The 57,671-nt window shown below is 40.7% G+C and carries 52 protein-coding genes, 1 rRNA gene and 2 pseudogenes (1 of these 55 running past the window's edge); 15 read left to right on the top strand and 40 right to left on the bottom strand.

What is annotated here, in order from left to right; genetic code table 11:
- Positions 1-143 carry the 5' portion of a type III polyketide synthase gene (locus JOC54_RS10835; protein ID WP_204466326.1) on the bottom strand. Its footprint begins 958 nt before the window's first position, so 143 of the gene's 1,101 nt are visible here — the first part of the coding sequence; its start codon is at positions 141-143; its stop codon lies beyond the left edge, outside the window.
- A 155-nt stretch (positions 144-298) separates the two neighbouring features.
- Here JOC54_RS10835 and JOC54_RS10830 point away from each other — a divergent pair, with 155 nt between their 5' ends.
- The 5 genes from JOC54_RS10830 (at position 299) to JOC54_RS10810 (ending at position 4,155) form a co-directional block, all read left to right on the top strand.
- A complete protein-coding gene (locus JOC54_RS10830) occupies positions 299-625 on the top strand; it encodes a PadR family transcriptional regulator (RefSeq protein ID WP_204466325.1) in 327 nt (108 codons plus the stop codon).
- The gene (locus JOC54_RS10825; protein ID WP_204466324.1) at positions 615-1,535 is read left to right on the top strand and encodes a permease prefix domain 1-containing protein; all 921 of its coding nucleotides are present in this window, start codon (positions 615-617) and stop codon (positions 1,533-1,535) included. The genes JOC54_RS10830 and JOC54_RS10825 overlap by 11 nt, the downstream gene beginning before the upstream one ends.
- A 14-nt stretch (positions 1,536-1,549) precedes the next feature.
- Positions 1,550-2,605 (top strand): hypothetical protein, encoded by a 1,056-nt coding sequence (locus JOC54_RS10820; protein ID WP_204466323.1) that lies wholly within the window; start codon positions 1,550-1,552, stop codon positions 2,603-2,605.
- A gap of 109 nt (positions 2,606-2,714) precedes the next feature.
- The gene (locus JOC54_RS10815; RefSeq protein WP_204466322.1) at positions 2,715-3,470 is read left to right on the top strand and encodes a MerR family transcriptional regulator; all 756 of its coding nucleotides are present in this window, start codon (positions 2,715-2,717) and stop codon (positions 3,468-3,470) included.
- Between the two features lie 106 nt (positions 3,471-3,576).
- A complete protein-coding gene (locus tag JOC54_RS10810; RefSeq protein WP_204466321.1) occupies positions 3,577-4,155 on the top strand; it encodes a GNAT family N-acetyltransferase in 579 nt (192 codons plus the stop codon).
- A gap of 10 nt (positions 4,156-4,165) precedes the next feature.
- Here the strand turns inward: JOC54_RS10810 and JOC54_RS10805 are convergent, their stop codons facing one another.
- The 10 genes from JOC54_RS10805 to JOC54_RS10760 all read right to left on the bottom strand — a co-directional run bounded on the left by JOC54_RS10805 (position 4,166) and on the right by JOC54_RS10760 (position 16,107).
- A complete protein-coding gene (locus tag JOC54_RS10805) occupies positions 4,166-5,467 on the bottom strand; it encodes a Gfo/Idh/MocA family protein (RefSeq protein WP_204466320.1) in 1,302 nt (433 codons plus the stop codon).
- Between the two features lie 24 nt (positions 5,468-5,491).
- Positions 5,492-6,130 carry a YesL family protein gene (locus tag JOC54_RS10800; protein WP_204466319.1) on the bottom strand — a complete coding sequence of 213 codons (639 nt, stop codon included), beginning with the start codon at positions 6,128-6,130 and terminating at the stop codon, positions 5,492-5,494.
- Positions 6,130-6,585, bottom strand: coding sequence for a hypothetical protein (locus JOC54_RS10795; RefSeq protein ID WP_204466318.1), 456 nt, complete (start codon positions 6,583-6,585; stop codon positions 6,130-6,132). Before JOC54_RS10795 ends, JOC54_RS10800 begins: the two co-directional genes overlap by 1 nt.
- 16 nt (positions 6,586-6,601) lie before the next feature.
- Positions 6,602-7,702, bottom strand: coding sequence for a glycoside hydrolase family 88/105 protein (locus JOC54_RS10790; RefSeq protein WP_204466317.1), 1,101 nt, complete (start codon positions 7,700-7,702; stop codon positions 6,602-6,604).
- Positions 7,695-9,260 carry a glycoside hydrolase family 43 protein gene (locus tag JOC54_RS10785; protein ID WP_204466316.1) on the bottom strand — a complete coding sequence of 522 codons (1,566 nt, stop codon included), beginning with the start codon at positions 9,258-9,260 and terminating at the stop codon, positions 7,695-7,697. Before JOC54_RS10785 ends, JOC54_RS10790 begins: the two co-directional genes overlap by 8 nt.
- On the bottom strand, positions 9,260-10,180 hold the full coding sequence (locus JOC54_RS10780; protein ID WP_204466315.1) for a dienelactone hydrolase family protein: 921 nt from the start codon (positions 10,178-10,180) through the stop codon (positions 9,260-9,262). The genes JOC54_RS10785 and JOC54_RS10780 overlap by 1 nt, the downstream gene beginning before the upstream one ends.
- Positions 10,177-11,052: a carbohydrate ABC transporter permease gene (locus JOC54_RS10775; protein ID WP_204466314.1), complete on the bottom strand. Its 876-nt coding sequence runs from the start codon at positions 11,050-11,052 to the stop codon at positions 10,177-10,179. The genes JOC54_RS10780 and JOC54_RS10775 overlap by 4 nt, the downstream gene beginning before the upstream one ends.
- 15 nt (positions 11,053-11,067) lie before the next feature.
- Positions 11,068-12,027 carry an ABC transporter permease gene (locus tag JOC54_RS10770; protein ID WP_035419894.1) on the bottom strand — a complete coding sequence of 320 codons (960 nt, stop codon included), beginning with the start codon at positions 12,025-12,027 and terminating at the stop codon, positions 11,068-11,070.
- Positions 12,028-12,097: 70 nt separating this feature from the next.
- On the bottom strand, positions 12,098-13,612 hold the full coding sequence (locus JOC54_RS10765; RefSeq protein WP_204466313.1) for an extracellular solute-binding protein: 1,515 nt from the start codon (positions 13,610-13,612) through the stop codon (positions 12,098-12,100).
- A gap of 209 nt (positions 13,613-13,821) precedes the next feature.
- Complete coding sequence (locus JOC54_RS10760; RefSeq protein WP_204466312.1) at positions 13,822-16,107, bottom strand: helix-turn-helix domain-containing protein; 2,286 nt, start codon at positions 16,105-16,107, stop codon at positions 13,822-13,824.
- Positions 16,108-16,183: 76 nt separating this feature from the next.
- Here JOC54_RS10760 and JOC54_RS10755 point away from each other — a divergent pair, with 76 nt between their 5' ends.
- Positions 16,184-17,038, top strand: coding sequence for an AraC family transcriptional regulator (locus JOC54_RS10755; RefSeq protein ID WP_204466311.1), 855 nt, complete (start codon positions 16,184-16,186; stop codon positions 17,036-17,038).
- A 66-nt stretch (positions 17,039-17,104) separates the two neighbouring features.
- Positions 17,105-18,103: a pectate lyase gene (pelA, locus tag JOC54_RS10750; protein ID WP_204466310.1), complete on the top strand. Its 999-nt coding sequence runs from the start codon at positions 17,105-17,107 to the stop codon at positions 18,101-18,103.
- A gap of 38 nt (positions 18,104-18,141) precedes the next feature.
- Here the strand turns inward: pelA and JOC54_RS10745 are convergent, their stop codons facing one another.
- The 9 genes from JOC54_RS10745 to JOC54_RS10705 form a co-directional block, all read right to left on the bottom strand.
- Positions 18,142-18,858, bottom strand: a complete 717-nt coding sequence (locus JOC54_RS10745; RefSeq protein WP_367617795.1) for an NAD-dependent epimerase/dehydratase family protein — start codon at positions 18,856-18,858, stop codon at positions 18,142-18,144.
- 21 nt (positions 18,859-18,879) lie between these two features.
- On the bottom strand, positions 18,880-20,286 hold the full coding sequence (uxaC, locus tag JOC54_RS10740) for a glucuronate isomerase (protein ID WP_204466309.1): 1,407 nt from the start codon (positions 20,284-20,286) through the stop codon (positions 18,880-18,882).
- On the bottom strand, positions 20,283-21,113 hold the full coding sequence (gene kduI / locus JOC54_RS10735) for a 5-dehydro-4-deoxy-D-glucuronate isomerase (protein ID WP_204466308.1): 831 nt from the start codon (positions 21,111-21,113) through the stop codon (positions 20,283-20,285). The genes uxaC and kduI overlap by 4 nt, the downstream gene beginning before the upstream one ends.
- A 22-nt stretch (positions 21,114-21,135) precedes the next feature.
- Entirely contained in the window at positions 21,136-21,933 is a 798-nt protein-coding gene (gene kduD, locus JOC54_RS10730) for a 2-dehydro-3-deoxy-D-gluconate 5-dehydrogenase KduD (protein WP_235194577.1), read from the bottom strand.
- 25 nt (positions 21,934-21,958) lie between these two features.
- Positions 21,959-22,711, bottom strand: a complete 753-nt coding sequence (locus tag JOC54_RS10725) for a DeoR/GlpR family DNA-binding transcription regulator (RefSeq protein WP_035419885.1) — start codon at positions 22,709-22,711, stop codon at positions 21,959-21,961.
- 81 nt (positions 22,712-22,792) lie between these two features.
- A complete protein-coding gene (chrA, locus tag JOC54_RS10720; protein ID WP_035419884.1) occupies positions 22,793-23,332 on the bottom strand; it encodes a chromate efflux transporter ChrA in 540 nt (179 codons plus the stop codon).
- Entirely contained in the window at positions 23,329-23,901 is a 573-nt protein-coding gene (gene chrB, locus JOC54_RS10715; RefSeq protein ID WP_321174558.1) for a chromate efflux transporter ChrB, read from the bottom strand. Before chrB ends, chrA begins: the two co-directional genes overlap by 4 nt.
- A 17-nt stretch (positions 23,902-23,918) precedes the next feature.
- The gene (locus JOC54_RS10710) at positions 23,919-24,749 is read right to left on the bottom strand and encodes a 1,4-dihydroxy-6-naphtoate synthase (RefSeq protein ID WP_204466307.1); all 831 of its coding nucleotides are present in this window, start codon (positions 24,747-24,749) and stop codon (positions 23,919-23,921) included.
- Positions 24,718-25,386, bottom strand: coding sequence for a futalosine hydrolase (locus JOC54_RS10705; protein ID WP_204466306.1), 669 nt, complete (start codon positions 25,384-25,386; stop codon positions 24,718-24,720). The genes JOC54_RS10710 and JOC54_RS10705 overlap by 32 nt, the downstream gene beginning before the upstream one ends.
- Before the next feature lie 145 nt (positions 25,387-25,531).
- Here JOC54_RS10705 and JOC54_RS10700 point away from each other — a divergent pair, with 145 nt between their 5' ends.
- Complete coding sequence (locus JOC54_RS10700; protein ID WP_204466305.1) at positions 25,532-27,001, top strand: esterase/lipase family protein; 1,470 nt, start codon at positions 25,532-25,534, stop codon at positions 26,999-27,001.
- Positions 27,002-27,040: 39 nt separating this feature from the next.
- Here the strand turns inward: JOC54_RS10700 and JOC54_RS10695 are convergent, their stop codons facing one another.
- The 10 genes and pseudogenes from JOC54_RS10695 to JOC54_RS10650 form a co-directional block, all read right to left on the bottom strand.
- Complete coding sequence (locus tag JOC54_RS10695) at positions 27,041-27,811, bottom strand: class I SAM-dependent methyltransferase (RefSeq protein WP_204466304.1); 771 nt, start codon at positions 27,809-27,811, stop codon at positions 27,041-27,043.
- A gap of 5 nt (positions 27,812-27,816) precedes the next feature.
- A complete protein-coding gene (locus JOC54_RS10690) occupies positions 27,817-28,266 on the bottom strand; it encodes a GNAT family N-acetyltransferase (protein WP_054793783.1) in 450 nt (149 codons plus the stop codon).
- Positions 28,267-28,328: 62 nt separating this feature from the next.
- Entirely contained in the window at positions 28,329-29,102 is a 774-nt protein-coding gene (locus JOC54_RS10685) for an ABC transporter permease (RefSeq protein WP_204466303.1), read from the bottom strand.
- Positions 29,099-30,046: an ABC transporter ATP-binding protein gene (locus JOC54_RS10680; RefSeq protein ID WP_204466302.1), complete on the bottom strand. Its 948-nt coding sequence runs from the start codon at positions 30,044-30,046 to the stop codon at positions 29,099-29,101. The genes JOC54_RS10685 and JOC54_RS10680 overlap by 4 nt, the downstream gene beginning before the upstream one ends.
- Complete coding sequence (locus JOC54_RS10675; protein WP_204466301.1) at positions 30,018-30,776, bottom strand: MerR family transcriptional regulator; 759 nt, start codon at positions 30,774-30,776, stop codon at positions 30,018-30,020. The genes JOC54_RS10680 and JOC54_RS10675 overlap by 29 nt, the downstream gene beginning before the upstream one ends.
- Before the next feature lie 119 nt (positions 30,777-30,895).
- On the bottom strand, positions 30,896-31,624 hold the full coding sequence (locus tag JOC54_RS10670) for a FadR/GntR family transcriptional regulator (protein WP_204466300.1): 729 nt from the start codon (positions 31,622-31,624) through the stop codon (positions 30,896-30,898).
- Between the two features lie 82 nt (positions 31,625-31,706).
- Complete coding sequence (locus JOC54_RS10665; RefSeq protein ID WP_204466299.1) at positions 31,707-32,396, bottom strand: LutC/YkgG family protein; 690 nt, start codon at positions 32,394-32,396, stop codon at positions 31,707-31,709.
- Positions 32,393-33,820 carry a LutB/LldF family L-lactate oxidation iron-sulfur protein gene (locus JOC54_RS10660; protein WP_204466298.1) on the bottom strand — a complete coding sequence of 476 codons (1,428 nt, stop codon included), beginning with the start codon at positions 33,818-33,820 and terminating at the stop codon, positions 32,393-32,395. Before JOC54_RS10660 ends, JOC54_RS10665 begins: the two co-directional genes overlap by 4 nt.
- Before the next feature lie 4 nt (positions 33,821-33,824).
- Positions 33,825-34,544, bottom strand: coding sequence for a (Fe-S)-binding protein (locus JOC54_RS10655; protein WP_204466297.1), 720 nt, complete (start codon positions 34,542-34,544; stop codon positions 33,825-33,827).
- Positions 34,545-34,556: 12 nt separating this feature from the next.
- Positions 34,557-36,346: pseudogene (locus JOC54_RS10650) on the bottom strand (L-lactate permease).
- 394 nt (positions 36,347-36,740) lie between these two features.
- On the opposite strand from JOC54_RS10650, the gene JOC54_RS10645 reads away from it, so the two are divergent.
- Positions 36,741-37,034 (top strand): hypothetical protein, encoded by a 294-nt coding sequence (locus JOC54_RS10645; protein WP_204466296.1) that lies wholly within the window; start codon positions 36,741-36,743, stop codon positions 37,032-37,034.
- A gap of 54 nt (positions 37,035-37,088) precedes the next feature.
- Here the strand turns inward: JOC54_RS10645 and JOC54_RS10640 are convergent, their stop codons facing one another.
- Entirely contained in the window at positions 37,089-37,946 is an 858-nt protein-coding gene (locus tag JOC54_RS10640) for a glycine betaine ABC transporter substrate-binding protein (RefSeq protein WP_239586682.1), read from the bottom strand.
- Positions 37,947-38,142: 196 nt separating this feature from the next.
- On the opposite strand from JOC54_RS10640, the gene JOC54_RS10635 reads away from it, so the two are divergent.
- The 3 genes from JOC54_RS10635 (at position 38,143) to gbsB (ending at position 41,535) form a co-directional block, all read left to right on the top strand.
- Positions 38,143-38,700, top strand: a complete 558-nt coding sequence (locus tag JOC54_RS10635) for a GbsR/MarR family transcriptional regulator (protein WP_204466295.1) — start codon at positions 38,143-38,145, stop codon at positions 38,698-38,700.
- A gap of 113 nt (positions 38,701-38,813) precedes the next feature.
- Positions 38,814-40,283: a betaine-aldehyde dehydrogenase gene (gene betB, locus JOC54_RS10630; RefSeq protein WP_204466294.1), complete on the top strand. Its 1,470-nt coding sequence runs from the start codon at positions 38,814-38,816 to the stop codon at positions 40,281-40,283.
- Between the two features lie 43 nt (positions 40,284-40,326).
- Positions 40,327-41,535 carry a choline dehydrogenase gene (gbsB, locus tag JOC54_RS10625; protein ID WP_204466293.1) on the top strand — a complete coding sequence of 403 codons (1,209 nt, stop codon included), beginning with the start codon at positions 40,327-40,329 and terminating at the stop codon, positions 41,533-41,535.
- Between the two features lie 50 nt (positions 41,536-41,585).
- On the opposite strand, the gene JOC54_RS10620 is transcribed toward gbsB, so the two are convergent.
- The 6 genes and pseudogenes from JOC54_RS10620 to JOC54_RS10595 all read right to left on the bottom strand — a co-directional run bounded on the left by JOC54_RS10620 (position 41,586) and on the right by JOC54_RS10595 (position 49,913).
- A complete protein-coding gene (locus JOC54_RS10620) occupies positions 41,586-42,785 on the bottom strand; it encodes a cytochrome P450 family protein (RefSeq protein WP_204466292.1) in 1,200 nt (399 codons plus the stop codon).
- A gap of 134 nt (positions 42,786-42,919) precedes the next feature.
- Positions 42,920-44,452 carry an AbgT family transporter gene (locus JOC54_RS10615; RefSeq protein WP_204466291.1) on the bottom strand — a complete coding sequence of 511 codons (1,533 nt, stop codon included), beginning with the start codon at positions 44,450-44,452 and terminating at the stop codon, positions 42,920-42,922.
- A gap of 223 nt (positions 44,453-44,675) precedes the next feature.
- Complete coding sequence (gene htpG / locus JOC54_RS10610; protein ID WP_204466290.1) at positions 44,676-46,550, bottom strand: molecular chaperone HtpG; 1,875 nt, start codon at positions 46,548-46,550, stop codon at positions 44,676-44,678.
- 394 nt (positions 46,551-46,944) lie between these two features.
- Positions 46,945-47,913 carry an alpha/beta hydrolase gene (locus tag JOC54_RS10605; RefSeq protein ID WP_204466288.1) on the bottom strand — a complete coding sequence of 323 codons (969 nt, stop codon included), beginning with the start codon at positions 47,911-47,913 and terminating at the stop codon, positions 46,945-46,947.
- A 156-nt stretch (positions 47,914-48,069) separates the two neighbouring features.
- Positions 48,070-49,083, bottom strand: a pseudogene (locus tag JOC54_RS10600) (C45 family autoproteolytic acyltransferase/hydrolase); the annotation flags it as partial.
- A 59-nt stretch (positions 49,084-49,142) separates the two neighbouring features.
- A complete protein-coding gene (locus JOC54_RS10595) occupies positions 49,143-49,913 on the bottom strand; it encodes an NAD(P)-binding domain-containing protein (RefSeq protein WP_275582699.1) in 771 nt (256 codons plus the stop codon).
- A gap of 46 nt (positions 49,914-49,959) precedes the next feature.
- Here JOC54_RS10595 and pruA point away from each other — a divergent pair, with 46 nt between their 5' ends.
- Positions 49,960-51,510, top strand: coding sequence for an L-glutamate gamma-semialdehyde dehydrogenase (gene pruA / locus JOC54_RS10590; protein WP_204466283.1), 1,551 nt, complete (start codon positions 49,960-49,962; stop codon positions 51,508-51,510).
- A gap of 71 nt (positions 51,511-51,581) precedes the next feature.
- On the opposite strand, the gene JOC54_RS10585 is transcribed toward pruA, so the two are convergent.
- Positions 51,582-53,114, bottom strand: a complete 1,533-nt coding sequence (locus JOC54_RS10585; protein ID WP_204466281.1) for a sigma-54 interaction domain-containing protein — start codon at positions 53,112-53,114, stop codon at positions 51,582-51,584.
- A gap of 170 nt (positions 53,115-53,284) precedes the next feature.
- Between JOC54_RS10585 and JOC54_RS10580 the strand changes: the two genes are divergently transcribed.
- Both JOC54_RS10580 and JOC54_RS10575 read left to right on the top strand, forming a co-directional pair.
- Positions 53,285-54,202, top strand: a complete 918-nt coding sequence (locus JOC54_RS10580) for a proline dehydrogenase family protein (protein WP_204466279.1) — start codon at positions 53,285-53,287, stop codon at positions 54,200-54,202.
- A gap of 331 nt (positions 54,203-54,533) precedes the next feature.
- Positions 54,534-55,658: an exosporium glycoprotein BclB-related protein gene (locus JOC54_RS10575; protein ID WP_204466277.1), complete on the top strand. Its 1,125-nt coding sequence runs from the start codon at positions 54,534-54,536 to the stop codon at positions 55,656-55,658.
- On the opposite strand, the gene JOC54_RS10570 is transcribed toward JOC54_RS10575, so the two are convergent.
- On the bottom strand, positions 55,655-56,245 hold the full coding sequence (locus tag JOC54_RS10570; RefSeq protein WP_204466275.1) for a YdcF family protein: 591 nt from the start codon (positions 56,243-56,245) through the stop codon (positions 55,655-55,657). The genes JOC54_RS10575 and JOC54_RS10570 overlap by 4 nt on opposite strands.
- A gap of 1,331 nt (positions 56,246-57,576) precedes the next feature.
- A 5S ribosomal RNA gene (rrf, locus tag JOC54_RS10565) occupies positions 57,577-57,671 on the bottom strand; the annotation flags it as partial.

Raw genomic sequence — 57,671 nt, 5'->3', positions numbered from 1 at the left:
ATATCACCATTCGCAAACACCTTTAGCAATCGCTCAATATCTTGATAGCTCTCAGAAAACAATTCTCTGGCAAACTCCATCGTTTGATTTTGCGGTAATTCATAAGGAAGATCATAGGTAGCAACGGATAAGATTGATGACATAAATTTCACCTCATATGGATTGAATAGGGAATAGTTTAGCCAATTACACAATTTTTTATCAATTATTGGGTTGTTTTTCCAAGTACCTTGTAATACGATGCATATATATATATATACCTTGTAACACGATGCATCCGCGAAAGGAATTGATTACATTGGATAAAGAAATGATGAAAGGCAGTATTGATTTTCTTTTATTATCGCTAATTGGGGCTCAAGATTTGTACGGTTATGAAATGACGAAGAAATTAAAAGCGCTTAGTGAGGAAAATTATTCGATGAGTGAAGGGACGCTCTACCCCGCGCTTAAGCGCATGGAAAAAAAAGACTGGATCTCTTCTTATTGGAATGACACAACAGGTGCTCGCAGAAAATATTACACAATTACAGATAGCGGAAAAACCGAGCTAGAACGTAAGAAAAAAGACTGGTCTACTTTAAACAAGCTCATTCAGCGTACAGGAGATGCTTATGAACTCTAAAATCGATGAATACCTCCTGAAAATCGTTAATCAAACGGACTGTAGCAAAGATGAACGTAAAGATATGTACGATGAGATGTATGATCATCTAACTACGCTTCAGCTAGATTACATCGAGAGAGGCTATTCTAAAAATGAAGCGGAGGTATTTGCAATGAAGGACTTCGGGCAAGCAGCAGCGATTGGAGATGGTCTTCAACAAGCTTTGTTTCCTTACCGAAAGGAGCTACTATTTATATTGGCTATTGGCTCTTATTTGTTTGTTTGCATTCAGTATTTCTATGTTCTTTTAACCGAAAATGTAGCCAACAACTGGGTTTTCATTCCAACCTTTGCTCATACATTCCTTCTCTTCTTTGCTTTAAACCAAACGTATGCATTGAATAGAAAACTGTGGCTTAACCTTTCTCTTGTACTGAATTTATTCTTAATGTATTTATTTGCTTACCCTGATTTTTCCTATAACCCAACATGGAGCATTGTCCTATATGTTCTTCTCGCATTGACTATTTTCTTAATATACCGAACTGCCTTGACTTATCCAGTCGGTGGGAAAAACGTTAGTCAAAAGAGATTGATTCATGTTGTAAATATTACACTTGGTTTTTTACTGATAGTAGTATTTGGATTCTTTCTTTGGGCAGGATTATTTTTTGGCTCACTTGTCTCATATTGGTCTCTAGCTAATTATGCGATTCCTTTTATTATTTGGATGCTCGTTTATTCGTTTCAAATTCACCTTGCTAATAAACAGTCAAAGTGGCTCAAGGTAAGTTATCTTTTATGGTTATACGTATTTATTTACGTAGCCACGTTCTTCAGTTTATTTACTTCACAAACAGACATATTTGGCATTGATATAGTTAGTATCTTTCGTAGAATACTCTATCCGATACAACCATCCTTATAATGGAGGTCTTACTTATGACTAATAAAAAAACACTCGTTTTTTCTTTAGGAACACTCGTTGGATCTTGTCTCCTTTTTATAACAATCGGCTCGTTCGTCATTGCTTCTCAAGACAAGGTACCTGCTTTTACTGGAGAATACGATGTTAATGCAAAAGAGGAGCTGCTGGTTGTAACAGAATACGAGGGAAGCGAAACGCTATCTCTTGTATCAAATAACGAAAAAGCTATCTCTTTATTTGAATCCGAAGTAGATGCCTATATATTTAGCCCTATTTATACGAACGATCATACCGCTGTCTTTATACAAACAACTGGCTATGATTATGGAGATTATATAGATGAAACAACCTCCGAATTTGCTTATAGCACGATTCAATCGATTGATTTGTCTACAAATGAAGTAACGATTATTGCTGAGGCTAGAGGCGTTCTCTTTGATTTAGTTTATATTCCAACAAGCGATCAGCTTGTCGTTTCTGGAGAAAACATTACTCAGGGAACTGAACCTCAACCGGTCGGTAGAGCTGAGACAAAGTTATTTAATGTAAATGATAGTGAACTTGAAGTCATTTATGAAGGTTCCCCTGTTTTGCCTAGCTCAATCCAGGCTACTAATGACGGCCAATTAATGATGATCCTGCCGGATGATCAAGGCAGTTGGACAGTAGACTCCATGTATGAATCGATTGAACGCGTTTTTAGTGCCAATCCGACAGAGAATCCTCTAAACCTTGAGCTTGTATCGAACCCAGATAAAATCGAACCAATTACAAGCTTCGCGCAAATTGAAGATGGGCTTATTTATCAAACTATTTTTAATTACCAAGAATCAGATGCTATATATGATTATGATCTTATTCCTTATTCGTATAACAACAAGAAAGAAGGGACTCGTCTAGGTATTAGTGGTCATGAGATTGAAGCACTTCTTTATCCCAAGAAAGATGTTCTTTACTATGTGAAGCGCACTGACGCTTATCGGAACGGAAATGATTTTAGCTTACATCGCCATGACTTAAGGAGTGGAACGGGTATAGAAATTAATCTTCTCCCACAGACTGACGAATAATAGCCATCTACCAAACTAATTTACGTTTGGTTTTTTTATGCTGAGTTAAAATAAGCCTTGACCATTACGCTACGTAACCCTTTATGCTTCTAGAAGAGGAGGAATTGTCATGGAATATACAGTGAAAAAATTAGCTGAGCTCGCTGGCGTAAGCAGTCGAACTCTGCGTTATTATGATGAAATTGGACTGTTAAAACCTGAACGAATTAATTCATCAGGTTATCGAATTTATTGTCAGAACCAAGTAAATCAACTTCAACTCATTTTGTTTTATCGAGAACTGGAAGTTGATCTTGATACGATTCTGCAAATCATGACAGACCATTCATTTGATGAGAAAACGGTTCTACTGCAACATCGTCAGCAGCTCCTCACTAAACAAACACGACTCAGCCAGCTAATTAAAACCGTGAATCAAACACTTGGTTCGTTGGAAGGAGGAAAAAAGATCAGTAATGAAGAGAAATTCCGCGCTTTTAAAGAGAAGACAATAGCGGAAAATGAAGCACTTTACGGAGAAGAAATTCGTAAAAAATTTGGAGACGACGCTCTGGCTACTACTAACTCAAAGGTGCGTGGACTGTCACAAACGGACTATGAAAATATGCAACGATTAGAACAACAGTTGTTTGATTTGCTTAAAGAAGGGGTGAAATCGTCTAATCCATCTGGTCAAGTTTCTTCAGAAATAACAAACACTCATAAACAATGGTTGCTCTATACATGGCAGAGCTATTCAGCTGAAGCTCATAAAGGTTTAGCCTCTCTCTATCTGGCAGACCCACGATTCAAAACGTATTATGACAACATTGTTTCTGGCGGAGCACAGTTTCTCCACGATGCCATTCAACTCCATGCAAAATAAAGAACGAGTGCGACTTAATTTGTCGCACTCGTTTTTATCATACATAGACCGAGCTGCCTTCCACATACATTTTTCAAAGAATAGCACAAACAAATGGGAGGCAATAATGATGCAGGCATCCTTTAACACAGTACCCACATTTAAAACAAAAAGGCTCTTTATTCGCCCCCCTAAGGAAGGAGATGGGCAAGCTCTATTTGAATCATTACAAACGTCACAAAACGAGTTGGCTCCTTGGTTAACTTGGGTACAACAGTTTAAGCATGCGGGTGAAGCGGAAGAAGGTGTTCGGCAGGCATACCGAGATTTTATGCAACTAAAGGATCTTCGTTTTCACTTATTTGAGTTAGAGTCTGGTTCTTTCATTGGCTCTGCTGGTTTACATGAGATCAAGTGGACTGTTCCAAGAATGGAAATCGGATACTGGCTTGATTCTCGCTATACAGGAAAAGGCTATATGGTGGAAGCTGTCCAACAACTCATTTCTTTTGCTTTTTATACCTTACAGGCCCATCGGCTTGAAATACGCTGCGATCCAAAAAATGAAAAAAGTAGAGCAATCGCTGAAAAATTACATTTTCAGCTGGAAGCTGTATTAATTGAAAATGAACGCTGTACCTACGGACCAGGTTTTGCTGATACATGCGTCTATTCTTTAATTGCTTCGACTTATAAGACAACATAGCAACATCATTCTAAGTAATAGAACGCTGCTCTTCCCAGTCTCTTTGCAACAGTGACTGTACGGTAATTGGCTTTCCTTCCTTAACAGATTTCCAGACAGCTTCACCAACCGCGATGGAATAAGCACCTGCTTCTGCACCTGCTAACACTTCAACAGGTCTCGTTTGATCAACACCCAGAAATAGATCTTCTTGGATGAGAGGGTCTCCCCCACCATGCCCACCTTCGTTTTCCACAACGTGGATAATCTGCTTCGACCCGAATAATGGGATATAATCAATCGTCTGAGCAGCAACTGGAAATGGAGTCCGTGATGGCGAATGATACTCTTGCGTCTCAATTCTGCCTTTTGTCCCGTTAAAGGCTAGACGGTAACCTTCGTACGGCACTGAAAAATTAATGGAATAACTGAGCAAAGTCCCGCCGCTATAGCGAATCGTTGCCGCATATGTGTCTTCTATTTCGATTTCGCTATCAAAGATGCACGAATCGGGACGGTAATCTGAATACGCTTGGACGTCTTGACCAGCCATGAGATGATCATCCTTTGCAACGGCGCTGTCACCACGACCAAACCACCGTCTATAATAAGAGCAATCTTGCTGCTCCGTGCAGGTGCCACAATGCCGACCATCTTTCTTACTTGGATTTAATTCGCTGGCACTTCCATAATAATGAAGATCTCCAAAAGCAAACACAGTTTCTGGTAGTTGATTAACCCACCAGTTTACTAAATCGAAGTGGTGGGTTGATTTATGAATCGATAATCCCCCTGAAAAAGCCCGATTCCTGTTCCAGCGCTTGAAATAGCTCGATCCGTGATAGGTATCTACATACCAATTTAAATCAACAGAAGTCACTCTGCCAATAGCACCACTTTGAATTAATTCCTTTATCTTTAAATGATGTGGACTGTAACGGTAATTAAAGGCAACCGTTACCCGACCTTTACTGTTTTGCTCTGCTTCAAGTACTCGACATGCATCTTCAGCCGTCGTAACCATTGGCTTCTCACTAATCACATCAAGATCGAGCGCCAAAGCTTGCAAAATGTAGTCCACATGCGTATCATCACGACTTGTTACAATGACTTTCGTTATTCCTGCTTCCTTCACCATCTGCGTAAATTGATTTGGTAAATAAAATGGAACGTTAGCCAGCTCAGGATACATGTCGAGACATTGGTCATAGCGTCTCGAATCAAAATCAAGCAGCGCTACAATTTTATTCTTATTCGGAAACCGTTTAAGAATTGGTTCAATGAACATCTTCAGCGCACGATTACTTAATCCACAAATGACGATCTTATTCATTAAGAACACCCCTTTTAAAAACCATTACGACGTAACTTCTTGTTGGAGCTCATGTTTTTTCTTTATTGAAGCAAAAATCTTTTCTGATAGCCACGAAAGAAGATAGGCTGCACTTGCAACAGCAAAAAACAGCAATAAGCCAGGTATAAACATAAAAATGAATTGCAAGAGATATAAACCGACCACCATACAAACAAGATGATATGGATGACCACAGGCAAGCAACAAAGCAGCACGTACTCGCCCAAATCCATTCAAACGAAAACTAACATAAGTCGGAAAATACAAAAGGAGCATCCCCGCAAAAAACACCGTTACAATTAGCAAGATACCGCGAATAACAAGTTCTGTTGCTCCTCCTCCCGCAAATAAAGTGAAGTTCCAATATAGCAAGAAACCGACACCAAAAAGAATCGCTGATGAACCACTTGCTTTCCAAAACTCTTGCTTGTAAACAGACCAAAATGTTTGAAAAACAGGGATATCCCACTCTTTTCTTGCCCAGGCACGCGTTACGCTAAACAATGCTACTGTAGCAGGTGCGACCCCCAATAGAATAAGTCCAGCTAATGAAAACAAAATCCATAAGACATTAACATAAGCCAGCTTCGATATAATTAAAGATACTCGATAAAACGCTCCCCAAAGTCCTGTTAATTCCACTAGAACTCCCCCTCCTGCCAATTCACTATTAATTGAATCGCTTCTTCATTTCGGCTACTGTAAACAGGAATAAACAAAAGATGATCCTTTTCAAATGCGAGAGGAGTAAGCAACTCAGGTAAAGACACGGCAACGGATGTTGTTTCATCATGAATTGAGACAAGTGGAAGGTTACGATTTGCTAACGAAACCAATCCATCAGGGTCAACAATGACCTTCAATGACTCATCAATTAGCAGGATATCCGCTTCATGTCCAGCTAATTCAACGAGCAAGCGCTCTACTATTGTTGGAAAAACAGTCACTCTTATGTCTTCATCAGTAAGGTCACTTAATCCTTCTTGTTGTGCATAGAGCTCATCCGAAAAAGCCATTACATGTATCGATTCATCTTCATTTGAACAACCACTAAGTATAAAAATCACTCCAAGTAATAGCCCCGCTAGCCACCTCATTGAATTGCCCCCTACGTTAGCTTCTCGCTTTTTCTAACTCCGCACATGCAAGAGCAAACGCCCCTACACCGTGCAGGTCATTGATGCTGGTCGGTCGATTTATATAATCCTCATACAGCCCAATTGATGTCCCAATACAGATACCACTTATTTCAACATGTCCATCTTCTTTTTCGTGCACAAAGTTTTTAATTAACGCGTTTAGTCCTTTTTCAGCTTGTTTATATTCGTGTTCTGTTAGTAGCCCAAGCCTGTATCCTTTTGCTAGTGCATAGATAAATAGACTCGAACAAGAAGATTCAATCCAATTATCGGAGAGATGCCCTTTATCAACAATTTGATACCATAAATGGTTTGCTTCGTCTTGGTAATGAAGTAGACGCGTCATTAATGCTCGGAACGTCGTTACGAGAGAACCATACCTATCATGTTCATTGCCTATTAAATCAATGAAATCAATTAAAGTCATCGCGTACCAACCAAGTGCCCTGCCCCAAACTTCCGTTGTCTGACCAGTTAATGGATCACAAACGTTCACTTTTTTGCTAGCATCCCATGCATGACGATAAAGGCCGGTTTGCTCATCTTTTGTGTATGTTCGCATTAATTGCTCTTGCTGCATGACCATATCTGTTAGTTCAGGTTCGTTAAATGCCATCCCATACTGAATTGCAAATGGGCCTGCCATATAAAGCCCATCTAGCCACATTTGATTTGGATACTTGTCTTTATGCCAAAATCCACCGTAGGAATTGCGATTAATGGTTCGCAAGATATTCCTTAATTTTCTTGCTGCTTCACGATAGCGAGAATCACCCGTTTGTTCATATAAAGGAAACAATAGCAATCCAGCTTGAATCGCATCAAGTTCGTCTCGTCGAAACAAAAAACTACCATTTTCATCAATTAAATGATCGACATAATCTTTTATGTAATTCACATATGCTGAATTCCTCTCAATTTCCCAAAGACGATGAACACCACAAAGAAAGACGCCTTGATGATAGTGCCAACGATTTGCAGGGGGCATGTCAGCTGGTTGATAAGATGCCATCACGCTTTCAACCGCTTTTTTTCCCCATTCTAGTGGTGTGACTTGTTGAATAAATTCAGTCATATGTCTCCCCCTTATATTCAAACCAATCAAAGTCAGCTTTTGTGCTCCCGAAAGCCCCTTTACTTATACAAAATAAACCGATATAGGTCCCAACAAAACCTCCAGCTCGATCCGTGCTTAATAAACGAGCGTCAATCTGGTCCATTAATTTCTTCCAATTCCCAGCTTTTTTATAGAAAAAAGACAGCTCCTGCAAATCGGCACGAATACGGAGTTCAACTTCTTCCAGCTCCACTAGTTTTTCTGCGAGAATCGTCTCTTCACCGTTTTCAAGCCTTACAAGACGCAAGCGGCGCTCCTTGTCATTGACAATCTCGAAGCGAAAATGGTTGTCTTGACTGTAAAACAACGCCATACCCGCTTGATCTCCGTCTATACTAGATTGAAGCGTAAACTTCGTTGTTGCTCTGAATGATAGATGTTGTTGCCTTCTCCCGATAAAGCTGGGATTCTCACACTCACTTAACTGGTGAGGTTTTCCGTATAAGCGAATACAACTCTCTTTTTCTGTTAGTGAGAAAAATGAATCCTGCGGAGTTCGAATCATATTCCAAGCTAAATTTAAGGTTGGTTCATTAAAATCCTCGAATTGATCAAGCTCAATTTCCTCACCTCTCGTCAAAGTGGGGCCTTCCATCTTTAATTCTAGCTTTCCGGTCTCTCCGCAGACCACCGGCCATTCATCTTCCCACTCGACTGGTGCTAGAAAGGTTTCTCTTCCCATATTGCGAAATATCCCCCCATATGGTCTTGAACCTAAACAGACCATCCACCACTCTCCTGTTTGTGTTTGAACCAAGTCCCCATGACCGACATTGGCAATTGGATAGTTTTTATTAAGATGTCGATGTGTAAGAATTGGATTTCGTTTGTTGCTTTCATACGGACCATCTATCTTTCTGCTTCTTGCCACCGTCACAGCATGAGTGAATCCAGTTCCTCCTTCGGCGATTATTAAATAATACCAATCGTCTTTTTTATAGATGTGAGGCGCTTCCTGGGCGTGTGCCACCTTTAAAGCACCATCCCATATGCCTGTTTTATCTCCTATTAATAAACCGGACTTTACATCGAGCTCTTGTAGCCATATCTCCATATGTTTTGCATGCGTCTGTCCCGCTTCAGGAACACGGTTACCGGTGTAATAAACTTTGCCATCATCATCAAAAAATAATGAAGGATCGATTCCCGGAGCATCTTTTAACCAAATAGGGTCAGACCAAGCTCCTGCCGGATCAGTAGCGGTGACATAGAAATTTTTTCGCGCGCCAGTTTGGCTAACAACAAATGTTGTAATCAGATAAAATAACCCATTGTGGTAGCGAATCGTTGGTGCATAGATGCCTCTTGAATTAGGCGTACCGTCCAACTGAAGCTGAGAGACACGGTCGAGAACATGACCAATTTGCTTCCAGTTAACTAAGTCCTTGGAATGAAACAATGGTACACCTGGAAAATACTCAAACGATGAAACAACTAAGTAATAGTCTTCTCCAACCCGACAAACCGATGGATCTGGATAAAAGCCTGGGATAATTGGATTCTTAAATTCCGCCATCAAAACACTCCTCTTCCTTGTTTCATTAACCATGGAACAGCTAAGCTCCCATTAATTTCATGTGCCCCATCCCATTCATGATAGAATCGGTTTTTTGCGCAAAGACGCATTGATTCAATCGGGAAGAGATTGTCCTTTCTACCATGTTCAATAAACAGTTTGCTAGGTTGCACTAACTCGAGTAAATCCGTTAATTCTCCGACCTTTAGCAAGCCCGGAACATAGTTATCAAGACAATGCGTTTGCTTTAAAATGCTTGCTTGAAAGAGGCTGACAAAGCCACTTAAAACAGTCGCTTCTATTCGCTTCTCAAGGGCACTTGTACATAATGCGATGAGGGCACCTCCAGAAAAACCAAAACATCCGATAAACCGATTTGGAAATGTGTCTTTTATCCAGTCAAGCAAACAGGATGTTTCAAAGACACGAAGTCCGGCTAATGTTTTTTGATATAGTAGCAATTGACTGGCAAGCCGCCTGCAAGAATTGGTTAATGCTTGATCTAACACGCTCTTCCTGCTCCCTAACCCAGCCAATTCCGGTGCAACGACAATTGCTTTCTGTTCTTGAAATTGTCTTGCTATTCCTCGATGCGACGATTCATCTTGCCATATCTCTTCAACTCCACTGCCATGACCATGTAAAATAATCACAATCGGTGTTTCCGCTTGAATGTGGCGAGGATGGACCACGTAAAAAGGCATTGTAAGACCCGGTGTTGTCTCAAGGGAATAGCGATATTTGATACCTGAATCAATCGCTTCCTCAGAGATCCGTTCAGGTACTGCATCCATTTTTGTAAAGGTCCCTAACGCCTGCTGAAGCATTCCTCTTCTCTTTTCCAATTCGCTAACGGTTGTTTTCTCTGCTTCATACAACTCCTTCAGAAATTTATCAACGCCATATGCCTGCTCATTCATCCTTTCATTGAGCCAATTAAGGCACCCTTTGCAAAATACTTCTGTAAAAACGGATAAACAAGTAGCACTGGAATGGTTGCCACAACGATAACGGCCATTTTCACGCTAATTTCTGGGGGTGGCACACTCGTATACTCTGCCCCATCGTAATTAATACCTGTTGCTAACACGACAATTTGTCGCAGAAGAACCTGAACCGGCCATTTATTTGGATCATTTAAATAGAGAATGGCGTGCATGTACGTATTCCAATACGTCACTGCGTAAAACAAGGAAATCGTTGCAATTGCTGGTAGAGAGCATGGTATGACAATTCGAAATAAGATTCCAAAATCGCTACAACCATCAATTTTTGCCGATTCTTCAAGCCCATCAGGTAAATTCATAAAAAAGCTACGAAGAATGATCATATTAAATGCATTTATGGAAACTGGAATGATTAATGCCAGCAATGAATCAATTAAACCTGTCTGCTGAACGACTAAGAAAGTAGGGATCATACCGCCATTAAATAACATTGTGAAGACGATGAAAAACATAATAAATCGCTTACCTACTAAATCTTTTCGCGATAATCCATAGGCGGTCATCGTCGATAGAAACATGCTCCAAACCGTTCCCCCTATTGTAATGACAATCGACACAAGCAATGAGCGGAGTACGGTGTCTGTTGAAAAAATATACCGGTATGCATCTAAACTGAACTCAGTTGGAAACAGTAAAAAGCTCCTCCGCGCAATTTCAGCCCCTGTTGCGAAGGAACTGCCAATAACGTGGACAAATGGCAAAACACAAAGTAAGGCAATTACGCCGAGAATAAACCCATTTGTTAGTTGAAACAATCTGCTTGCTAATGATTTATCACCTACCATAGCAACTGCCCTCCTTTAATAAATTCCTTCTTCTCCGTACCGTTTTGCCAACCAATTTGCAAATACAACTAAAATCAATCCAACGATTCCTTTAAAGAAACCAACTGCTGTACTATAACTGAATTGTCCTTGTCTCAGACCAGCAGTATAGACATACGTATCAAAAATCTCAGCGACCTCTCTATTCGCTGCATTTAATAGCAAATAGACATGTTCAAAACCAAGCTCAAGCACATCACCAATTTTTAGAATAAGCAGGACAATAATGACGCTTCGGATTGCTGGTAATGTAATATGCCACACTTGACGTAGACGGTTAGCCCCATCCATCTTTGCTGCTTCGTACAGCTGTGGGTCCACTGCAGCAATGGCTGCTAGAAAAATAATTGTTCCCCAGCCAGCTTCACGCCAAATAATTTGCAAAATATACATAGGTCTAAACCAATCTGGATTTAACAAGAAATTGACTTGGTCAAAACTAAGTGCTCGCAGCATGTTGTTAATAATGCCGCCATCAAGCGTTAACATGACATAGCTAATTGAAACAATAACAACCCAAGACATAAAGTGAGGAATGTAAATGAGTGTTTGAATGGTTCGCTTATACCAAAATTTTCTGATTTCATTCAGCATTAAGGCTAAAATGATTGGAATTGGAAACGAAATAAAGATTTGCATCATAAAAAGCACGAGCGTGTTGCGAAAAATCATCCAAAAATCAGGATCATTAAATAAGCGAATAAAATGATCAAACCCGACCCATGAGCTACCTAAAATTCCTTGATACGGTTTGTAATCTTGAAAGGCGATAATCAAGCCGTACATAGGAACATATTTATAAATAAAGAAATAAAGGATACCCGGAGCAATCATTAAATATATCCATTTATTCTTTTTAATTTTCCGCCAAAGCTCTTGTCGTTTTTCTTCTCTTGTTCGCACACGTCTGGACTCGACCAAAACAGGATTGCTCATTTTTACACCTCTATTCACCTTCTAATTAAAAGAGCAGGCGGAGCCAGACCACCTGCTCTAACGACACGTCTTAATTTGCCTCACTATAGGCGTCATTGTACTCGGAAATAATATCTGCTCCACCTTGGCTTTTCCAATTTTCAATCGCGCTTTCAAAACCTTCAGCATCGGTCTGGCCAAGAATATATTGATACGTAGCATCAAGAATAATTTGCGAAAGCCTCTCACCGTGAGTCGTATCCGTATCCGAATCTAATGTAATCGTTGGATCATGCACAAGATAATTCTCATTATCTATTTCCAGTTCTTCCGACTTTACTTTTGCAGGAAGCATACTCATTCCAACGTAACGACCACTAGTCTCCGCTTCGCCAATTTCAATTGATTGGTACGGCTTCACTTCTCGATCTGTTACTTGGCTGTCTTCACTAGGTAAAGCTCGATCATCCTCCACCGTATAATGCTCGTCTTCTACGCCCCAATACGTTATATTAGCTAACTCGGGAGTCATCATGTCATTGTAGAAAGAGAGAATATTCAATAAATCCGTTTCGGTTTCAACAGACGATTTTGGAAAAATAACAAGGTTTCCGTAGCCTGGAATTGACCAGATATTGTATTCCCCGTGAGGCCCCTCTACATAATTGTGCACATCATATTCAAGCTCTGGATTAATCTGTGTGGCTTCATTGTAAAGCGAGACAACATCGCCCATCGAACCGACGTAAATGCCAGCGGTCCCATTTTTAAATAAAGCTTGCTGATCTGGTTTACTAGTCACAGGAAAATCTTGATTCATGTAACCGTTTTCATGCATTTCTTTAAAAAAATCAAGAGTATCCATGTACTCATCAAACATAAATTCGGGTAAAAGCTCACCGTCTTTTTCGCCCCAACTGTTTGGTGTTCCAAACCATGAAGAGACGGTTTTAAACGCTCCGTAAACAAGGTCACTTCTGTCCGTTAACCCCATTGTATCGTCTCTCCCGTTCCCATCTGGATCGTCTTCCGTAAAGGCTCGAGCCATTTCCATAAATTCTTCTGTTGTTTCTGGAGCCTCAATCCCTAAGTTATCTGCCCAATCTTTTCGATAAATAATGCCTGATCTTGAAAGAGGGCGACCTTGATAAAGAGCGAATACTTTACCATCAACCATTGTATTTTCTATAACTTCAGGTTTGAGCTTTTGCAAGTTCTCGAATTGATCAAGGTATGGACCAATCTCCCAAAATTGATCATCTCTGATGGCATCTTTAAATTGATCATAGGTTGTTTGATTTTTCATATAAACGGCTTGTGGTAGTGTACCAGTGGCAAATGCTGTGTTTAGCCGTTCTTCATAATTACTGTCAGGAACCCACTGAATATCAATGGACGTATTTGTTGCCTCTTCTAATAATTGTTGAATTTTTTTATCAGGCACTTCTGGTGTGTGCAAATTTGCCATCATTGAAAAAGCAAATGGCTCGTCGCTGTCTCCCCCTGACGGTTCTTGCGTTGGACTTCCATCATTACTGCATCCAGCTACAGTTGAAAGACCTGCTCCCAAACCAATCACTGTCGCCCATCGCTGCCAACTTTTCATCCCTTTTCCCACCTTTGTTTTCTTATTTGCCCACTCCATTTTCTATTCTTTTTCTACAACCAATACTAATACAGCTCATCCATTCCTACGATAATCATTTACCCATAAACCCTATATGGAGTACGGTTTTTCAGACGATATGGGAAAATGATTATCACTGTTATGGACAACATCCAACTAAAAGAACCGCTCTTTAAGAGCGGCTGCTTTTATCCTTTTTGCTCTTGCCGGTATTGCCCAGGTGTAAGTCCTGCATTCTTCTTAAATGAACGGATAAAGTTTTGCGAGTTTGTATAGCCCATTCTCTCGGCAATCACTTTAATGGACAGATCCGAATGTTTTAAAAGATCTTTTGCTTTTTTTAAACGATAGTGCCCAGCATACTCACTAAAGGTCTGACCTGTTTCTTCTTTAAAGACAGTACCTAAATAATTGGCATTATAATGCAAGTCATCTGCACATCGCTCTAGCGTAATCGACTGATCGAGATTGGAATGAATATAGTGGATCATTTTCTCTGATAAGTGCTTGAACTGAGCTTTACTAATATCTTTGTACATTGAGAAAAGTGGCTGAAGTAGTTTCTTATCTACCCATTCTTCCAGTTGCCTTCTTGATTTTAGCTGTAGCGCTTCATTTAATAATTGATTTTCAGGGAGAAATGGCTCACTTGTTTTCAGTCCACTTTCCTGTTTTAAACGTAACAACTTACTGACTAGCTGAATAAACGAGACATGAACTTCCCCAATTACCTCTGATTCTTTCATAATATAGTCCGTCCACTCTGTAAATAAGCGATACCCTTTTGCTTCGTCAGCAATTCGAACAGCTAACAAAAGCTCTTCTTCAATTGCAGCGGGATATTGAAATTCAATTGTATGTCCTTTTGTACGAACGCTATTAAAATGGATGATTACAGGATCAGGAAATTTTAATCGATGCGTTATGGCTTCTTTTGCTTGATTATACGCCTGATGGACGCCCTCCATCTCTTTAAACAACTGGCTAATCCCAATGCTTACGTTACTATTGGCAAAGCGCTCAACATTTTCACTTATCCGTTCACTCCAATTATAAATAGCAACATCTTTAGCAGCAGATCCATCATCCTCTGTACCAACGATTAAAACAAGCAGCTCGTCTATCCAAACAGTTGGAAATCGATTACACTCCGGCACTGTGTCTTCAATAATATTTTGCAAAGCGAACCGCCTTAGTTCATTTTCATCCCAGTCTTGATGCGAATGGTTTGTTTCAGCATGAACAACAAGCACACTAAAAGCTGACCATTTATCTAAACGTGTTGCGAGCTTGAAACCAGTTAATCGCTTTTGCTTATCGCGATGTGAAAGTTGACCTTGGAGTAGTCTCGTTAAAAACAGCGAACGAGATTGCTTTGAATGAATACTTAACTCATGTTCTAGCAGTGCTTTAGAAGAAAATAGATCCTTGTATTTCTCTTGGATAAATTGAAAGTCGTTGTTCCTTTTTTTATCGGTCAAATCATTGTCGGCTAATGCTGCGACAAGCTCCTCAACGGGACTGTACAACTTTCGGGAATAGTACCAAATTGCAATTGTTGAAATGGCTACTAATGTAAACACAACTAAGAACGTAAACCAGCCGATGCTTCTAGATTCCATTGTTAATTCATTCAAGGAAGACGTTGAGACATATTTCCAACCTGTTAAGTTTGAATGTGAATACGTCAGCGTAAAAGATCCTTGATCCGACTGTACCGTAAATTGCCCTCTTTCTTCGTCTGGCCAACTAAAATCATCATACCCAATCGCCTGAATGGGTTCGCCAATAAACTCAAATGATGAATGCACGATAATCTCGTTATCCTCATTTACGATCATCATTTCATCGCTCAACCCATCGGGCGCAATCAGCTCAAGAATGCTGCACATAGGAATATTAGCAAACGCTAACCCATACTTTTCACTCAGACGAGGAGGTAGCTTTTTTACAAGAGAGAGTGTATATGGACAGCTCCTACGCACAATCGGTTCCTCAAATTCAGTACCGTCCAATAAAAGCCATGACGTATCGTAAGGTAAATCTAAGTACCGTAAATAAACCTCTGCATCTGGATGTGTATGTAATCGTCTAATCCCTTGGTTTGAAGCAATCCAATTTTGCTCAGCATTAACCACAATTGCTTCTTCTACTTTTGTATCAAATGATTGCAGCTTCCCCAGTTCCCCTCTTAAACTACGATATAACTCAAAGTCTCCTCCAAGTAAGGGGTTTCGAATAACGGTTTCCATTGTTGCTGATTCCATCGTATTTGTAAAAGAATGGTTAATGGTAGTCAATACTTGTTCTACGTTTGCCTCAACTTGGCGTATCAGCTCAACTTTTTCATTCGTAACACGTTGATTAACTTGACTCGTTGATTGAAAATAAGCGAACACGCCTACAACGATAACAGGAATGGTAGCCAGCAACGTTCCATACACCATTAATTTTCCGAGCCATGTGCGCGGCATGTACTCCCTCCTTTGTAAGCGCTTTATAAACAGGATATACTAAGAAAACAATCAATTTGAAATGGAGGCTTTATGTATGAAGGCAATTTCTTTTTCCTTACATCCTAATCCATTCTATGTCCATTATTGTGCAAAACAAGCGCCAGCTAATGGAATGAAGACGTTTCACCTCCACAGTGATTATGAACTCCACTGGTTAGCTGAGGGTGACCGTATTTTTCAACTACAGCACGAATCGATTCGGTTACAAGAAAACACGTTGTTGCTTATCCGTCCCCATGTCCTTCATCGCTTCGTTCAAGCAAATCCGTCTGCTTATAGACGGTATGTCATTAATTTTTCGGATGATGCCGTTTTGGACGAAGCTCAACCCCTTTTATGTAACCTCACAAATACTGAAGCTACACTTTTTTATTTTTCAGAAGATCACTCGTCTACCATTACAAGATTAGTATCCTATTTGTATGAAGAATTTAAGAAGCCAGATCGGCATTACTCATTGCAAATGAAAGCACTATTAACACAATTACTAATTGAAATAGCTCGAACCCCTCCTTGCCGCACACTAGTCCACTCGAAACAAGATGAATCCAATCAGCTTATTACAACTATCATCGCTTATATTCAGAAAAATTACAATAAGCCAATTACTTTAACCGCTTTAGCAAACCTTGCTTATATTAGCCCGAATCATCTGAGCACACTCTTTAAAGAAAAAACAGGAATTACCTTAACTGAACACATTCATCAAGTTCGCTTACTCGCTTCCTGCTCTCTCCTGTTAACAACTTCCTTGCCAATAAACATCATTGTGAAAAAAACAGGCTTTATTTCCCACGCCCACTTTAATCGTTTATTTAAGCGTACGTTTAATCTTTCTCCAACTCAATACCGAATAAAGCATGAGCGTAGAATAAACGCAATGAAATGAGAAACGTCGTAAAAAACACAAAATCATTCCTAATAAAGTTTTAAGAAAAGAAAGGTGTGATGGCTTATGAAGAAAAGATGTTCTTTACTAATTCTCTTTTTGCTTTTGTTCTTTGCCCCCTCAGCAACTGCAAGTAATTCAAGCATTGAAGAAGCAACAAATCTTATTAGCTGGCAAATGGATCATGGGGGTTGGTCTAAAGACATGCCACAAATCTATACACGGCAGTGGGATGGAACAGAGTCAAAATCAGTATGGGAATCAAACGGGCATGAGCTTGGAACCATTGATAACGATGCAACCACTTCAGAAATACGCCTTGTCGCAAACGCCTACCAACTAACAGCAGACCCGCGTTTTAAGAACAGTGTTCTTCGCGGTGTTGATTTTTTAAACCAGCTTCAATATCCTAGTGGAGGATTCAGACAGGTTTATCCACAGCGTGGACAGAATCCATCAAGTTCTGTTTGGTATTCCAATTATGTGACTTTTAATGATCACGCAACCATACGTGTTCTCTCTTTACTTGAAGACATCATTCAAGAAAATGAACCGTTTCAAGGAGATTTATTTACACAAGAACAACGCAATCAAGCTCATGAAGCACTCGTATCTGGTGTCGATTATATTCTTCATGCTCAAATTATCTCAGCAGGAGATTTAGCAGGATGGGGCCAGCAGCATGATCCTGTTTCTTATGAACCTTTGCATGGGCGTGCTTATGAACATCCTTCTATTGCTGTTGATGAGACGGTTGGTATTGTCGAATGGTTGATGAATCAAACCGTTCTTCAATCAGATGAAATTGATCAGGCTGTTCAATCAAGCTTAGCTTGGCTCGATCAAGCCCGATTAACGAACACACGCTATGAAAGACGCATTGAACCCCATTTCTTCCCTCAAGCAGGAGTCGATAGTTGGTACCGTTTTTATGAAGTGAATACCGAGCGTCCGATTTTCTCTGGACGTGACGGCATTGTTCGTTATTCCATTATGGAAATTGAACAAGAAAGACGCTTTGGGTATGCCTGGGCTGGAACATGGCCATATAAACTTCTCAATTAACAAGGAAGAGCCTGGCAAATGCCAGGCTCTATTTCCATTTAAGACTGTGATTTGAATCCCAGTTCATAAACAGCGTTCAATGTGCTCCACGGCTTGTCAGGATGGTCAGAAACGCCATAATAGGTCCCGCTCGAACGAGTTGTTTCAATCGCAAGGCGAAATAGCTCGACTGCATCCTCTTCTAAAAGCTGTGTATGAAAAAGACGTTCTCGCTTTCCTTCATTCAGCTTTTGCTCCTTTGCGGGCATTGATCCTATACGGATTGAAATGACGGCCAAGTCATGCTCCGCTACAAATAATTGTCCAACCTGTTCTGAAGCATACTTTAAAACTCCATAAAGTGATTTACTTTTTGCCGGATCACTGACGTTAATTTCACGCCCGAGCAGTGAGCGACCTTGTTCTTCAAAGCAATCTGTGACATGGTTGCTGCTAGCAAATACCACCTTAGGAATACCCAGCTGCACCGCTGCTAAATACAAATAATAACTAGCTTGAAAAAAGAGCAAAGTCATTTGGTCCATTTCAACTTTATCAACAAGACTTTTTTCTGGTTCAAGCCTTAGTAAATTTATAACGGCATCCGCATCAGCTGGAATCTTCCTTACTAAGTCGTCGAAATCGCAAGCATTCACTGCAATGAATGGTACATCCACCTCAGGCTTTTTTTGATCCATAATAACGACGTTGTATCGATCTTTGAATCCTTTGGCTAATGATACTCCTACCGTCCCTGCCCCACCAAGCAAGACCACCTTCTTCAACTGACCAGCCCCTTAAAAAGCAAAATACTGCTTAGCGTTACGGTAGCAAATTCCTTGAATAAGTTGACCAATCCACTTCTCATCTGCTGGCCACTCTCCCGCTTCGACCCATGATCCAATAAGATTGCACATAATTCTTCTAAAATATTCATGTCGTGTGTAGGAAAGAAAGCTTCGAGAATCGGTTAACATCCCAACAAATTGGCTTAATAAGCCAATGTTGGCTAAGTCATTTAGTTGTTTTTCCATTCCCTGCTTCGTATCATTAAACCACCAGCCTGAACCAAACTGAATTTTTCCTGGTGTATCCCCCTGGAAGCTACCTATTGCCGAAGCAATGACCTCATTATGATTTGGATTTAATGTATACAAAATGGACTGAGGCAGCTCATTCGTTTTATCCAACTCATTTAAAAACAGCGTTAATGATTTGGCGAATGAAAAATTACCAATGGAGTCAAACCCTGTATCTGCACCTAATTGCTTAAACATGCGTGAATTTGTATTGCGCAATGCACCTAGGTGAAACTGCATTGTCCAGCCAAGCGAGTGATACAACTTGCCTAAGAAGAGCAACACGTATGTCTGATATTGTTCCGTTTCCTTTTGCGAAATGGGCTCACCCGCAAGAGCTTTTCTAAAAATTGCTTCAACATCTTGATCACTTGTTTGTTGAAATGGAATGGTTTCAATCCCGTGATCCGCTAAGCGGCAACCTTGTTGATGGAAAAAGTTGGCCCGCGCATCTAATACGTCAAGCAGTTTCTGTAGAGAATCAATTTTGATTCCGCCCGTTGTTTCCAAGCTACTTAAATAATCTGTAAAGTAACTCTTTCCTACCATCAACGCTTTGTCTGGCCTAAATGCTGGGTAAACAGCTGTTTCAAATCGATCCTGTGCAATCGATTGATGAGCCTCCAACCCATCTGTCGGGTCATCAGTCGTACAGATGATTTCAACATTTGACTGCTTAATAATACCTCTCGTAGACAAAGTGGACGACTGGAGCTGTTCTTTTGTTTGCTCCCAAATTCCTTCCGCAGACTCTGCATTTACTAATTCATCAATATCAAAATAGCGCTTCAATTCAAGATGTGTCCAGTGATAGAGCGGATTACCGAGTGTGTATGGAACAGTCTCTGCCCATTTTAAAAACTTATCTTTATCCGATGCTTCGCCTGTAATAAATGACTCATCAACTCCACAGGCACGCATCGCTCTCCACTTGTAGTGATCACCATGGAGCCAAATTTCACTGATGTTGCGATATTGTCGATTTTCCGCGATTTCAATAGGAGATACATGACAATGGTAATCAATGATCGGCAGTTCTTTTGCATAATCATGATAAAGTTTTGCTGCTGTATCGTTTTGTAACATGAACTGATCATGGATAAATGCTTTTCCCGTTTGAATCATTTTAAGTCCTCCATTGGTACAGCGTCCATGTCTGAAAATGTATAGTTCTCACCCGCCATTGCCCAAATAAACGTATAATTGCTCGTTCCTACACCTGAATGAATTGACCAAGGCGGTGAAAGAATTGCCTGCTCATTTTTTAGGACAAGATGGCGGGTCTCATTCGGTTGACCCATGAAGTGAAAAACTCGCGTTTGCGGCTCCATGTCAAAATAAAGATAGGCTTCCATCCTCCGGTCATGCAAGTGCGCCGGCATTGTATTCCACATATTATTCGGCTCTAACAGTGTCATCCCAACCATTAACTGGCAGCTCTGTATCCCCTCTTGATGAATGTACTTGTAAATCGTCCGGCTGTTTGATTCTGCATCTGAACCTAATTTGTTTGGCTCTGCTTCCGAAATCGGCAGAAGTTTTGTCGGGTAGACGCGATGTGCACCAGCAGAAACAAGGTAATACCTTGCTGGACTTGTAGCATCCTTACTTCTGAATTGAACTTGCTTGTTCTCCATTCCAATATAGAGACAATCCCGTTTCACTAATGAATACACTTCCCCGTCAACCGTAACTTCTCCCTCTCCGCCAATATTAATAACGGCTAACTCTCTTCGTTCTAGGAAGTAGTTTGTTTTTAATACATCGGTCCATTCCAACTCCAAAGGTTCAGTTGTTGGAACCGCACCACCGATTACAAGCCGGTCATAGTGAGAATAGGTGAATTGAACACGGCCATCTTCAAAAAGAGTTTCCACTAAAAAAGCATTGCGTACTTCTTCTGTTTGATACGTTTTAAAATCAACTGGATTTACCTCATATCGAATATCCATACTACACTCTCCCTTTTGAATATTATGAACTTAACCAACCGCCGTCAACAGCTAGAATGTGACCATTTACATACGCCGAAGCATCAGATGCTAGAAAAACAACGGGACCTTTTAAATCTTCAGGGGTCCCCCATGTTCCAAGAGGAATTCTTGATGTGATTGATTGATAGCGCTTTTCATCATTTCGAATTGCCTCTGTGTTATCTGTTACCATGTAACCAGGTGCTATTGCATTTACCCTTACCCCTTTCGCACCCCACTCATTAGCCAATGATTTGGTTAATCCCGCCACTGCATGTTTACTTGCCGCGTAAGCAGGTACGCGCAACCCTCCTTGAAAAGACAGCATCGAAGCAATATTAATAATTGACCCTTGCTTTTGTACCAACATTCTCTTACCTACTTCTCTTGACAGTGCAAAAACCGCATCAAGGTTTACCTGTAAGACTGAGTCCCACATCTCATCTGTAAATGCTTCTGCTTCCGCTCGTTTTATCGTGCCTGCATTGTTAACCAAAATGTCAACGCTTTCAACTTTTTGATAAACACGCTCTACAAGCTCAGCTACGCCATTTTTAGTGCTCAGATCAGCATGAATGCCAATAAATGCGCCACCTGCTTGTTCAACCAATTCACCTGTTTCAGCCATGTTGCTTACACCCGCTCCAATAACGGTCGCCCCTGCTTCGGCAAGGCCAATCGCCATTCCTTGCCCGAGCCCTCTGCTGGCTCCTGTAAGCAGCGCCGTTTTCCCTGCTAATGAAAACATCGCCCATTCCCCTTTTGTTCGTTTTTGTTCAATTACGTTTGATATTATCATAACATTCACTCATGTACAATCATTTTCATTGAACGTTAATGCCCAGCGCTTCAATTTCCTTCTTTGTCACCAAATCCAAAGATGAATCCGAGATAATTGAGTGAAGTTCACTAATATCCGCAAATTTCATCAAACCTGTCTGACCAAATTTAGTAGAATCTGCAAGCAACGTCACTTGCTCGCCAACAGCCATGATTTTCTTCTTCCAATCAATATGTTGATGGTTTAAGACGGATAATCCATTTTTAAGCGACACACCTGTTGCCCCAATAAAGGCTTTTTTTACATAGAGTGAGTCCAGCATGCTTGTTGTTTCTGTACTATAAAGAGCTGAAGTTGTGCCCAGACGTGCACCACCTAGCATCAGCAGCTGGATGTGCTCTTTATCATATAAAACAGAGGCAACTAAAATGTCATTTGTGATAACCGTTAATGGTTGATCTCCTAAAATAGACGCAAACGCCACTGATGTGCTTCCACCATCGATTAAAATAACATCGTGGTCAACTAAACTTGCTTTCGCTTTTTCGGCGATTTCTTGTTTTTTCATTCCGTGGCTTTCCTGCCTTTTTTTTATCGGAAACAGGCTCGTTTCCGATTCAGCCAATACAGCCCCACCGTGCACTCGCTTAATTAAATTTTTCTCTTCAAGAAACTCTAAATCAAGCCTAATTGTTTTTTCCGTTACATTAAGTTGTTTGCTAGCTTCTGCAACACGAATCGATCGATGTTCAGCTAAATAAGCAAGCAACTGCTCATGTCTTTCTAAAGATAGCATTTCTTTCACCTCAACACTTAATATCGCACATTTTCGAACCTATGTAAACATAGAAAAAGGTTGTCAAATGACAACCTTCCCTTAACTTATAAATGGAATAACGATCCCACCATAGGCAAATGCAAGAACAATGACCAGAGCGGGGTGTAGCTTCACTTTTGCTAATAAGAAGAATGATACTGCGGCAATAATAAGTGACTGGATCCAACCAATTGACTGCAGGGCATCGTCGAAAATCGTTACCGTTAAGAGAACCATTAACATGCAAATAACCGGCTGGACCGCAAGAGATAGTCCTTTGACGATTGGCGATTGCCTATGCTTTCGAAGTACCCGCATTAGCACGATCATCGCTACAGCCGAAGGGATAACGGTTGCGCTTAAAGCAATAAGTGCACCGCCCCATCCAATTACACTAAAGCCAACATACGCTGCGATTTTTGTTGCAATTGGTCCTGGCAAAGCGTTTCCAAGCGCAAGAACGTTATAAAATTCCTCACTCGACAACCAGTTAAAGCGGTTGACAACTTCTTCAAACATGAGTGGAATAGAAGCGGGTCCACCTCCATAGCCAAGCAAATTGGCAATAAAGAACGCATAAAATAAGTATAGAAAGATCATGACGTTCCTCCTTGCGAGCGAGCTCTCCATTTATCCACAAGTCGGTAATGAAACAGTCCGTAGAATATAAAGACGATTATAACGATACCAGGATGTAGATTAACGAGCTGCAACAAAACAAAAGCAAGTACAAAAGTCGCTATCCCCATAATCCAACCAAATCCTTTTACCGCTTTTTTGCCAAAATCATAAGCCATTTGTGCAAGTAAAACCGCAATAACAGGTGTAACCGCACCAATCATACCGGCAATAATTGCGGAATTACTAACTGCTCCAACGACTGAGAATAGTAGAATCATTGCTAAACTCGTAGGCAGTATATGCCATATTGTCGCCCAGATTGCCCCTGGCCAACCTTTTAATTGATAGCCAAGGTATGCAGACATCTTCGTTGCAACTGGTCCAGGAAGCGTGTTGGCAATTGCCAGCGTTTCACCGAAATCATCATCACTCATCCATTTATATGTATGAACGGCTTCATGCCTAAACAGAGGCATAACAGAAGGACCACCTCCGAACCCAAGCAAACCTGTGCGCAGCATAGCTAACGCTAATTGTTTATATTCCACTTGGACCCTCTCCTTACCTATTCTCTTATCTTATTTAAGTCAAATGCTGGAACCAAACCTTGCTCCATTGCCCGTCCAAGTAAGTTCTCGATGGCTGCATAGCCATCGTTGCCTAAATGCCTAGTAAACTCGTTTACGTATAGATCAATATGCGCTTCCGCTACTTCTTGCTTTAATTCTTGAGCGTGATTCATTACGTAACTGGAAGTTTCCGCAGAATTTTCCCAGGCATACTCGACTGATTTTGTAGCCCATTCACCAATTTCCTGATGGTCCAAATGTCGTTTCGCAATTATTGCTCCGAGTGGTATAGGGAATCCTGTATCTTCTTCCCACCACTGCCCTAAATCTTGAAGTAGATGAAGGTCAAACTCTTTATAAGTAAAGCGCGCTTCATGAATAACTAAGCCAGCATCTACTTCTCCCGCTTTAACAGCCGGCATGATCTGTTCAAACGGCATCACTTTAATCGTTATATGATTGTTCGTTAGTTTCTGCTCTGTCCATAAGCGAAACAATAAGTAAGCTGTTGAACGGTCACTTGGAACAGCAACCGTTTTTCCTTCTAATGAATTTACTTCCTGTTCTTCTTTCGTTAAGACGAGAGGTCCACAGCCTCGCCCAAGCGCACCACCGCTAGGAACAAGCCGATAGTTTTCCAATATGTATGGTAAAGCGGCATAGGAAACTTTCATTACCTCTGGTCCCGTTTGATCAATCGCCCAATAATTTGTTTTATCAATATCAGCATACGTTACCTCAAGCTGCGGTGCCCCCTCGATCTTGCCGTGGACCCAGCCATAAAAGACAAATGTGTCATTCGGACACGGAGAAAAAGCAATCTTCATTTCTATTAACCTCCTTCAGAACTTTAGCAACATCGGTTAACCCATTAAACGCGGCCGAAAAATCCCACTTCGATTTGTCACGGATGCCAACTAGATTGGAAATGGTCCGAATTTCAGCAAATGGAAGCCCCTGTTCTTCAGCTGCTGTAGCAACACCAAATCCCTCCATCGCTTCAGCCAAAGCACCATGCAACGCTCTCGATTGCAGCGTGTCTTCTGTTCCAGTAGCTGTTAGAACCGTTAAGATCGTCCCAACCTTAATTGAACGTTTTTCGGCTATTTTCCCAACAAAGAATGGATTGGTTACAACAGGTACTTCTTGAGAACCAAACCCCAACTCGTCAATAGATAGAAACCCTTGTGGGGATTCTGCACCAATTTCTGGAGCAAGCACACGATCTGCCATCACCACGCTTCCAATCTCTGAATGAGTCGGAAACCCTCCCGCAATACCTAGATTAATGACGCCACAATACGCTTTTTGATTTAACTGATTGGCTGTTCTAACAGCGGCTTTTGCCATCCCAACACCACAAACCAGTACATCAAACCGTGAATCTTTTCCCAACCCCTTTAACAGGGCCTCTTTTTCTTGTTCTACAGATACAGCTAATAATATTGGGAGCTTATCCAACATGCACCATCAAGCCTTTCTAACGATTCTAACAAATTAGTATAGCATAGTTTATTCCTTATCGCTTTCAAAAAAGACTGTTAGAAAATGGTACAATTGATGCCAGATTTGGCATAAGGATCACTAAACCAACCAAAGGAGTGATTAAATGTCAATAAAAAAATGGGCCATTGCTTGTCTACTCGTTGTGTTTGTCACACTCTCTTTTCATTCTGGCCAGGCGGAAGCTTTTAGCAAAGGAAAACCGGATCCAGCTGCTCCACCTGGAACGTGGTACCTTGGCGAAGATCCACCACGAAAAACAGGAAAACCAATTCTATTTATTCACGGACTGACAGGTTCTGCTTCAACCTGGTTCGAACCAAACGACATGTATAAACAAGCGCAGCAGGCTGGGCATCCAACAGCATTTATTAATTTGCACCCCGACAAGTCTTACTGGACAAATGGAGCACTTCTTGCAGAGAAGCTCGCGGAGATGAATCAACATTTCGGCGAGAAAATAATTATTGTCGGGCACAGCAAAGGTGGCGTTGACGCGCAAGCAGCGCTCATACATTATAATGCTGAACAATATGTTTCCAATGTTGTTACGCTCGGAACACCACACCACGGTAGTCAATTAGCCAACTTGGCATACAGTAACTGGGCAGGTTGGTTAGCTGAGATTATTGGAATGCGCTCTGAGGGAACGGATTCCCTGCAAACAGGAACAATGGCAAATTTTCGCGCGCAAACGGATGCTAAAGTAACTTCCCGTTCTGTACCTTTTGCAACCCTATCAGGAAAATCATGGGGATCTTTTGGCTCCTCCCTTTATTTCGGTGGAGCTTATCTTCAGTTTTATGGGACAAATGATGGTGCTGTTTCTGTTACTAGTTCAAGACTTCCTTATGCGGCAGAAATCGCATCTTTATCACTCGATCACTTTGATATCGCTATTGGTCATCGCGTGTTTCCAGATATTCGCAACCAGTTTACAGTGAACGCTGCACAAACCGAGACTGAGAACCTCGTAAATGAAGTCAGTAATCAAATTGTCAGAGGAGGGGAATTTTCCGAAACAGGGGAGCAACGTTTTATCATAGAAGAAGGCGTCTCTAGTAGTACCGTTTCCTTACTTACTAGCACCGAACTGACAAATACCGAACTTGTCTCTCCATCTGGAAATATCATTCCTTTATCATCCGTACAGCCAGAGCATCAAGAAAGCCTATTTAACGGGGCCGTTGCTCATCATTTTGAAATGAAACAACCTGAATCCGGGGAGTGGACCATTAAAATGAAGCAAGCAGGAAAAAATGCCTTTTTGGCGACTATCGCTCTTGAGGGCGGAGTTTCGGAATCAATTGAACCAGAACAGGGAAATGTATTAGCTCAGTTTGATGCAGTAAAAATTGATTTAGATGAAACAACCTATTCGGTGCACGCTGATGATCAGTTAATTGTTGTTGACGAGCCACTCGATTCCGTTTCCATTCATTCTTCTGCTTTAAAACCCAATACGTCACAAACGCTGACAGTGGACATCGCAGGGAAGACTTCAACCGGTGAAGTGTTTGAACGAACCATTATTAAGCACCAATACGTTGATAAAAACGGCGTGTTATACGAGTAAAATACCAATACCGCACTCAACTTTGAGTGCGGTATGCTTTTATACTTTACCTCGAACCAAATAGCGTGAATATGTAATTGCCAATCCTTCTGATGTATTGTGTTTGTTAAATATTTCTGCGACATTCTTTAATTCTTTTTCAAGTGCGGCCAATAAAACGGTTTGTTTTTGACCAAAGCAGGCTAGTTTCAAAACATCAACCGGCGTATGAAGCCATTCCGTACAGCTGACATCATCAATGTGAAACGATTTAAATGCTAACTCTTCTTCAATTACCTGTAGTTTTTGTTTCACTTCACTCTGATTTCGCTCGTTAAATAGATTCGGAAACAAGGTAATCAGTTCTTCGCCTGACTGATCGCCGGGATGAAGCCCCAAAAACGTTCCTTCACTAGACAAATAGTGTTTGAGGATAGCATAGCCCGATGTCGGACCTTTTCGAATAAGTCCGACTTGAAATGGCCGGTTTAAATTTGGAAGATTCTCTTTTGAATTTGCTTTCACAAACGAAAGATTTGCCCTCTCTTTCCGCTTCGCTATCGCAATAAACGCTTCTGATGCATCAATACCAACTGTTCTAAGTGCTGTCTTGCTCCATCTTTCCGTAAAATGACCATCTGCACAGCCAATGTCGAGTACGTCTTTATCTTTGACGAGCAAAGAAGCTTGTTCATCAAACAGATTCTCTCCTGTACGATCACTATATGTAGAAGACCAGTCGTATGAATAGGCTGCAGCTTCCTGTGCAAGCTGGTTGTACCAATCATTTGAATGAGGCTGCTTCCAATCTGGATGGTTCATAAGTTTCATAGCCATCACCTGCCTTTTTGATACAACATATACGCATGTTCAATCTCATCTTCTAGAAAAATAGCTGAAATTTGTTTGAACCCATACTCTTCATACAATTCTTTAATGTAAAATTCTGCTTTTAATTTAATCGTTTTTTCCTTTAACTGATTTGTAAGAAAATCCATTCCTTGCTCCATAAGCACATGACCAAGCCCTTGACCACGATATGCTTTACTAACCAGTACTCTTCCGATGGATGACTCTACATATTCAACGCCGCTAGGAATTAGTCGAGCGTAGGCTGCCACTTCTTTCTCGTTCATCAAAAACAAGTGATAACTTTCTTGATCGATATCGTCTAAATCTTGAAAAATACAGCGCTGCTCCATCACAAACACTTCGATTCTTGCTTTAATAATCGCGTACAGTTCTCCAGGCGATAATTCGTTAAACTGTTTTAGGCTCCACTCCAATTATCATCATCTCCTTTTCCTCTTCATTCTAGCATGGAAGAAAAACAGAAGAGTCTACTACCTTACATTTTTCTCTGATACGACCTGAATGCAAGCAAAGCTAGACCGAGAGATATTGCCATAAACAATACTAACAAAAAGACTTGTTGAGCAATAAATGTCGTATTTCCTGCGTTCATTAAAGCGTGGCGACTACCAGTAATGGCCCAATGAATGGGGTTAAATTGCGCGATTGTCCCAATCCAGTTTGGAACGAGTTCTAGCGGCATAAATAAGCTAGATAAAAATAAAACGGGCATTGTTAAGAAGCCTACAAACGAAGTTAATGCCTGCTCATTGCGTACAACTAGTGCTAGGGCAAGTGAAAGAGCGCCAAAAGAAAGACCAATTAATATAGAACAAATGAGCAATACGATGAATCCAATTAAACCACTCTCAAATCTGGCTCCGAGCAAATAGGCTAGCCCAAGCATAATAACTACCTGAACGGTGACCGTTATCGAATCCCTAAGCAATGGTCCAGCCAGAATGGCTAATCGGTTCGTTGGTGCGACCAAAAAACGATCAAGAATTCCTTGTTTGTCGTCCATAATAATTGACAGTCCCCCATAACTCCCTGCCATTACCGCACTCATTATAACGATACCAGGACTAAAGAAAGAGAGATAAGATGAACTTGCAAATCCGGGAATATCAACAATTGCTTGGAACAGCGCGCTAAACAATAATAAATAAAGAACAGGCTGAATAATGTTCATAATAATGATATAAGGTGATCGGGCGAGCTCAATTAAATGCCTGCGCCCCATGTATAAGGAATGAACGAGAATGGTCATCTTATAGCCTCCTTTTCATGATAATGCTTCCCCGTGTGGAGCAAATACACATCATCTAAGGTTGGCTTAGATAGTGCTATGCCTCTTGGTGAACACCCCGCAGTTTCTAAAACAGTTAAGATGTCGCTTAACTGACTTGATGCATTATGGACAGAAACATGTAAGACAGCACCATTCACGATGCTTCGCTTAGCGACCTCCATATTGGTTAACGCGGCTTTCGCTTTTACAGTTTCCTCTTCATTTGCAAGTTGAAATTCTAATGCCTCTCCTTGCAACTGCTTTTTTAATTGTTGAGGCGATCCTTGAACAACAGCTTTTCCGTTATCGATAATAAGCAACTGATCTGCAAGTGCATCTGCCTCTTCAAGATAGTGGGTAGTTAGAACAACGGTTAGGTTACTATCATTCTTTAGCTTAATGATTTGTTTCCATAAGGAAGCTCTTGCCTCTGGGTCAAGACCCGTTGTCGGTTCATCTAGAAATAAGACAGACGGTCCATGAATAAGCCCCATCGCCAAGTCAAGCTTCCGCTGCATTCCTCCAGAAAATTTTGCAGCCAGCTTATTTGCACTCTTCTCCAAATCAAACTGATTCAATAAGTAGTTCACTCTTTCTCGTAAAGCCCCGCTCTTTAAACCATATAATCTTCCTTGCAGCATCAAATTTTCTCTAGCAGTAAAGGCTAGGTTAACCGCCGTTTTCTGGGCTACATAACCAATTTGGTTTCGAACCGCTTTCTCCTTAATTGATAACCCTTCCACATAAACATCACCTTCGTCCGCTTTTGCCAGAGAGGACATGATTCGAACAGTGGTTGATTTTCCAGCACCGTTTGGTCCAAGCAACCCAAAAATAGAGCCTCTCTCTACTGTAAACTCAATCTCATCAACAACCTTCTCCTTATAAGATTTACTAATTTTCTGTACTTCTATTGCATTCATGCTTCTCACTCCTTTTCTGATAAAAGGTCTTAGCTTGATCAATAAATTGGATGACTTTTTCATCCATTGGGTAAAACATCGGACTATTCTTCTCTGCTTGGATCGCTCCCCACATTGACTCAATTAAGGCAGAATCTCCCTCAAACATCTGATCAACATAATCAAACCATCGTTCTGCTAGTTGTTGCGCTACAGCTGAGTCAGGGGGCTGATCAAGATTTGCACGGACATCTAGTAGCAGTGCCTCCCACTCCTCTTGACTTACATGAGACTGACTTTTCTTAAGCTGCATAATGTAATCAAACTCTTCCTTCTCTAAATACGGTTTAAGCCGTTCTTTTATTGTTTCCTTGCCAGCTTGAAACATTTTAATCATTTCAAATAAAATCGTATGATCGAGCTCCTTCTCCCATTTTAAAGCGTATTGGACGCCCTCAAGCGCTTCTTTTAATTCGTTTAACCGCGCTTGCTCTGCGTAAACCATGTCTAGCTGCGCCTGAATTGACTCTTGCCAGTTCATTCCTTCTAACATTGTTTTTGTCTTGTCCAATGTGAAACCCATATACTTTAAAGCGAGGATTTGCTCGAGCTGTTGTACATCTCCCTCTGAATAAAGCCGGTGCCCTCCAGTCGTTCTTTTCTTTGGTGATAGCAAACCAATTTCATCGTAATAATCTAGCGTTCGCACCGTAACACCGGTCTTTTTAGATAATTGCCCGATTGTGTACATTCCTCTCATCCACCTTTCTCAATTAGTATAAAATAACACGTAACGTGCTGTTCAAGCTTATTTTAAAAATAAAATAAGAACCTGCTGGCCTTGTGGCCCAGCAGGTTCTTCATCTCCGTTTAATCTAATTCTTTTTCATTCTCAAAATTCATTAAAGCTCTCTCCACATTGATTAAATGTTCCATCATAGCCGAATTCGCTCCAGCGGCATCCTTTGCTTCGATAGCTAAATAAATTTGCTCATGTTCGCTGTGGAGTCTATTTAATGTTTGAGCTTTGGCATACAAGCTGATCTTCCTACTCTCATACATTGTTAGGGCAAGCGTATCAGATAGCTTCTGCATCATTTCAATTAATACTCCATTACCTGTAGACTCAGCTAGTGCTAAATGAAATTCAACGTCTGCTTGTTCACCTAGGTCTTTTCCACCTTCAGCAATGGCCATTCGATCAAGAGCTTCTTTTAATTGAACCAAGTGATCTTCACTTCTATGTTCAGCGGCAAGACTTGCCACACCTACTTCAATAATTTTCCTTACTTGAAACAATTCTTGCTTTTCTTTATCAGAAAGAATTCGTCTTCTTCCAACAGGATCAACCATTCCAGAGAAATCAAATTTATTAACAAACGTTCCTTCTCCTTGACGAATCGTCACAAGACCAACTGCTCGCAGTGCACTGAGTGCTTCTCGTACAGCTGAACGACTCACTTCAAAACTAGCTGAAAGCTTTTCAACCGAATCTAATTTTTCACCGGGCTGAATGTCGCCGTTTCTTATCATTTCTTCAAGCTGATCACGGATCACTTCGGAAATCTTTTTGGTTTTTACTTGTTTAAATGCCGTCATTTGACACCTCATTCAAATCTTCTACCCACAGTATAGCACACATAGAAAACGAAGCTGATGCCCTCACGCATCAGCTTCCTTCTTACTTATCATCCACTAAAATATAACAAGCTCTTAAAGGTCCGTGTACACCAACAACTAAACTCATCTCAATATCTGCACTATTGCTCGGACCGGAAATAAAGTTGATGCACGATGGCAAGCGTCCCGCTTGAGCCATTTCATGTATTTTCGTTGTTGCTTGAGTCATTCGAGGTACAAGTGAACTTTTAGGGATAATCGCAACGTAATAACGTGGAAGCAAACTAACAGAACGGCCTTTGCCGCTGCCACTTAAAAGCGTCACCGTTCCAGACTCAGCTAATGTACAATCTGTAAACGTAATGCCGACATCTGCTTTTTCAGCTAATTCAACTGAACGGTTATTCGGATGAGTTTTCCACAGGTCTACATACTCGCGATTTAAAAACGAACTTAGTCCAAATTCATTGAACCGTGGGTCATCCCATGTAATAACGGACTTGGCCTCATATTCAAGCAGAACTTGATCAATGGTTTCCTCTAGGCCAGCAACCGTTGTTTGTTTAAAATCTGTATGAATAGCCAAGCATTGATCTTTTAAGACACTTACCAAATCATCTTGTGAATAGTCTTCCATCACCCGTAATTGTGGGGCATTCTTGTAAGTCGGACGAACAACTCCTTCTGTTATCCGCTCCCGTCCCAGTTGTTTTGCTAAATGATCTAAAAAAGGTTCTCGTTTTTCAATCACTCTGAATCCCCCTTTTTCTGACGAGTTGCATACCAATCACGGAATCGCTCTTTTGCAGGTGCTGGCAGGTTCCGCACATCAGTCCAGCCTTTTAAAGGACCTGGGCCTTTTATAATCGCTCCGTCTTTAACAAAGGGAAACATCATCATAGGTGCCATTTTCGTGCCAATTTTGTATAGAGTTGGTGAACTCACACCCACACCAAAACCTTTCATTGCTAGAACCTCTGCTTTAGATGTACGCTTTTCTTCAGCAATAATGCGCCGGTGCTTAATTAACATTTCGTGCAGTGGGATTTTCACAGGGCAAGCATCTGTACAGGCTGCACATAAACTTGATGCATACGGCAAATCTTTATGATCATCATATCCTTCCAAAAGCGGTGTTAACACTGCTCCAATTGGTCCTGGATATATTGAGCCATAGGAGTGTCCTCCGACGTGACGATAGATTGGGCAAACATTAATACATGCCGCACAACGAATACAATTAAGCGCTGCTTGAAATTCTGTCCCTAAAATCTTCGATCGACCGTTATCAACAATGACAAGATGAAATTCTTCTGGTCCATCCACATCACCATCTTCTCGGGCTCCTGTTAAACCAGTGACATAGCTGGTTAACTTTTGTCCAACAGCACTGCGGCACAGCATACTTACTAAAATATCAAGCTCTTCCCAAGTTGGAACAACACGCTCCATACCCATCACTGTAATTTGTGTTTTAGGCAATGCTGTTGCCAAACGAGCATTTCCTTCATTTGTAACAAGTGAGATGCTTCCAGATTCAGCAACCGCAAAGTTACATCCCGTAATCCCAAGATCAGCCGACAGAAACTCTTTGCGTAATTGTTCCCGCGCAAATAACGTTAGTTCTTGTGGATTCGCTGATTTCGTATAGCCTTTTTTCTCTTGGAATGTATCACGAATCTGTTCTTTGTTTTTGTGCAGAGCCGGTGCGACAATATGAGAAGGTGGATCATGATCATCAATTTGAAGAATGTATTCACCAAGATCTGTTTCGACCACTTCACAGCCCATTTCTTCGAGCGCTTGGTTCATGCTGATTTCTTCAGTCACCATCGATTTTGATTTCACAACTTTTTTCACATTTTTTGCTTTAGCCACTTTTTTAATATACTGATTTGCATCATCTGCAGTTTGCGCAAAATAGACATGGCCGCCGCTTTTGCTGACATTCTCACTTAACTGTTGCAGATAAAAATCAATATTGTTAAGCGTATGAGTTCTTATTTCTTCTGAAAGGTTGCGCCACTCTTCCCAATCTCCAAGTTCCACTTCAGCCTTTGACTTTGAGGTTTTTAATCGTTCTTGGGCAGAGCTAACGGCATTTCGCATAAAATCATCTTGTAAGCCTTTTTCCACTCGCTTTGTAAATTGTGGATCTCCTATTTTTATACCCATTTTTTCACTCCTTGCTGTTTAAAATCTGTGCTATATGCTTCACTTGGACTTTTTGACCATTCCGCTCAATACGTCCGCCGATGTTCATTAAACAACCACAGTCTGCTCCAATTAATACTTCTGCACCCGTACGTTCTATATTGTGTGCCTTTTCTTCAACCATTTGTTCAGAAATAGTTGGCATCTTCACAGAGAAAGTTCCACCAAAACCGCAGCATGTTTCTTTATTCGGTAAAGGCTCAAGTTCAAGTCCGTCTACTTGTTCAAGTAGCTTAAATGGAGCCTCTTTCTCTTTCAGCAATCTCGTCATGTGACAAGACGTGTGGTATGTTGCCTTACCTTGATAAGTTGCTCCTACTTTTTCTACTTTTAAAACGTTTACTAGGAACTGAGTAAATTCATATGTCTTTTCTGACAGCTCCCGAGCACGCGCTTGCCACTCCGGTTCTCCATGCAATAATTCTTCGTACTCATGCAGCATTGCCGCACATGAGCCAGAAGGAAGTACAACATAATCTGAATGAGCAAACGTCTTAATCGTATGCTTCGCTGCTTTTTTTGTATCTTCATGATAGCCGCTATTAAAAGCAGGCTGGCCACAGCATGTTTGCGCTTCAGGAAAATCAACTTCACAGCCGAGTCGCTCTAGTACTTCTACTGTATCTTGACCGACCCCTGGATAAAAGACGTCAGCTAGACATGTCACAAATAACGAGACTTTCATAAACATCCGCTCCTACATGTTTGAACTCTTTTTATTTTGTTTCTTATATGGATACTGTTGACCTGACTGACCGTACTTGATCACTAAGATAACAAGAACAAGTATTACGGCGACTACTAATAATGTGCCAATATTAAAACCAACCCCATGAATGGCTACATACCCTAGACCACCTGCGAACACTAAATAATATGTCAGCGGAATCATCACTTTACGAATAAGTACGCCTTCTTTCCCCACAATTCCTGCTGCTGCAGAAGCAGCGACAACATTATGGACGCAAATCATATTCCCAGCAGCCCCACCAACCGCCTGCAGTGCGACAACGGTTGCAGGATTACCACCTACGTTTTCAGCCGTTCCAAACTGAAAGAGAGAAAACATCATGTTGCTTATCGTATTACTTCCTGCAACAAATGCTCCAAGTGCACCAATCGCAGGTGCTATTACTGGCCAATTGTCGCCTGTTAAATTGGAAACCGACTCTGCCAGCAAAAGCGGCATGCTTTCATAGCCAAGTGCATTTATATCTGAATTAATAAAGACTTGTACTAGTGGTACAGAAAACAATAAGGCTGGTGCAGCAGAAATAATCATTTTGGCAGAGCTCGAGAGTGCTAATCCATATTCCTTCCCAGACATTTTATAAAGAAAGAAACCTATCGCTGAAACAACAATCATAATAAATCCAGGAAGAAATAGAGGTGTACTTTCGATCGAAATTGACGTACCAAGTACATTCTCAAACTGAATTGAAGCTTGTTTTAACCAATTTCCAAAGGGTAGGTCATTCATTCTTGTGATTACAAGTAAAAATCCAAAAAAATATATGGAGACCATGCTTTAATAGGTGAAATCGTCGGTTGAATGAGACGGTCCGCAGAAAGTGCACCAGTCCATTCAGGATCCCATTTGGAAGAATTCGCAAAATCCCACGTCTCTTTTGGCATAAACCATCCTTTTTTAGCTGCTGGAACAACAAGTGCCATTCCAATTAATCCTCCAAATAAGGAGGGGAACTCTGGTCCAAGTAAATTTGCTACGATTGCATACGGGACTGTAAATGCGACACCCGCGAATAAAGCAAATTTCCATACTTGAAGACCTGCTCGAATTGAACGCTTTTCTCCAAAAAAGAGTGTTAACATCATAACCATGATAAGCGGAATAAAGAGGCCAATTAGACCGTGAAAAATAGCAACTTCTCCGCCAATTGCTCGTATGTATGCATCTGTCGTCATGCCAAGTGAAGATGCAGCCGCGTTTACATTTTCTGATCCTGTTAATCCCGAACCAACGCCAATTAGAATGGGAGTGCCTACCGCACCAAAAGAAACAGGTGTTGATTGAATGATAAGCGCCACCATGACAGATGCCATTGCTGGGAATCCGACTACAACAAGTAATGGTGCTAGTATCGCGGCTGGAGTTCCCCAACCAGATGCACCTTCAATAAAAGAACTAAAAAGCCAACAAATAATTATAGCCTGAATTCGGCGGTCTGGTGATATACTCGTAAAGCCTTGTCGGATTGTATGAATCGCTCCACTTTCACGAAGTGTATTGAGCATGAGTACCGCACCGAAAACAATAAACAAAACTTCTACAGCAGTCATAACACCTTTCATACTAGATGCCGCTATTTGATTTACAGGGACTTGCCAAACAAAAAACGCCACAAGCACTGTAATAACAAAAGCAATCGGCATTGCTCGCTTAGCTGGCCATTTTAAAATAACTAAAAATAAGAGAACAGACAGAATTGGCGTTAGTGCAATTAAAGACAGCCAACCTACACCCATCGCATTTCCTCCTCGAACATATCCATTATATCATAAGGTCATCTGATGACCTTATGTAAGCCTTTACACTATAACGGAGATTCTGTTGTATGGCAAGAGAAATTTTGTGTTTGACGGGGAAGAAATTGAGCTTAAAGAAGATGATGATGTCTATAAACGCCACCTAGAAAAACGAACCGAAAGACCAAGCCAAGGAAAGAACCCTCAACTTTAATACTAAAATGTTGAATTCCCGATCCTATCATTTAAAACGTCCCTCCTGTTTTTAATTAGGAGTATAATACCATGGAATATGCTGATTAAGAGAAATTTCCTATGTTACAAGAATCGACATAAGATGCGTGCTTTCTCTTATTGATTCGCTTATAATACTTGTAGAAAGGAGCGAATTTACTTGACCGATAATCAATTCCGCCAGATTATGACCGCTTTTAAAGAAGTCAACTCCCATTTAGCAGAACTTCGAACCGATGTTGACATCCTTAAGAAAGACGTTACTGTACTCAAAAAAGATGTTGCCGTACTGAAAGAAGACGTTGCTCAATTAAAAAACGATATGGTTGAGCAAAAGGCGATATCAAAAGAATTACAAAAACACAGCGAACATTCTTCCATCACTTTTGACTTTATTAAAGACAAGCTTATCAACCACGAACGAGACATCTATGCGTTAAAACATCACTCTTAATTCACACAAAAAAGCAGGGCAGCTGCTTATGCACTGCCCTGTTTATCTTTGCTTTTATTCGACTCCTTCAAGCCATTCATCGACTTGTTCTTGATTATCTTCTACCCATAACTTCGCTGCATCTTCCGGGTCCATGCCTTCTTCTGCGATATTAAGCATGACTTCGTTCATATCATCCGGAGTCCAATAAAATTGATCCAGAATACGGAATGCATCAGGATCTTCTTCTTCCAAACCTTCTCGCACAATTGTCCGGATTTCTCCATTTGCTTCAAACACGCCCAATGGATCTTCTAAAAACCGCAAATCATAGGAATTGAATTTCCAATGCGGTTGCCAAGCGGTCACAACAATTGGCTCTTCGGCTTCATAACGATCTCCAAGTTGTTGCGTCATAAAGGCATCCATACTACTAGAGATTGCCAAATCTAAATCATATTCTTCAACCGCCTTTTCAGTAGCGATCATCACACCGGCACCAGCATCGATTCCGGTTATTTCATTTACAATTTCTGGCGTTAAATCTGCAATGCTCTCAACATCCATATACGTTGGTACAGCAAGACCTGTCTGAGCACCTTCCAAATTAGCACCTAAATCAACAATCTCATTTTCATAGCGTTCATAATCAGCACGCATGTCCTCAGGTAACCATCCCGCAACATGGCCATCTACATCTCCACCTGCGACACTTTGCCACATGACACTTTGCTCAACAACCGTTAATGTGACATCATAACCGGCTTGTTCCAATGCTTCTTTAATAACGTGATTGGATGCAAGTTCCGAATCCCAAGCAACGTAGGTTAATTCAATTTCCTTTGTATTTGTGCCTTCACTAGTATCATCGTTTCCACATGCGGCTAATACGATTGAAGCAACCGCAATCATTGACCATAATTTTTTTTGCAACTTGCATCTCTCCTTAAAGTTTTGTAAAATTAATTTAAAATGAATTGAACAATTTAAACACAATAGTAACATAGCCATTTAATCTGTCAATGAATAACGCTTTCATAATTAGAATCAACGATCTTGCTTTCTTTAAAGCAAGCAGATATACTAACGCTACAATTTGACCAAAGAAGAAGATAAAAGGGGTGTTTTCATGGAAAACGAAACAAATCAACGGGACGATATTGACCGTATTCATTCCATCATAAAAGATGGAATTGCTGATACGATGGACATTTACGGAGTGAACCGTTCCATTGGACAACTGTATGCCACCCTGTACTTGAATGAACATCCGATGAATCTTAATGAGCTCCGTGATGAACTTGGAATGAGCAAGGGTAGTATGAGTATTGGCGTGCGCAAACTAATGGAAGAAAATATTATTCATCGTGTTTACCGCAAAGGCGAACGCAAAGATCTGTATGAAGCGGAAAGAGACTTTTTTAAATTTTTTACGTCCTTTTTTACGCGCCGATGGGAACGAGAACGTACTGTTAATATGAAAGCAATTGAACAAGCTGTCCCTCAATATGAAGCACTTATTAAAAATCCAGAAACACCTGATGATATTCAGGAAGAAGCCGAATATACGCTTGCAAAGATTAAAGCCTCGCTCGATTATTATGAGTTTCTAGATTTACTTGTAACACAATTTAAAGAGGGCAATTTAGCACAAGACATTATTGAAAGATACAAACAAGATAATTGAGCCTCCCTAAAAAAGGGTAGGTTCTTTTTTTGACAAGATAAACGATCAATGTTAAATTTATTTTTGTATTAATTGTTTAATATATTTTAAACAAAATGAAAGGTGGCTATCCGATGCACATCCAAATGTATATAGATGGAGAGTGGACTGAAGCAACTGAAGGAAATAAGCGAGAGATTATTAACCCGTTTAATCAAGAGGTTATTGCTACAGCTAGTGAAGGCACTCGCTCTGACTCAGAAAAAGCAATCGCCGCTGCTCGAAAAGCTTGCGATGAAGGAAGTTGGGCAAGCACACCTGCAAGTGAACGTGGAGAAATGGTTCGTTTAGTCGGACAAAAAATCAAAGATAACCGTGAGGAATTAGCTCACTTAGAAACGTTGGATACCGGGAAAACGCTAGAAGAAAGCCTAGGTGACATGGACGATATTGCAAATGTCTTTTTCTACTTTGCAGGACTTGCTGATAAAGATGGCGGCGAAGTAATTGAGAGCCCATTACCAGACTCAACAAGCAAAGTTGTTCGAGAACCAATTGGTGTTTGCACACAAATCACCCCTTGGAATTATCCACTCTTACAAGCAGCGTGGAAACTAGCACCTGCTCTCGCTGCTGGTAATACGCTCGTTATCAAGCCAAGTGAAATTACACCACTTACAACAGCAAAAGTATTTGAGTTCTTTGAAGAAGCTGGTTTCCCTGCCGGGGTTGTTAACCTTGTACTTGGAACAGGCGCAGAAGTTGGTGCCCTTCTTTCAGAAAGCAATGATGTCGACCTTGTTTCCTTTACCGGTGGCATCGAGACTGGAAAAACGATTATGCAAGCAGCTAGCGGCAACGTGAAGAAAATCGCGCTTGAACTTGGTGGTAAGAATCCAAACATCGTTTTTGCTGACGCTGATTTTGAAACAGCCGTTGATCAAGCGTTAAACGCTGTCTTCTTCCATGCAGGTCAAGTATGTTCCGCCGGTTCAAGACTGCTTGTCGAAGAATCGATTCATGATGCGTTCGTTGAAAAGTTAGTTGAACGAGCTGCTTGGATTAAGCTTGGGAATGGATTTGATGAAACAACTGAATCTGGCCCACTTATTTCTGCAGAACACCGGGAAAAAGTTGAGCGTTACATTCAAATTGGACTTGATGAAGGTGCGACTCTTGCTGTTGGTGGAAAGCGTCCAGAACAAGCTGATTTAAAAAATGGTTTCTTTTTAGAACCGACGATCTTTACAAATTGTAAAAATGATATGCGTATCGTCCAAGAGGAAGTCTTTGGTCCAGTCTTAACAGTTGAGACGTTTACAACGGCAGATGAAGCCATTGCAAAAGCAAACGATACAATTTATGGTCTTGCTGGTGCTGTATTCTCAACGGATATTGATAAAGCAGAAATGGTTGCTGGGAAGCTACGTATGGGGACGGTTTGGATCAATGATTTCCACCCATACTTTGCACAAGCGCCATGGGGAGGCTATAAACAATCTGGGTTTGGTCGCGAACTTGGTAAGATTGGACTTGAGGAGTATACAGAAGTAAAACATATTTTCCGTAACAAGAACCCTCAACCAGTTGGTTGGTTCAAATAATAGAAGGTTCATAAATTCTAAAAAGGAAAAAGGAGAGATTTTAATGAGCATGCATATGAAAGTAGAATCGATGCTAGGTTATCATACATTTGAGGTACCAACGGCAATTAAACACGGTATCGGAGCTATTAAAAATCTAGGTGAAGAGATGCAAGCTTATGGGTCAAAGAAAGTTCTTCTCGTTACGGATCCAGGAATCTATAAAGCTGGCGTAACAAAACCAGTTGAAGAAAGCTTGAAAAAAGCAGGCGTTGAGGTGGTTTTATTTAATGAAGTAGAACCAAATCCTCCAACTCGTTTAATTGCTCGAGGCTCTGCATTTTATCTTGAAAATGACTGTGATGGTCTTGTCGCTGTCGGAGGTGGATCATCAATGGATACGGCAAAAGCCATTGGGGTTGAAGTGACTCATGAAGGTAGCGTGCTTGATTACGAAGCAGCTGACGGGAAAAAACCTTTAGAGAATCGCATACCTACACTAGCAACCATTCCCACAACGGCAGGGACAGGGTCTGAAGTAACTCAATGGGCCGTTATTACAGATGAAGAGCGTGAATACAAATTTAATACGGGTGGTCCGCTAATCGCCGCTCATCTTACCATTATTGATCCAGAACTTCACACATCAATGCCTCCACATGTAACAGCTATGACTGGTATTGATGCAATCGCACACGCGGTTGAATGTTACACAATGAAGTATGCACAACCTGTAACGGACGCGGTTGCTTTACTTGCCATTGAATATGCAGCAACGTACATTCGTCGTGCTTATTCTGACGGAGATGATATAGAAGCTCGTTATGGTATGGCCCAAGCAGCAATGCTTGCTGGACTTTCTTACGGAAGTGAATCAGCTGGTGCAGCACACGCAATGAGTCAATCGCTTGGCGGAATGGTACCAGTTGCCCACGGTCAATGTGTGGCTGCGATGATGGGTCCTGTCATGGAATTTAACTGGATGGGTGCACCTGGACGCTTCGCACGCATTGCGCAAGCATTCGGTATTGATACAGCAAATATGACAACAAATGAGGCAGCCAAAGCAGCTGTGAAATATATGTACGAACTTGTCGAAGAGCTTGAAGTACCCACTTTAGAAGCACAAGGCGTTGATCCTGAACAAGTAGAACGTTGGTCAAAAGAAGCGTTAAAAGACCCACAAACTGTTGGTAATCCGCGTGATTTAACACAATCAGATTACGAGTGGATCTACAATCGTTGCTTTAACCTTGTACCTTCAACCATTTAATTTAGACGTTAAAAAGCAGAACCAACCCAGGGTTGGTTCTGCTTTTGCTATTACCGCAACTTTATTGGTAATTTTTTTAGCCCTCGAATAATTAAACTTTGGCGCCATTCTAACTCTGGTAGGTCTGCATCAAGCGCCAGATTAGGAAAGGCTTCCAGTAATACGCGGATCGCAATCTCTCCTTCTAACCTTGCCAGTGGTGCTCCTAAACAAAAATGAATCCCTTTCCCAAACGCAAGATGGGGACTTTTCTCACGCGTAATATCGAGCTTTTCAGGTTCTTTAAATACATTCGGATCATTATCAGCCGAAGCTAACGAAACGAGCACATGATCTCCTTTTTTAACTTGTTGCCCCATGAACTCAAATGATTCCCTTGCCCACCGGTCTGTGCTAAATTCAACTGGACCATTGTAGCGTAATAGTTCTTCGATAGCTTGTGAAGTTAAGGAAGGATCTTTTTTTAGTTGTTCAAATTGGTCTGGATGTGTTAATAAGGCTAACACTCCATTTGCAATTAAATTAACGGTAGTCTCATGTCCAGCAACAATTAATAACATGATCACACCATATAGCTCTCGAACCGTTAACCGATCCCCTCCTTCTTCTACTTGAATTAACTCTGACAATAAATCTTCTTTAGGCTGCAACCGTTTTGCTTCAAGTAGCTGCTCTAGGTAATGATGAAACTCATGCATTGCTGTTTCAAATTCTTCATTAAAAGATGGTTCATCGCTAACCTCAACCATCACATTCGACCAGCGTTGAAAGTCTAGACGATCTTCAGAAGGGATACCAAGTAGTTCACATATTACAATAATGGGAATTGGGAATGCATAGGCTTCAATAAACTCTATCTGTTCTTTTCCATGCATTAATGCTGCTTGTTCTTGGGCAATTTCTTCAATCCTTCCTCTTAATCGCCCAATCTTCTTTGGTGTAAACCCTCTTTGTACAAGGCTTCTAAGACGCCTATGGTCAGGAGGATCAACAAATAACATGCTATGGGCAATCGGTGTTAAATTCTCCGCCGTCACATCATCAGGAAAGACCGTTCTCATATCTTTTATGAATCGCTCATCTCTTAGCACCGCTTCAGCAGCTTCATACGAAAAAGCCATCCATGAATGCGCAATTCCATTATGAATCTTCACTTTTGCAAATGGATGATGATCGCGAATCTCTTTATAGTACGTATAAGGACTTTGGTGAAATTGTTTTGAGAATAAATCCATTGGCATTGTAGTCATTGCTTCCATCTCCCTTATTTCATTTACCTCAATACAATACATTCTAGATAAACTTAATGAATCCTTTTGTAATAATAAGGACTAAACAACGAAAAAGACCGCCTCTGCTTAAGCAGAGGCGGTCTACATTTTTATTAAGGATAGAAAACAGGTGCATTTGGACCTAGCGGAAGACCTGTGAAGATCCAAATAATAATCATAGCGGACCACGAAATTAACAACCAGATGGAGAAAGGTAACATAACAGAAATTAATGTCCCAATTCCCATATTCTTATCGTATTTCTGTGCAAACGCTATAACAATTGCAAAATAAGTCATTAGTGGTGTAATGATATTTGTAGAAGAATCGGCTACACGGTAAACTGCCTGTGCTAGCTCAGGAGAATAACCGATTTGCATCATGATTGGCACAAAAACAGGTGCCATCATTGCCCATTTCGCTGATGCACTACCAACAAATAAGTTGATAAAGGCAGTGATAATTAAGAAACCAATTACGACCATTATGCCATCCATATTAAGCGATGTGAGTAACTCACCACCATAGATTCCCATAACTAACCCTAAATTTGATTCATTAAAATATGCGACAAATTGACCTGCAGTAAAGGCAAGAACGATGAACATCCCCATTGAAGCCATTGTATCTGACATTTGGTTTGCAACGTCTTTGTCATTTTTAATTGCTTTGGTCACAATCCCATAGACCAAACCTGGAATTAAGAATAATAATAGAATAACAACAACAAGTGAATCCATAAACGGTGAAACAACAATTGGGCTATCGCCTGTCCCACGCATTGGTCCCCACTCAGGGAAAACAAGTAAGCTCATTAAACCTGCTGAAATAACAAAAGAAATCAATGCATAAATTAACCCTTTTTTCTCAATTGGCTTCAGTTTATCAAGATCCCCGGTATAATCACCCTTATATTTTCCTAAACGAGGTTCAACAACCTTTTCAGATACTAGAGTGATGACAAACGTCACTAAGAAGGTGGAAACAATAATAAACCACCAGTTCATTGCATTGTTCATTTGATCCGCATACGCTGGATCAATGGTAGCAGCAGCCTGCATTGTCATCTCACCAAGCATCGGATCAGTTGCTGATAACATTAAATTCGCACTGAATCCACCTGAAACACCCGCGAAAGCTGTTGCTAAACCAGCAAGTGGATGTCGACCAAGCGCAGCATATATAACAGCTCCCAGTGGAGGCAATACAACATAACCTGCATCAGAAGCAACGCTGGACATAACTGCCGCAAATACAAGTCCTGCTGTAATAAGACGGTTTGGAATTGAAAGCACAAAACCTCTCAAACCAGCACTTATTAACCCACTACGTTCACATATACCAATACCAAGCATTGTTGCTAAAACAACACCAAGTGGCGCAAACCCGATAAAATTGTCGACCATGCTCGTAAAGATATAAGAAATACCTTCGCCACTCAATAAGTTTTGAACCTCTACGGTTTCTCCTGGATTAGCTGGATCATCAACAGAAACTCCGAAACTTGCAATGATAGCGGAAGCAATAAGAACTAAACCAGCAAGGATTGCAAATAAATTAACTGGGTGTGGTAATTTATTTCCAACCCTTTCAATCATGTCTAAAAAGCGTTGAAAAGGTCCGCTTTTCTTTACGTTTTCTGCCATTTCTCACCCTTCTTTCTGTTCCATTTCCATTATCAATCATTATGTAAAAGATCTGACAATTTAGTAAGGAATTCTATGATAAGTACCACATGTTATACAATGTTAAACATCCATTCACAAAATTGCAAGGAACCTTTAAAAATTATACAAATAAAATTTTTCCAAAGGATCAGTTTCTTGAAAATCAAAAAGGACAGAGGTATAGAACCTCTGTCCTTTTTGATTAAATCATTACTTTACACATATCTTTAGTAAATTCAACTGGATCTTCAAGCGGGAGCCCTTCAATTAATAAAGCTTGGCTATACAATAAATTTGTATAGAGCGATAGCTTTTCTTCATCAGTATCAAAAGCATGTTGAAGTGACTTAAACACTTCATGATTGCTGTTTAATTCAAGCACTTTTTCTGCTTTTACATGTTGATTATCAGGCATAGCTTGTAAAACTTTTTCCATTTCAAGGGTAATTTCACCGTCAGCTGCAAGGAAGACGGGGTGCGTTTTTAAGCGCTTGGAAGCTCTAACGTCTTTAACTTTACCCGAAAGAATTTCTTTCATCTTAGTAAACATTTCCGTATGCTCTGGTTGAGTTTCCTCTTCTTCTTTGTTTTCATCGTTTAACTTTAAATCAGAGCTAGAAACGGAAGTGAATTCTTTTTCACTGTAAGAGCGCAACATCTTAATTGCAAATTCATCTACATCTTCAGTGAAGTAAAGAATTTCATAACCTTGCTCAGCGACCATTTCAGTTTGTGGAAGCTTCGCAATGCGATCAATGGATTCACCAGTTGCATAGTAGATCTGCGTTTGATCTTCTTTCATTCTAGAAACATAATCAGTTAGAGAAACAAGCTTTTTCTCCGTTGAAGAATAGAACATAAGCAAGTCTTGTAAATCATCCTTATTCGCACCAAAATCATTATAAACACCAAATTTAAGCTGACGACCAAAGGCTTTGTAGAACGTTTCATACTTCTCTGGTTCTTTCTTCATCATTGTTTTTAATTGGCTCTTAATTTTAGACTTGATATTTTTTGCGATTAATTGGAGCTGGCGATCATGCTGCAGCATTTCTCTAGAAATATTCAGCGAAAGGTCTTCTGAATCAACCATTCCTTTTACAAAGCTAAAGTAATCTGGGACAAGCTCCGCACTCTTCTCCATAATCAAAACGCCGTTCGCGTAAAGCTCAAGTCCTTTTTCAAATTCCTTCGAATAGTAATCAAAAGGTGTACTCTCCGGGATAAATAAGATCGCGTTGTAGCGAACCGCGCCATCAACAGCAACGTGAATATGCTCAAGCGGTTTATCAAATCCATAACGCTTGTCTTGGTAAAATTGCTCATAATCATCATCTGTTAGTTCACTTTTGTTCTTGCGCCAAATAGGAACCATACTGTTTATGGTTTGTTCTTCTTGGAATTCTGTATACTCGTCTTCATTTTCTTCATTAGGCTTACTTACCGTTACATTCATTTTTATCGGGTAGCGAATAAAATCAGAGTACTTTTTAATAATTTGCTTAAGACGGTACTCTTCTAAATAATCATCAAATGACTCTTCATCACCGTTTTCTTTTAAATGAAGCGTAATTTCGGTTCCTACTTCATTTTTCTCAGCCGGCTCAATTGTATAACCATCTGTTCCATCAGATTCCCAACGAAACGCCTCTTCGCTATCGACAGAACGACTGAGAACCGATACTTTATCAGCAACCATAAAAGCAGCGTAAAATCCAACACCAAATTGACCAATGATGTCATGTCCATCTTTAATCTCGTTTTCTTTTTTAAATGCTAGTGAGCCACTCTTGGCAATGGTTCCTAAATTGGCTTCCAGTTCAGCTTTTGTCATACCAATTCCAGTATCTTTTAACGTCAATGTCCGCGCGTCTTTATTTGCTTCTATGAAAACTGCATATTTCTCTTGCTCAAATTCGAGTGAATCGTCAGTGAGTGAGCGGTAGTACATTTTATCGATCGCATCACTAGCGTTTGAAATAAGTTCACGTAGGAAGATTTCTTTTTGAGAGTAAATTGAATTTACCATCATTTCCAGCAAACGCTTGGATTCTGCTTGGAATTGTTTTTTCTCCATCTTAAACACTCCTTCTGTCGATTGATTCTTTTTTAGCACTCTACTCTTGCGAGTGCCAACCATCTTCATTTTACCTAATTTGTTTACAACGTCAATAGGCTATTCTTGTTTTCCATTGACCTTTTCAAAAAAAGGGGACACGTAAAGGTCGGACAAAACGTCGTATTCTACGAACACTAATACAAACCCACTAAAGAAAAAACAAATCTCAGCCTTTAACGCAAAAAAACACAGCCCATAGTCTTCAGACTCGTCGACTCGTGCTGACCGTTTGAAATCCCCTTTCTTCTAATACTTGTTCTCATAAACGCTACGAAAAGACGATCAATCCGAACAAAGACTAATCATCTTTTCAGTCTGTTTATATCCTCTTGTCCTTGTCTCTTAAAAGGCATTAATCTAAATATTGGTGAACAAAGCGCAACACACGCTCCTTGTATTCTTCTGGTTTCTCAAATTTCGCTGCAACGTGGTCAGCACCAGATACAATCCATAATTTCGTTTCCCCTGTGGCTTGTGCATAAAGCTCTTCTGACATATAAGTAGGCACTAAATCATCTTGATCTCCATGAATTAAAAAAAGAGGTGGCGTGTTTCTTTTCACTTGTTTTAACGCAGATGCTTCTTCAAAGGAGTAACCAGCTTGGATTTGAGTAATGATACTCCCTAATTGAATAAAGGGAAAGCTAGGTACATTAAACAGGTTTTCTAGTTGATGTGATAACTCATCCTCAACAGATGTGTATGGACTGTCCGCCACAACCGCCTTTACCTGTTGTGGCAGCTTGTCTTCTCCAGCGGTCATCAGTGCCGTTGCTGCTCCCATCGATTCGCCATGTAGGACAATCTGGTTAATTCCTTTTTCTATAATAAGCTTTTCCAACCAATTAATTTGATCCAATCGATCTGGCCAACCAAAGCCTATAAAGTTGCCTTCACTCTTTCCGTGTGCTCTCGCATCTGGAATGAACAGATCAAACCCTTGCTCAGCATATAATGCGCCTGCTAGCCCCATCTGATCACTTACCCCTCTATATCCATGAAGCAACAATGCCAACTTATCCGTTTCTTGTTCATTTTTAATATAGCGCCCATAAAGCGTTAAGCCATCATCAGTTACTTGTTCAAGTATTTCTACTTCCTGTTGTGACAGCCACGCCTCGCCTTTTTCAATTAATTCCATCATTGTCTCAACTTCTTCATCTACATGGTTGTACTCTTCTCCAGCATAAAGCTCGAATGTATCTGTATCACGAGCAATAGCCATGTCAAACAGATAAAGGCTTGCGGCAATTAAAGCTCCAAACCCGAGCAGAACAACAGCTGATCCTGTCCACACCCATACCTTAGACTTTCTCTTCATACTCAATCTCCTCATTAGGTCTTCATTCATTTTAAAAAAGTTGATTTTATCTTCCCTAATTTGTTCGAGAATCATGAGTATAATTCCTCAATCATAATTTTAATAAACACTTTTATTGCTATAAAGAAGCTTTCCTAGATAACTTCTTAGGGACGATCATGTTCTTTTCTCACCATTAAACCAATCTGCCGGATAATCCATATGTAAAAAAGGTACTTTAGTATTTATTTCTCCCTCAATTCGCTTTATACCTAAAGAGGTTCCTTGTAGCCAGCTCTTAAAATCGATTACTGTTGGTGGTTGATTTGGTCCTAGCGTAAACCAAGCTTGTAATGCTGTTGGAAAGTAAACCGATGTGTGAATCGTTCCTGCCCAACTTTCATAGAGATCTGAAAAAATCCCTTGATCACTGTGATTAAATAACTTGTACGCCTCGTCCACAATCATTTCTTGCTGTTGATTTTCCTTTAAAACAGCAAGCCGTCGTTCTGAGTCAATTAAATGGTGACGGTTTTCTGATTTCTGTTCTTCAAAATGATTGGTACAGCGGATTGAAGTGCGGACAACAACATCACGAGGGGACGCTTCAATAATCGCTGTTTCGCCAGTGCGATCATAAACAACATAACTAAAGGAATGGCGATGGGGGATGTGTTTTAAAAGCTGAATCGCTTCCTTCACGCTAGCACATGTTTCTAGAATAAATCGCCCAATCATACAACAAATAAAACCTGCACCCGGTCGCTTTCTGTTCATAAAATTATAACCCATCGCAAGACCTGCTTCGTTAATTCCATCCATGCGCCCTGTTATGCGTTGACTTGGAGCCGCTGTCGCAAGCCCTCCATCTGATGGTTGATAGAGCATATATCTGCCATCATATGTTTTTGGATGATAATCATAGTTTCGAATTAAATAGTTAGAGCCTGTTGCAATTGAGCATCCTGATTTATTATACGGCACTCGATACCCACCAAACTCAGCTAATACCTCTTCAATTGGCCATTCCAGCGCTTGCTGCAAGCCGAGTAACTCCTGCCAAATTGGCTTTGAAATAACTTCAATCTCTCTTTTTGCTTCTTGGACGTCAATTGAAAAACGCTTTTTCCTAACCTTCCACTGATTTTCGCGATTACGAACAATATAAGAATCTTTCAACTTTAAACCTTGTTGGTAGCCAAATTATTCATGGGAGCCTCTAAAAGTAATCAGTTCACTATACACTTGCTTCATTCTTCCACCCCTATCTCCGCTTCTATTCTTCGGGCAATTTCTTGTCCAAAATGCCCTAAATCTCCATTGATATAGGCTTTCATCGTTCCAGCACCTATGCTTTCAATCAACACTTTCTCTAATTCAGGCGCTAAATGATATGGAGCTAATTCACTTTTTAACAGCACAGCCGCTCGTATCCCTACTTCTGTTGCAAGTGTCGATAATGTCGGTGCTAGCTTACTATCCCCCCGCTCAACTGTTCCAATCAATGAAAAAATATTTTTTAATGGCTTAAAAAGCTTTTCGCTCGTGTCAATAATAACGTAAGCTGACTGTCCGAACTCCATTGAACCTGCATGACCAATGATTTTAGCGTCTACAAAATAAACATGCGGGTGTCTACTACGCAATTCCGTTGAAATGAAAGCTTTGGTTGCAGTATTAACAATAATTGTATCAGTCTTGCAAAATGCCGCTACTTCAGCTGCTACAGTAGCAATTTGATCAGCTGGCACAGAGAGGAGAATTACTTCGCACGTACTTAAACCTAGTGGTTCATCCACATATTGTGCCTTTAGCTCATCTGCCAGTACTTTTGCACGCTGTGAGCTTCGGTTATACAACGTTAACGTATAATTCGATACTAGACATTTGCTAATAACAGAACCCATTCTACCCGTGCCAACAATCCCAATTCTCATATAAGCACTCCTTATATTTTGAAATTGACTCTTTAAGCAGTATACATTGTATGGCTTTTCCAACACAAAAAAAGAACTTGGCATGGTTTTTGCATTATAAATAGGGAATCGAATTTGAAGGAGGATTTTTATGTTACAACCATACAAACACGAACCATTCACAGATTTTACAATCGAGGAAAATAAACAAGCTTTGCTCGACGCGATAAAGAAAGTCGAATCTGAACTAGGTGGACATTATCCCCTTGTGATAAACGGTGAGCGCGTTGACACTGAGCAAAAAATTACATCTTATAATCCCTCTAATAAATCCGAAGTAATCGGAACAACTGGAAAAGCAACGAAAGAACACGCGGAGCAAGCCATTCAAGCAGCAAGCACTGCATTTGAATCTTGGAGAAAAGTAACTCCTGCAGAGCGAGCGAATATTCTTGTTCGCGCAGCAGCTATTGTCCGTCGACGTAAGCATGAATTCTCTGCTTTACTTGTAAAAGAAGGTGGAAAGCCTTGGAAAGAGGCAGATGGTGATACAGCTGAAGGAATTGATTTCTTAGAATACTATGCACGTCAAATGATTGAATTAGCAAACGGCAAACCAATCATCAGTCGCGAAGGTGAACAAAACAGCTACGTCTACACGCCAACAGGTGTAACGGTTGTCATCTCGCCTTGGAACTTTGCTTTTGCCATCATGGCTGGAACGACTGTAGCACCTTTAGTTACAGGGAATACGGTTCTTCTTAAACCAGCAAGCACAACGCCTGTAATCGCTGCAAAATTTGTAGAAGTATTAGAAGAAGCTGGCGTACCTAAAGGCGTGATTAACTTTGTCCCAGGTAGCGGAAGTGAAGTCGGTGATTACTTAGTCGAGCATCCAAAAACAGCGTTAATTACGTTCACTGGTTCTCGCGATGTCGGCGTGCGCTTATACGAAAAAGCAGCAGTTGTTCAAAAAGAGCAAAACCACTTAAAACGCGTTATCGTTGAAATGGGTGGAAAAGATACAGTTGTTGTAGATAGCGAAGCCGATATTGAAACAGCTGTAGACGCTATTGTCGTATCTGCGTTTGGCTTCTCTGGTCAGAAATGTTCAGCAGGCTCAAGAGCGGTTATCCATGCAGACGTTTATGATGAAGTCGTTGAGAAAGTGGCTGCACGCACAAAAGAATTGACGGTTGGAAATCCAGCTGAAGCAACTAACAACTATATGGGACCAGTAATTGATCAAGCAGCATTTGATAAAATCACAGGCTATATCGAGATTGGAAACGATGAAGGAAAGCTGGTTGCAGGCGGTAAAAGTGACAGCTCAACTGGATTCTTTATTGATCCAACTGTGTTCGTTGATGTTGATCCAAAAGCCCGCATCATGCAGGAAGAAATTTTTGGTCCTGTTTTAGCAATTAGCAAAGCTTCAAGCTATGATGAAGCGTTAGAAATTGCGAATAACACAGAGTATGGCTTAACGGGTGCTGTTATAACAAACAATCGTGCTAAAATTGAGCAAGCAAAGCAAGATTTTCACGTTGGGAATCTTTATTTTAACCGCAATTGTACAGGTGCAATTGTAGGGTACCATCCTTTCGGTGGCTTTAAGATGTCCGGTACAGATTCTAAAGCGGGCGGACCAGATTACCTTGCACTACACATGCAAGCAAAAACAATCTCAGAAATGTATTAAACATTAAAAGACACGTTCTGTCGAACGTGTCTTTTTTGTCTATACAATGTTGTCTATTTAGACACTTTTGTTTATACATTTAACTGTTTTAATTTGTTATATAGGGTCGCTCTTGAAATACCCAGCATTTTCGCTGCCGCTGATTTATTTCCATACGTTTTCTGTAATGCTAATTCAATATCATGACGTTCATCTTTAATTGATCGTACAGTTGAAGATAAGTGCTTCCCCTGCCTCTGAAAAGCCTCAGGTAAGTGGTACCAATGAATAATCGATTCCGCATCATTTGTTAAAATAACGACTCGTTCGACCAAGTTACGGAGCTGTCTAATATTCCCTTCCCAGCGATGGTTCATTAACATATACATCACTTCTGCATCAAAAGTAGGTACTACCTTCTCATATCGGACTGCAAATTCATGAGCAAAACGTTGGATTAATTCGGGCAAATCCTCCATGCGTTCACGAAGTGGTGGGATGTGTATTTGTATAACATGTAGTCGGTAATATAGATCTTCTCTGAATGTACCTGCTTCAATCATTTCCTCTAAATTTCGATTCGTAGCTGCTACAATGCGTACGTCTAGAGGAATTGCCTTATGCTCACCTACTCGATAGTAAAGACGCTCTTGCAGAACTCTCAGCAGTTTGACCTGTAGTTCCAGTGGCATTTCCGCAACTTCATCCAGAAACAATGTACCCCCTTTTGCCGCATCTAACTTCCCTTTTTTTCCGCCTTTCACCGCACCAGTAAACGCACCTTGAGCGTAGCCAAATAGCTCACTTTCAAATAAAGCTGCTGGAATCGCACCACAATTTATCGCTATAAAAGGAGAATCCCTTCGATTACTCGCTTGATGAACGCCTTCAGCAAATAATTCCTTCCCCACACCACTTTCTCCTGTTAATAATAGATTGGCATCCGTTTTCGCTACTTTTTTAGACATCTCAATCGCCTGTTTAATTGGTTTACTCGTTCCTATTATTGTTTCAAAAGGGAGCTCGCTAACATGTCCATTTAAATCATGTAAACTTGCTGTAGTGGTCGTTAATGTTTCATTTAATTTGACAACATCCGTAATATCACGCTCAATTGAAATTCCACCAATACATTCAATTCCTTGAAAAACAGGAACCGTGTTTACAATTACATGTAGCCCTTGTTTTGGTTGATTGTATTGGTTCATAACCGGTTGTTTATCTTTCATCACTGACCATAAAACAAGCGCTTCTTCGTCAAAGAATTGACTCAATGGACGACCTTTTACTTCATCATGATTTAACTGATAAAGTTCCTCTGAACGATGATTGATAGCAAGTACTTCACTTGATTCATTAACAATGGTTACTGCATCATTCATAGCTCTAAGGATCGTTTCTTGAAAAGAATGAAGGCGCTTTAATTCATTTAGTAACAATGAACTTAAGTCAGCTTTATCAATGAGACCCACAATTTGTTGGTCACTATTGAACGTATATATGTTCTTGTCATTTTCAGAAAATACAGGAATCTGACTCAACAATGTAGACTCAGGTAATTGCCATCCGTCACGGTCAGGTTCTTCATTAAATGGTCTGGCAACATCTTTTAACGTTGTTTGCATAACACAGACCTCCACATTTATTTTTAGACACTTTAGACACTTATGTCTTTACATACATACATTTTAGACGATTACTAAAAAAATAACTAGTTTAATCTCTCAATCTAACTTGGCATCGTTTTTGCATTACTTATTGTATAGGTTTGATCTCATCTTAGGAGGAATGACACATGGTCCTAGAACAACCACTTCGCTCATTTTTTATGCAGCTCGCCAAAAGCAAACCACTCAATAAAGCAGCTAAAAAATGGGGCCTGAAGTTCGGAGCATCACAAGTTGTTGCCGGCGCGACGCTTGAAGATGCCATGAAAAATGTTCAGTTACTTAATTCAAAAGGCTTACACTGTACACTAGATCACTTAGGTGAGTTTGTTACAGAAAAAGAAGAGGCAATCGAAGCAACTGAAGCGTGCTTAAATGTACTTCGAGCAATCAACGAGACTGGCGCTATGTGTAACCTCTCTTTAAAAATGACTCAGCTTGGCTTAGATATTGATGAAGAGTTCTGTCTCGACAATATGAAACGCATTTGTCAAACTGCCTTAAGTTTTAACATATTCATTCGTATCGATATGGAAGATTATTCTCACTGCGAACAAACCTTACGCATTCTATCCATTTTACGCAAAGATTATGACAATGTCGGCACTGTTATTCAAGCCTATTTACACCGTTCAGAAGCCGATGTCGCCGCATTAAAAGGCGTTCCGCTAAGACTTGTAAAAGGTGCTTACAAAGAATCTGAAAAAGTAGCCTTTCAAGACAAAGCAAAAGTTGATGAAAATTATATAACCATTATTCAAAATCATCTTGATAGTGGTAGCTACACTGCCATCGCCTCACACGATCATATGATCATCGATAAGGTGAAGGCTTATGCAGATAAGAACAAAATCCCTAAAGAACAATTTGAATTTCAAATGCTGTATGGATTCCGCGAAGCTCTGCAAAAAGAGCTAATGGAAGAGGGCTATAAAGTAAGACTCTATGTACCATTTGGAACAGATTGGTTTGGTTACTTTATGAGACGCCTAGCTGAACGTCCTCAAAACATCGCCTTTGCATTACGAGGGTTTTTCAAAAAATAAAAAATGAAAAAACCTAATCCTACTAAATAGGATTAGGTTTTTTGTCATATATAGTTTATTTTCTACTGAGAAAGTTTTATTAAAAATTCGTAATTTAGCTGATGAATGGAGGAAACAAACTCAGCAAAAGATAAGCCTCAGGAATAATTTACGTTCAACCTCGCTTACTTTATTAACATAGAGAACTTCAAATCTCACCACAAAAAAAAACGCATTTCTTAATTAGTTCAGCCGCCCTTTTTTCTTCTTTTATTAAATTTGTAAGACCCAATATGACCTATGTGCATATGTGTATATCAAATGGTTTTTAATAAAGGAGATTAGGATAAGCATGGATAATAGCAACTGCAATAACTGCAACCGATCGTTCTGTCAATGCAACTCCATCCAACATTTTATGCGCACCCCTTCAAATGGTGGAGGAAACGATGGTTGTCAAATATGTATCGGCATAACTGGACCTACCGGACCTACTGGACCTGGTAATGGCGGAATAACTGGTATAACGGGTCCTACTTTTATTAATCCACCAACTGGTGCTACTGGGCCGACTGGTCCTACCGGGCCGACTGGGCCTGGTGGTGGGGCTACTGGTGTTACTGGCGCTACTGGCTTAACAGGCGTTACTGGGCCTACTGGCGACACTGGTGCTACTGGCTTAACAGGCGTTACTGGTGCTACTGGTGACACTGGCGCTACTGGATTACCGGGTGTTACTGGGCCTACTGGCGACACTGGTGCTACTGGATTACCAGGCGTTACTGGACCTACTGGTGCTACTGGATTACCGGGTATTACTGGGCCTACTGGTGACACTGGTGCTACTGGATTACCGGGTATTACCGGGCCTACTGGTGACACTGGTGCTACTGGCTTACCGGGCGTTACTGGGCCTACTGGACTACCGGGTATTACTGGAGTTGCCGGTTCCGGATCTATTATGCCATTTGCTTCGGGATTACCAACGGCATTGACCACAGTAGTGGGCGGTCTTGTTGGCACTACAAGCTTAGTAGGGTTCGGTAATTCACTTGTCGGTGTTAGTTTGTTAGGCGGAGACACTATTGACCTTACAGGAGCTGCTGGAACATTACTCAATTTTGCATTCTCAGTTCCACGTGACGGCACAATCACTTCCTTAACAGGGTTTTTCAGCACCACAGCTGCTTTGTCTCTTGTTGGTTCTAGCATTACCATTTCAGCACAAGTCTTCCGCTCTGCCGGGCCTACTCCAACAAATACGTTTACAGCTATTCCGGGGGCAATTGTAACGTTAACTCCTGACCTGACTGGAGTCCTTGCTCTAGGTACTATTTCTAGTGGAACTGCGACAGGACTTTCCATTCCAGTAACGGCTGGAGATCGCCTTTTATTGGTGTTCTCAGCTACAGCTTCTGGTCTAACCCTTGTTAACACCGTTGCAGGTTATGCAAGCGGCGGTTTAGCAATCAGCTAAATATTACTATCTCCTACCTTGTTAATAGGTGGGAGATTTTTCGTATGATCTCGTATTATAACAGGGAAATACATACCAATCTTTTTAACCTCACTAAACGTTACATCTCTTCCTTCGCTCGTTAGGAACCAATTATTCTTTGCAATGGTAGATTGACCTGTTGCTGGTCTAATGAAAAAGGTTGTTTTTTCTGAAACCATTGAAAAGGTTAACAGAACACGTCTTGCATGACTTGGTTTCGTAACGAGAATGATTTTTGAATATGCGAGTTTCTTTTCTTTTAAACTAATTAGCGCATTTTTTGCATTTTCATAAGTGTTACTTGCACATTCTTCAATAAAAATTGCCGTTTCAGGCACGCCTAACGATAAGCCTATTTCTTTAAGGTATTTTGCTTCGGTCTGTGACAACTTAGAATTAGGACCACCTGTAATAAGAATATATGGTGCAAAACCATCGTGATATAAGAGAGCTGCTTCTTTAATTAATTCAGTTCGACTTGAACCAGGTATAATGATAATATCTGACCTTTCTATCTGTGTCTCTGCGTATATGAAATCAGTTATACTTTGAAAAATAGTATTCAAAACTTCTCCTCCTTAACTATCTCTTAATAGCAAAATCATTTCTCTTTTATTTGTAACATAACCTTTATCTAGTTTGTAAGTATAAGGATGATCTATTTGCTCACGTCTCTACTTTGCATAGAATTATTTTTCTATCTTTACAGTGAATGACACAGGAAATGACCGTTCTAAGTATAGACGAAAAAAGACACCTATTCAGGTGTCTTTCTGATCGCCCGGCAACGGTCTTGGCTCCGCGGTGGTTTCCTACGGGGACGCTAAGTCATGATGCTGTTTCTTTGAAGCGACTTCATGATGGTTTACGAAAACAACCCCTCCGTCTCACAGGGGAGCACGCTGCTTATTCGATGAAGACGATTCATGATGTTTTCTTATAAAGTGCTTATGTCTCGTTTTTGTCTTATCCCTTATTGTAGCTACTTCTTCGAAGTAGCGCTCTTTTGCTTTGAGCGTACACGAAAAAAAACACCCTTTCAGGTGTCTTTCGGTTTGCCCGGCAACGTTCTTGGCTCCGCGGTGGTTTCTTACGGGGCCACTGAGTCATGATGCTGTTGCTTTGAAGCGACTTCATGATGGTTTACGAAAACAACCCCTCCGTCTCACAGGGGAGCACGTTGCTTTCTCGGTGAAGACGATTCATGATGTTTTCTTATAAAGTGGTTATTTCTCGCATTTGTCTTATCCTTTATTTTTTCTCCTTCTTCGAAGCAGTACTCTTTTGCTTTGAGGAGAATCGAAAAAATAGACACCTTTTCAGGTGTCTTTCTGATCGCCCGGCAACGTTCTTGGCTCCGCGGTGGTTTCCTACGGGGACGCTGAGTCATGATGCTGTTGCTTCGAAGCGACTTCATGATGGTTTACGAAAACAACCCCTCCGTCTCACAGGGGAGCACGTTGCTTTCTCGATGAAGACGACTCATGATGTTTTCTTATAAAGTGCTTATTTCTCGTATTTGTCTTATCCCTTATTGTAGCTCCTTCTTCGAAGTAGCGCTCTTTTGCTTTGAGGAGAATCGAAAAAAAAGACACCTATTCAGGTGTCTTTCTGATCGCCCGGCAACGTTCTTGGCTCCGCGGTGGTTTCCTACGGGGACGCTGAGTCATGATGCTGTTGCTTTGAAGCGACTTCATGATGGTTTACGAAAACAACCCCTCCGTCTCACAGGGGAGCACGTTGCTTTCTCGGTGAAGACGATTCATGATGTTTTCTTATAAAGTGGTTATTTCTCGTATTTGTCTTATCCTTTATTTTTTCTCCTTCTTCGAAGTAGTACTCTTTTGCTTTGAGGAGACTCGAAAAAAAAGACACCTTTTCAGGTGTCTTTCTCATCGCCCGGCAACGTTCTACTCTCACAGGGGGAAGCCCCCAACTACCATCGACGCAAAAGAGCTTAACGGCCGTGTTCGGCATGGGAACGGGTGTGAC

Source organism: Shouchella xiaoxiensis, assembly GCF_016907895.1.
In the GTDB taxonomy this organism is placed as follows: Bacteria; Bacillota; Bacilli; order Bacillales; family Bacillaceae_D; genus Shouchella; species Shouchella xiaoxiensis.
This window is presented reverse-complemented; position numbering and strand designations above follow the sequence as displayed.

Bases quoted from the DNA above. Each gene is read 5' to 3' on its own strand.
- JOC54_RS10825 (WP_204466324.1), top strand. From the start codon at position 615: ATGAACTCTAAAATCGATGAATACCTCCTGAAAATCGTTAATCAAACG.
- JOC54_RS10820 (WP_204466323.1), top strand. From the start codon at position 1,550: ATGACTAATAAAAAAACACTCGTTTTTTCTTTAGGAACACTCGTTGGA.
- JOC54_RS10815 (WP_204466322.1), top strand. From the start codon at position 2,715: ATGGAATATACAGTGAAAAAATTAGCTGAGCTCGCTGGCGTAAGCAGT.
- JOC54_RS10810 (WP_204466321.1), top strand. From the start codon at position 3,577: ATGATGCAGGCATCCTTTAACACAGTACCCACATTTAAAACAAAAAGG.
- JOC54_RS10805 (WP_204466320.1), bottom strand. From the start codon at position 5,467: ATGAATAAGATCGTCATTTGTGGATTAAGTAATCGTGCGCTGAAGATG.
- JOC54_RS10795 (WP_204466318.1), bottom strand. From the start codon at position 6,585: ATGAGGTGGCTAGCGGGGCTATTACTTGGAGTGATTTTTATACTTAGT.
- JOC54_RS10790 (WP_204466317.1), bottom strand. From the start codon at position 7,702: ATGACTGAATTTATTCAACAAGTCACACCACTAGAATGGGGAAAAAAA.
- JOC54_RS10785 (WP_204466316.1), bottom strand. From the start codon at position 9,260: ATGGCGGAATTTAAGAATCCAATTATCCCAGGCTTTTATCCAGATCCA.
- JOC54_RS10780 (WP_204466315.1), bottom strand. From the start codon at position 10,180: ATGAATGAGCAGGCATATGGCGTTGATAAATTTCTGAAGGAGTTGTAT.
- JOC54_RS10775 (WP_204466314.1), bottom strand. From the start codon at position 11,052: ATGGTAGGTGATAAATCATTAGCAAGCAGATTGTTTCAACTAACAAAT.
- JOC54_RS10770 (WP_035419894.1), bottom strand. From the start codon at position 12,027: ATGAGCAATCCTGTTTTGGTCGAGTCCAGACGTGTGCGAACAAGAGAA.
- JOC54_RS10765 (WP_204466313.1), bottom strand. From the start codon at position 13,612: ATGAAAAGTTGGCAGCGATGGGCGACAGTGATTGGTTTGGGAGCAGGT.
- JOC54_RS10760 (WP_204466312.1), bottom strand. From the start codon at position 16,107: ATGCCGCGCACATGGCTCGGAAAATTAATGGTGTATGGAACGTTGCTG.
- JOC54_RS10755 (WP_204466311.1), top strand. From the start codon at position 16,184: ATGAAGGCAATTTCTTTTTCCTTACATCCTAATCCATTCTATGTCCAT.
- pelA (WP_204466310.1), top strand. From the start codon at position 17,105: ATGAAGAAAAGATGTTCTTTACTAATTCTCTTTTTGCTTTTGTTCTTT.
- uxaC (WP_204466309.1), bottom strand. From the start codon at position 20,286: ATGATTCAAACGGGAAAAGCATTTATCCATGATCAGTTCATGTTACAA.
- kduI (WP_204466308.1), bottom strand. From the start codon at position 21,113: ATGGATATTCGATATGAGGTAAATCCAGTTGATTTTAAAACGTATCAA.
- kduD (WP_235194577.1), bottom strand. From the start codon at position 21,933: ATGATAATATCAAACGTAATTGAACAAAAACGAACAAAAGGGGAATGG.
- JOC54_RS10725 (WP_035419885.1), bottom strand. From the start codon at position 22,711: ATGCTATCTTTAGAAAGACATGAGCAGTTGCTTGCTTATTTAGCTGAA.
- chrA (WP_035419884.1), bottom strand. From the start codon at position 23,332: ATGATCTTTCTATACTTATTTTATGCGTTCTTTATTGCCAATTTGCTT.
- JOC54_RS10710 (WP_204466307.1), bottom strand. From the start codon at position 24,749: ATGAAGATTGCTTTTTCTCCGTGTCCGAATGACACATTTGTCTTTTAT.
- JOC54_RS10705 (WP_204466306.1), bottom strand. From the start codon at position 25,386: ATGTTGGATAAGCTCCCAATATTATTAGCTGTATCTGTAGAACAAGAA.
- JOC54_RS10700 (WP_204466305.1), top strand. From the start codon at position 25,532: ATGTCAATAAAAAAATGGGCCATTGCTTGTCTACTCGTTGTGTTTGTC.
- JOC54_RS10695 (WP_204466304.1), bottom strand. From the start codon at position 27,811: ATGAAACTTATGAACCATCCAGATTGGAAGCAGCCTCATTCAAATGAT.
- JOC54_RS10685 (WP_204466303.1), bottom strand. From the start codon at position 29,102: ATGACCATTCTCGTTCATTCCTTATACATGGGGCGCAGGCATTTAATT.
- JOC54_RS10680 (WP_204466302.1), bottom strand. From the start codon at position 30,046: ATGAATGCAATAGAAGTACAGAAAATTAGTAAATCTTATAAGGAGAAG.
- JOC54_RS10675 (WP_204466301.1), bottom strand. From the start codon at position 30,776: ATGTACACAATCGGGCAATTATCTAAAAAGACCGGTGTTACGGTGCGA.
- JOC54_RS10670 (WP_204466300.1), bottom strand. From the start codon at position 31,624: ATGACGGCATTTAAACAAGTAAAAACCAAAAAGATTTCCGAAGTGATC.
- JOC54_RS10660 (WP_204466298.1), bottom strand. From the start codon at position 33,820: ATGGGTATAAAAATAGGAGATCCACAATTTACAAAGCGAGTGGAAAAA.
- JOC54_RS10655 (WP_204466297.1), bottom strand. From the start codon at position 34,544: ATGAAAGTCTCGTTATTTGTGACATGTCTAGCTGACGTCTTTTATCCA.
- JOC54_RS10635 (WP_204466295.1), top strand. From the start codon at position 38,143: ATGGAAAACGAAACAAATCAACGGGACGATATTGACCGTATTCATTCC.
- betB (WP_204466294.1), top strand. From the start codon at position 38,814: ATGCACATCCAAATGTATATAGATGGAGAGTGGACTGAAGCAACTGAA.
- gbsB (WP_204466293.1), top strand. From the start codon at position 40,327: ATGAGCATGCATATGAAAGTAGAATCGATGCTAGGTTATCATACATTT.
- JOC54_RS10620 (WP_204466292.1), bottom strand. From the start codon at position 42,785: ATGACTACAATGCCAATGGATTTATTCTCAAAACAATTTCACCAAAGT.
- JOC54_RS10615 (WP_204466291.1), bottom strand. From the start codon at position 44,452: ATGGCAGAAAACGTAAAGAAAAGCGGACCTTTTCAACGCTTTTTAGAC.
- htpG (WP_204466290.1), bottom strand. From the start codon at position 46,550: ATGGAGAAAAAACAATTCCAAGCAGAATCCAAGCGTTTGCTGGAAATG.
- JOC54_RS10605 (WP_204466288.1), bottom strand. From the start codon at position 47,913: ATGAAGAGAAAGTCTAAGGTATGGGTGTGGACAGGATCAGCTGTTGTT.
- JOC54_RS10595 (WP_275582699.1), bottom strand. From the start codon at position 49,913: ATGCCAAGTTCTTTTTTTGTGTTGGAAAAGCCATACAATGTATACTGC.
- pruA (WP_204466283.1), top strand. From the start codon at position 49,960: ATGTTACAACCATACAAACACGAACCATTCACAGATTTTACAATCGAG.
- JOC54_RS10585 (WP_204466281.1), bottom strand. From the start codon at position 53,114: ATGCAAACAACGTTAAAAGATGTTGCCAGACCATTTAATGAAGAACCT.
- JOC54_RS10580 (WP_204466279.1), top strand. From the start codon at position 53,285: ATGGTCCTAGAACAACCACTTCGCTCATTTTTTATGCAGCTCGCCAAA.
- JOC54_RS10575 (WP_204466277.1), top strand. From the start codon at position 54,534: ATGGATAATAGCAACTGCAATAACTGCAACCGATCGTTCTGTCAATGC.